Source organism: Clostridium celatum (assembly GCF_021412605.1).
GTDB lineage: Bacteria > Bacillota > Clostridia > Clostridiales > Clostridiaceae > Clostridium > Clostridium celatum.
Window position 1 is genome coordinate 1 of sequence record NZ_JAJKGM010000014.1, and the last position, 57,671, is coordinate 57,671.

The 57,671-nt window shown below is 27.3% G+C and carries 48 protein-coding genes and 1 tRNA gene (1 of these 49 running past the window's edge); 10 read left to right on the forward strand and 39 right to left on the reverse strand.

Going from position 1 to position 57,671, the window contains the following annotated elements; translation table 11 throughout:
- Nucleotides 1–53 precede the first annotated feature (53 nt).
- Nucleotides 54–644: a metallophosphoesterase gene (locus LPC13_RS07750; protein WP_234088732.1), complete on the reverse strand. Its 591-nt coding sequence runs from the start codon at nucleotides 642–644 to the stop codon at nucleotides 54–56.
- A 124-nt stretch (nucleotides 645–768) separates the two neighbouring features.
- A complete protein-coding gene (gene nifJ, locus LPC13_RS07755; protein WP_234088733.1) occupies nucleotides 769–4,305 on the reverse strand; it encodes a pyruvate:ferredoxin (flavodoxin) oxidoreductase in 3,537 nt (1,178 codons plus the stop codon).
- A gap of 321 nt (nucleotides 4,306–4,626) precedes the next feature.
- Between nifJ (LPC13_RS07755) and LPC13_RS07760 the strand changes: the two genes are divergently transcribed.
- Entirely contained in the window at nucleotides 4,627–5,025 is a 399-nt protein-coding gene (locus tag LPC13_RS07760; protein ID WP_005214400.1) for a winged helix-turn-helix transcriptional regulator, read from the forward strand.
- A 133-nt stretch (nucleotides 5,026–5,158) separates the two neighbouring features.
- Complete coding sequence (locus tag LPC13_RS07765) at nucleotides 5,159–6,370, forward strand: FprA family A-type flavoprotein (protein WP_195244332.1); 1,212 nt, start codon at nucleotides 5,159–5,161, stop codon at nucleotides 6,368–6,370.
- Nucleotides 6,371–6,429: 59 nt separating this feature from the next.
- Here the strand turns inward: LPC13_RS07765 and LPC13_RS07770 are convergent, their stop codons facing one another.
- From LPC13_RS07770 to LPC13_RS07815, 10 genes are all read right to left on the reverse strand, one after another.
- Complete coding sequence (locus LPC13_RS07770) at nucleotides 6,430–9,066, reverse strand: calcium-translocating P-type ATPase, PMCA-type (protein WP_195244331.1); 2,637 nt, start codon at nucleotides 9,064–9,066, stop codon at nucleotides 6,430–6,432.
- Nucleotides 9,067–9,278: 212 nt separating this feature from the next.
- Nucleotides 9,279–10,880, reverse strand: a complete 1,602-nt coding sequence (locus LPC13_RS07775) for an ABC1 kinase family protein (RefSeq protein WP_005214413.1) — start codon at nucleotides 10,878–10,880, stop codon at nucleotides 9,279–9,281.
- 93 nt (nucleotides 10,881–10,973) lie between these two features.
- Nucleotides 10,974–11,303 (reverse strand): phasin family protein, encoded by a 330-nt coding sequence (locus LPC13_RS07780; protein ID WP_005214415.1) that lies wholly within the window; start codon nucleotides 11,301–11,303, stop codon nucleotides 10,974–10,976.
- 167 nt (nucleotides 11,304–11,470) lie between these two features.
- Nucleotides 11,471–13,768, reverse strand: a complete 2,298-nt coding sequence (gene gshAB, locus LPC13_RS07785) for a bifunctional glutamate--cysteine ligase GshA/glutathione synthetase GshB (RefSeq protein WP_005214417.1) — start codon at nucleotides 13,766–13,768, stop codon at nucleotides 11,471–11,473.
- Complete coding sequence (locus tag LPC13_RS07790; RefSeq protein ID WP_234088734.1) at nucleotides 13,752–15,077, reverse strand: MATE family efflux transporter; 1,326 nt, start codon at nucleotides 15,075–15,077, stop codon at nucleotides 13,752–13,754. The genes gshAB and LPC13_RS07790 overlap by 17 nt, the downstream gene beginning before the upstream one ends.
- Before the next feature lie 84 nt (nucleotides 15,078–15,161).
- Nucleotides 15,162–15,464, reverse strand: a complete 303-nt coding sequence (locus LPC13_RS07795; protein ID WP_195244329.1) for an ArsR/SmtB family transcription factor — start codon at nucleotides 15,462–15,464, stop codon at nucleotides 15,162–15,164.
- A gap of 93 nt (nucleotides 15,465–15,557) precedes the next feature.
- Nucleotides 15,558–16,115 (reverse strand): hypothetical protein, encoded by a 558-nt coding sequence (locus LPC13_RS07800; protein WP_040419790.1) that lies wholly within the window; start codon nucleotides 16,113–16,115, stop codon nucleotides 15,558–15,560.
- Nucleotides 16,116–16,318: 203 nt separating this feature from the next.
- Nucleotides 16,319–17,014 (reverse strand): Yae1 family protein, encoded by a 696-nt coding sequence (locus LPC13_RS07805; RefSeq protein WP_005214425.1) that lies wholly within the window; start codon nucleotides 17,012–17,014, stop codon nucleotides 16,319–16,321.
- 127 nt (nucleotides 17,015–17,141) lie between these two features.
- Nucleotides 17,142–18,335, reverse strand: a complete 1,194-nt coding sequence (locus LPC13_RS07810; RefSeq protein WP_005214426.1) for an alanyl-tRNA editing protein — start codon at nucleotides 18,333–18,335, stop codon at nucleotides 17,142–17,144.
- 530 nt (nucleotides 18,336–18,865) lie between these two features.
- Complete coding sequence (locus LPC13_RS07815) at nucleotides 18,866–19,102, reverse strand: hypothetical protein (protein WP_207733640.1); 237 nt, start codon at nucleotides 19,100–19,102, stop codon at nucleotides 18,866–18,868.
- On the opposite strand from LPC13_RS07815, the gene LPC13_RS17100 reads away from it, so the two are divergent.
- Nucleotides 19,074–19,913 carry a 3D domain-containing protein gene (locus LPC13_RS17100; RefSeq protein ID WP_005214427.1) on the forward strand — a complete coding sequence of 280 codons (840 nt, stop codon included), beginning with the start codon at nucleotides 19,074–19,076 and terminating at the stop codon, nucleotides 19,911–19,913. The two genes, LPC13_RS07815 and LPC13_RS17100, sit on opposite strands and share 29 nt — an antisense overlap.
- Nucleotides 19,914–20,204: 291 nt before the next feature.
- Here LPC13_RS17100 and LPC13_RS07825 read toward each other — a convergent pair whose 3' ends face one another.
- Entirely contained in the window at nucleotides 20,205–20,843 is a 639-nt protein-coding gene (locus LPC13_RS07825; protein WP_005214428.1) for a lactate utilization protein, read from the reverse strand.
- Nucleotides 20,844–20,988: 145 nt separating this feature from the next.
- On the opposite strand from LPC13_RS07825, the gene LPC13_RS07830 reads away from it, so the two are divergent.
- Nucleotides 20,989–21,555, forward strand: coding sequence for an NUDIX hydrolase (locus LPC13_RS07830; RefSeq protein WP_005214429.1), 567 nt, complete (start codon nucleotides 20,989–20,991; stop codon nucleotides 21,553–21,555).
- 20 nt (nucleotides 21,556–21,575) lie between these two features.
- On the opposite strand, the gene nifJ (LPC13_RS07835) is transcribed toward LPC13_RS07830, so the two are convergent.
- Nucleotides 21,576–25,091, reverse strand: coding sequence for a pyruvate:ferredoxin (flavodoxin) oxidoreductase (gene nifJ / locus LPC13_RS07835; protein ID WP_005214430.1), 3,516 nt, complete (start codon nucleotides 25,089–25,091; stop codon nucleotides 21,576–21,578).
- Nucleotides 25,092–25,305: 214 nt separating this feature from the next.
- On the opposite strand from nifJ (LPC13_RS07835), the gene LPC13_RS07840 reads away from it, so the two are divergent.
- Nucleotides 25,306–25,381 (forward strand) — tRNA-Met (locus LPC13_RS07840).
- A gap of 81 nt (nucleotides 25,382–25,462) precedes the next feature.
- On the opposite strand, the gene LPC13_RS07845 is transcribed toward LPC13_RS07840, so the two are convergent.
- Entirely contained in the window at nucleotides 25,463–26,182 is a 720-nt protein-coding gene (locus LPC13_RS07845) for a glycerophosphodiester phosphodiesterase (RefSeq protein WP_005214435.1), read from the reverse strand.
- A 151-nt stretch (nucleotides 26,183–26,333) separates the two neighbouring features.
- Nucleotides 26,334–26,873 carry a cysteine hydrolase family protein gene (locus LPC13_RS07850; protein ID WP_040419793.1) on the reverse strand — a complete coding sequence of 180 codons (540 nt, stop codon included), beginning with the start codon at nucleotides 26,871–26,873 and terminating at the stop codon, nucleotides 26,334–26,336.
- A 221-nt stretch (nucleotides 26,874–27,094) separates the two neighbouring features.
- Here LPC13_RS07850 and LPC13_RS07855 point away from each other — a divergent pair, with 221 nt between their 5' ends.
- A complete protein-coding gene (locus tag LPC13_RS07855) occupies nucleotides 27,095–27,922 on the forward strand; it encodes an undecaprenyl-diphosphate phosphatase (protein WP_005214437.1) in 828 nt (275 codons plus the stop codon).
- A gap of 62 nt (nucleotides 27,923–27,984) precedes the next feature.
- On the opposite strand, the gene LPC13_RS07860 is transcribed toward LPC13_RS07855, so the two are convergent.
- Nucleotides 27,985–29,940, reverse strand: coding sequence for a PAS domain-containing sensor histidine kinase (locus LPC13_RS07860; protein WP_005214438.1), 1,956 nt, complete (start codon nucleotides 29,938–29,940; stop codon nucleotides 27,985–27,987).
- Between the two features lie 175 nt (nucleotides 29,941–30,115).
- Here LPC13_RS07860 and LPC13_RS07865 point away from each other — a divergent pair, with 175 nt between their 5' ends.
- Nucleotides 30,116–30,682, forward strand: coding sequence for a hypothetical protein (locus LPC13_RS07865; protein ID WP_005214439.1), 567 nt, complete (start codon nucleotides 30,116–30,118; stop codon nucleotides 30,680–30,682).
- A 156-nt stretch (nucleotides 30,683–30,838) separates the two neighbouring features.
- Here the strand turns inward: LPC13_RS07865 and LPC13_RS07870 are convergent, their stop codons facing one another.
- From LPC13_RS07870 to LPC13_RS07945, 16 genes are all read right to left on the reverse strand, one after another.
- The gene (locus LPC13_RS07870; protein ID WP_005214441.1) at nucleotides 30,839–31,048 is read right to left on the reverse strand and encodes a heavy-metal-associated domain-containing protein; all 210 of its coding nucleotides are present in this window, start codon (nucleotides 31,046–31,048) and stop codon (nucleotides 30,839–30,841) included.
- A gap of 106 nt (nucleotides 31,049–31,154) precedes the next feature.
- Nucleotides 31,155–33,581: a heavy metal translocating P-type ATPase gene (locus tag LPC13_RS07875; RefSeq protein ID WP_005214442.1), complete on the reverse strand. Its 2,427-nt coding sequence runs from the start codon at nucleotides 33,579–33,581 to the stop codon at nucleotides 31,155–31,157.
- 15 nt (nucleotides 33,582–33,596) lie between these two features.
- Nucleotides 33,597–33,857: a metal-sensing transcriptional repressor gene (locus LPC13_RS07880; RefSeq protein WP_040419794.1), complete on the reverse strand. Its 261-nt coding sequence runs from the start codon at nucleotides 33,855–33,857 to the stop codon at nucleotides 33,597–33,599.
- A gap of 353 nt (nucleotides 33,858–34,210) precedes the next feature.
- The gene (locus tag LPC13_RS07885; RefSeq protein WP_005214444.1) at nucleotides 34,211–35,260 is read right to left on the reverse strand and encodes a galactose ABC transporter substrate-binding protein; all 1,050 of its coding nucleotides are present in this window, start codon (nucleotides 35,258–35,260) and stop codon (nucleotides 34,211–34,213) included.
- Nucleotides 35,261–35,280: 20 nt separating this feature from the next.
- Nucleotides 35,281–36,258, reverse strand: a complete 978-nt coding sequence (locus LPC13_RS07890) for a substrate-binding domain-containing protein (RefSeq protein ID WP_005214446.1) — start codon at nucleotides 36,256–36,258, stop codon at nucleotides 35,281–35,283.
- A complete protein-coding gene (locus LPC13_RS07895; RefSeq protein WP_005214447.1) occupies nucleotides 36,255–38,063 on the reverse strand; it encodes a sensor histidine kinase in 1,809 nt (602 codons plus the stop codon). The genes LPC13_RS07890 and LPC13_RS07895 overlap by 4 nt, the downstream gene beginning before the upstream one ends.
- A 4-nt stretch (nucleotides 38,064–38,067) precedes the next feature.
- Complete coding sequence (locus tag LPC13_RS07900; RefSeq protein ID WP_195244322.1) at nucleotides 38,068–39,681, reverse strand: response regulator; 1,614 nt, start codon at nucleotides 39,679–39,681, stop codon at nucleotides 38,068–38,070.
- Between the two features lie 155 nt (nucleotides 39,682–39,836).
- Complete coding sequence (locus tag LPC13_RS07905; protein ID WP_005214450.1) at nucleotides 39,837–40,055, reverse strand: hypothetical protein; 219 nt, start codon at nucleotides 40,053–40,055, stop codon at nucleotides 39,837–39,839.
- Nucleotides 40,056–40,137: 82 nt separating this feature from the next.
- The gene (gene mglC / locus LPC13_RS07910) at nucleotides 40,138–41,160 is read right to left on the reverse strand and encodes a galactose/methyl galactoside ABC transporter permease MglC (RefSeq protein ID WP_005214451.1); all 1,023 of its coding nucleotides are present in this window, start codon (nucleotides 41,158–41,160) and stop codon (nucleotides 40,138–40,140) included.
- A gap of 18 nt (nucleotides 41,161–41,178) precedes the next feature.
- A complete protein-coding gene (gene mglA / locus LPC13_RS07915) occupies nucleotides 41,179–42,678 on the reverse strand; it encodes a galactose/methyl galactoside ABC transporter ATP-binding protein MglA (protein WP_040419795.1) in 1,500 nt (499 codons plus the stop codon).
- Between the two features lie 143 nt (nucleotides 42,679–42,821).
- Entirely contained in the window at nucleotides 42,822–43,898 is a 1,077-nt protein-coding gene (locus LPC13_RS07920) for a galactose ABC transporter substrate-binding protein (RefSeq protein ID WP_040419796.1), read from the reverse strand.
- Nucleotides 43,899–44,162: 264 nt separating this feature from the next.
- Entirely contained in the window at nucleotides 44,163–45,029 is an 867-nt protein-coding gene (locus tag LPC13_RS07925) for an SDR family oxidoreductase (protein ID WP_005214455.1), read from the reverse strand.
- Between the two features lie 36 nt (nucleotides 45,030–45,065).
- A complete protein-coding gene (locus LPC13_RS07930) occupies nucleotides 45,066–45,254 on the reverse strand; it encodes a (2Fe-2S)-binding protein (RefSeq protein ID WP_005214456.1) in 189 nt (62 codons plus the stop codon).
- 144 nt (nucleotides 45,255–45,398) lie between these two features.
- A complete protein-coding gene (gene nudC, locus LPC13_RS07935; protein ID WP_005214457.1) occupies nucleotides 45,399–46,223 on the reverse strand; it encodes an NAD(+) diphosphatase in 825 nt (274 codons plus the stop codon).
- A gap of 19 nt (nucleotides 46,224–46,242) precedes the next feature.
- Nucleotides 46,243–48,195, reverse strand: a complete 1,953-nt coding sequence (locus LPC13_RS07940) for a GTP-binding protein (RefSeq protein ID WP_005214458.1) — start codon at nucleotides 48,193–48,195, stop codon at nucleotides 46,243–46,245.
- A gap of 354 nt (nucleotides 48,196–48,549) precedes the next feature.
- Nucleotides 48,550–49,116 (reverse strand): zinc dependent phospholipase C family protein, encoded by a 567-nt coding sequence (locus tag LPC13_RS07945; RefSeq protein WP_005214459.1) that lies wholly within the window; start codon nucleotides 49,114–49,116, stop codon nucleotides 48,550–48,552.
- A gap of 256 nt (nucleotides 49,117–49,372) precedes the next feature.
- On the opposite strand from LPC13_RS07945, the gene uvsE reads away from it, so the two are divergent.
- Nucleotides 49,373–50,335: a UV DNA damage repair endonuclease UvsE gene (gene uvsE, locus LPC13_RS07950; RefSeq protein WP_005214461.1), complete on the forward strand. Its 963-nt coding sequence runs from the start codon at nucleotides 49,373–49,375 to the stop codon at nucleotides 50,333–50,335.
- A 207-nt stretch (nucleotides 50,336–50,542) separates the two neighbouring features.
- Here the strand turns inward: uvsE and LPC13_RS07955 are convergent, their stop codons facing one another.
- The 5 genes from LPC13_RS07955 to LPC13_RS07975 all read right to left on the reverse strand — a co-directional run bounded on the left by LPC13_RS07955 (nucleotide 50,543) and on the right by LPC13_RS07975 (nucleotide 55,856).
- On the reverse strand, nucleotides 50,543–51,982 hold the full coding sequence (locus tag LPC13_RS07955) for a sensor histidine kinase (protein WP_234088735.1): 1,440 nt from the start codon (nucleotides 51,980–51,982) through the stop codon (nucleotides 50,543–50,545).
- On the reverse strand, nucleotides 51,969–52,652 hold the full coding sequence (locus LPC13_RS07960) for a response regulator transcription factor (RefSeq protein ID WP_005214464.1): 684 nt from the start codon (nucleotides 52,650–52,652) through the stop codon (nucleotides 51,969–51,971). Before LPC13_RS07960 ends, LPC13_RS07955 begins: the two co-directional genes overlap by 14 nt.
- Nucleotides 52,653–52,740: 88 nt before the next feature.
- Entirely contained in the window at nucleotides 52,741–53,919 is a 1,179-nt protein-coding gene (locus LPC13_RS07965; RefSeq protein ID WP_005214465.1) for a hypothetical protein, read from the reverse strand.
- A 153-nt stretch (nucleotides 53,920–54,072) separates the two neighbouring features.
- Complete coding sequence (locus tag LPC13_RS07970) at nucleotides 54,073–55,455, reverse strand: PH domain-containing protein (protein WP_005214473.1); 1,383 nt, start codon at nucleotides 55,453–55,455, stop codon at nucleotides 54,073–54,075.
- Nucleotides 55,452–55,856: a GntR family transcriptional regulator gene (locus LPC13_RS07975; RefSeq protein ID WP_234088736.1), complete on the reverse strand. Its 405-nt coding sequence runs from the start codon at nucleotides 55,854–55,856 to the stop codon at nucleotides 55,452–55,454. The genes LPC13_RS07970 and LPC13_RS07975 overlap by 4 nt, the downstream gene beginning before the upstream one ends.
- 199 nt (nucleotides 55,857–56,055) lie before the next feature.
- Between LPC13_RS07975 and LPC13_RS07980 the strand changes: the two genes are divergently transcribed.
- Entirely contained in the window at nucleotides 56,056–56,964 is a 909-nt protein-coding gene (locus LPC13_RS07980; protein ID WP_005214475.1) for a Gfo/Idh/MocA family protein, read from the forward strand.
- Nucleotides 56,965–57,066: 102 nt separating this feature from the next.
- Here the strand turns inward: LPC13_RS07980 and LPC13_RS07985 are convergent, their stop codons facing one another.
- On the reverse strand, nucleotides 57,067–57,204 hold the full coding sequence (locus LPC13_RS07985) for a hypothetical protein (protein ID WP_005214476.1): 138 nt from the start codon (nucleotides 57,202–57,204) through the stop codon (nucleotides 57,067–57,069).
- A 152-nt stretch (nucleotides 57,205–57,356) separates the two neighbouring features.
- Here LPC13_RS07985 and LPC13_RS07990 point away from each other — a divergent pair, with 152 nt between their 5' ends.
- A protein-coding gene (locus LPC13_RS07990; protein ID WP_195244318.1) for a GntP family permease crosses the window boundary here: on the forward strand, nucleotides 57,357–57,671 show its 5' portion. The gene runs 1,065 nt beyond the window's last position; 315 of the gene's 1,380 nt are visible here — the first part of the coding sequence; its start codon is at nucleotides 57,357–57,359; its stop codon lies beyond the right edge, outside the window.

Sequence of the window (57,671 nt, forward strand, 5' to 3'; positions counted from 1 at the left end):
TTATTCCAAATCTACCAACTAATCATACAAAAAAGAGTAGATAGATTTGTTTTTTACACAAATCTATCTACTCTCCCTGACAATACTATTTTTAATCCATTTTTATTATCTAATTCTTTAAAAAGCTTATGAGTATCTTTATAAATATACTTACTCTTTGCTTTATGATTAATAAATTCTCCTCTATCAATTCTTTCTTCAACTAATCCTAAAATATTAATCTTCTCATTATGGATATCAATAGATATTATTTCATTTTCTAATACATATATTTTTTCTTTTTTCAATTTATAAATTATCTCTTCTAATGCTTCACATCTCATTTCATTATTACCTGGTATATAAAAAACCGCTGTATATTTGTTTAAATCTCCTAAAAATCTAACTATTTTATCTATATTCTTCATATTAGAATCTATTATATCACCTGTGGCTACTACAAAATCTGGATTATTTGATAAAATACTTTTATATAACCTTTTGTTATTTTTACCAAACTCTTTGCTATGTAAATCAGAAATTTGTACCATTCTTATACTATTTTTTATATTGCAATTTATTTTTATTTTACTAGTATCTATACAATTATTTTCAAAATAAAAAAATCCATATGCTAATGCAGCTATTGAAATTACTCCTATCATAAATATACTCCTATATATATTCTTTAAATAATTTTATCTCATTAATTATAACCTTGCAATTAAAAAGAGAGTTATCTTAAATGATATATTCGTCATTTAAGAATAACTCTCTTAATATCTTATATTATTGTTCAGCTAATTTCTTTAAATCAGCATATTTTTGTCTAGCATGTTCTTCAGCCATTTGGAATAACTCTTCCGCTTGTTCTGGGAATTGTTTAGCTATTGCTGAATATCTTACTTGATCCATTATGAAGTCTCTGAAGCTTCCTTGTGGTTCTTTAGAGTCTAAGCTTAATGGGTTCTTTCCTTGCTCTTTTAATTCTGGATTGAATCTATATAGATGCCAGTATCCAGCCTTAACTGCTTCATCCATGTTTCTTATAGAGAATCCCATTCCCTTCTTTAATCCATGGCTGATACAAGTTGCATATGCAATAATGATTGATGGTCCATTGTGAGCTTCTGCTTCAAGCATAGCCTTAACAACTTGATTCTTATCTGCTCCTATAGCAACTTGTGCTACATAAACATTTCCATAAGACATCATCATTCTTCCTAAATCTTTTTTCTTAGTCTTCTTACCAGAAGCTGCAAGTTTTGCCATAGCTGCTACTGGAGTTGATTTAGAAGATTGTCCCCCTGTATTTGAGTAAATTTCTGTATCAAATACTAATACATTTACGTCTTGTCCAGATGCTAATACATGATCAAGTCCACCGTATCCGATATCGTAAGCCCAACCGTCTCCTCCAAGGATCCATTGAGATCTCTTAACTAAGTAATCAGCTCTTTCTTTAATTTCTTCAATTAAAGCTTTTGCTTCTTCATTTGTAATATTATTATTTTCTAATATAGCTTCAACTTCTCTTGAATAAACCTTAGACATTTCTCCATTATTCATATTTCCTAACCAGTTAGTAAATACTGTTTTATATTCTTCTGCTATATCCATAGAAATTAATTGTTCCATATTTGAAGCTATTTTCTTTCTCATTTGTTCTGCTGCTAAGAACATACCATATCCAAATTCAGCATTATCTTCAAATAATGAATTTGCCCAAGCTGGACCTTTACCTTCATGGTTCTTAGTATATGGTGTTGATGGCGCTGAACCTCCCCATATAGATGAACATCCTGTTGCATTAGCAATCATCATTCTATCACCAAATAATTGAGTAACTAACTTAATATATGGAGTTTCACCACAACCAGCACATGCTCCTGAGAACTCTATAAGTGGTTGTTTAAATTGACTATCTTTAACTGTTTTACCTGCAGTTAAATGTTCTTTGTTTGATACTTCTTTTGATACCGCAAAGTCCCAATTTGCAACTTCTTTTTCTACTTGAGTTCCAAGTGGCTTCATTTCTAACGCTTTACCTGGTGCTGGACAAATGTCAACACAGTTATTACATCCAGTACAATCTAATGTACTTACTTGAATTCTATAGTGTAATCCTGCTAAAGTTTTACCTGTAGCCTTTTTAACTTCAAATCCTTCTGGTGCCTTAGCTAATTCCTCATCATTTACTAGAACTGGTCTAATACAAGCATGTGGGCATACAAAAGCACATTGGTTACATTGAATACATTTTGACATATTCCATTCTGGAACATCTGTTGCAACACCTCTTTTTTCATATGCTGCAGTTCCTGCTGGGAATGTACCATCTTCCATTCCATTGAATGCACTTACAGGTAATTTGTCCCCTTCTAAAGCATTCATTGGTTGCATTATATTCTTAACAAAATCTGTAACTTCTTTAGTTTCTACTTTTGGTGCATCAACAGCAGTTTTCCATGATTCAGGTACATTAACTTTAACTAATGAATTCATACCAGCCTCAACAGCTTCGTAATTCATGTTAACAACCTTATCACCTTTCTTGCCATATGCCTTCTTAATAGAAGCTTTTAAGTATTCTTTAGCCTCTTCCTCTGGGATAATTTCTGCCAATTTAAAGAATGCAGATTGCATTATCATATTAATTCTTCTACCTAATCCAATTTCAGATGCTAACTTAGTTGCATTAACAGTATAGAAGTTTACTTCATTTTCAGCTATGTATTTTTTCATTCTAGCTGGTAATTTTCTATCTAATTCTTCTTCGTTCCAAATAGTATTTAATACGAAGTTTCCACCTTTTTTAAGTCCTTTTAATAAATCATATTGATTTACATAAGCTTGTACATGGCATCCTATATAATCAGCTTCATCAATAAGGTAAGTTGATCTTATTGGTGTATCTCCAAATCTTAAGTGAGACATAGTAGCTCCACCTGATTTCTTTGAGTCATATGCAAAATAAGCTTGTACGTATTTATCCGTATTTTCACCGATAATCTTTATAGCTTGCTTATTAGCACCAACAGTACCATCTGAACCTAATCCCCAGAACTTACATCTAACTGTTCCTGGTGTAGAAATTCTTAATTCATCTTCTACTGGAATTGAAGTGAAAGTAACATCATCTTCGATACCAACTGTAAAGAAGTTTTTAGAATCTTCTTTCTTTAAGTTATCAAATACAGCTTTAATATCTGATGGAGTAACGTCTTTTGATGCTAATCCATAACGTCCACCAACTATCTTAGGTGCATTTTCTTTTCCATAGAATGCTGAACATACATCTAAGTATAATGGTTCACCATTTGATCCTGGTTCCTTAGTTCTATCAATTACACAAATCTTTTCTACTGTTTGTGGTATAACCTTTAATAAATGCTCTACTGAGAATGGTCTGAATAAGTGTACTTTAACTAATCCGTACTTTTCTCCTCTCGCATTTAATTCATCAATTGTTTCTTCAATTGCTTCTGTAACAGAACCCATAGCAACAATTATTTCTTTAGCATCTTCTGCTCCGTAATAATTGAATAATCCATAGTTTCTTCCTGTTCTCTTACTCATTTCTCCCATGTACTCTTCAACTATTGGGATTATGTTATTGTAGAACTTATTTGAAGCTTCTCTAGTTTGGAAGTATATATCTGAATTTTGAGCAGTACCTCTTGTAACTGGATTGTTTGGAGTTAATGCTCTATTTCTAAATTCTTTTAATGCTTCTCTATCAATCATTTCTGCATAATCTTCATAATCTAAAACTTCTACTTTTTGAATTTCATGTGATGTTCTAAATCCATCAAAGAAGTTTATAAAAGGTAATCTTCCTTTAATAGCAGAAAGGTGAGATACTGGTGCTAAATCTGCTACTTCTTGAACTGAACCAGCAGCAAGCATTACACATCCTGTCATTCTTGCAGACATTACATCTTGGTGATCTCCAAATATTGATAATGCTTGAGAAGCTAAAGCTCTAGCACTTACATGGAATACACCTGGTAATAATTCTCCTGCTACCTTATACATGTTTGGTAACATAAGTAATAACCCTTGTGATGCTGTAAATGTAGTAGTTAATGCTCCAGCTTGAAGTGAACCGTGGAATGTACCAGCAGCCCCTGCTTCTGATTGCATTTCTACAACACTAACAGTTTGTCCAAAAATATTTTTTCTTCCTTGTGCTGACCATTCATCAACAACTTCTGCCATTGTAGTAGATGGAGTAATTGGATAAATTGCAGCTACATCTGTAAACGCATATGCTACGTGAGCTGCAGCAGTATTACCATCTATAGTCATCATTTTCTTTGCCATGATAATTTACCTTCTTTCCTCATAAGTTTTAAATAATAATAATTATCTTATAGTAACTATTATAATACTTACTTTTATTTTTTCTAGTATTTTTCTTTATATTTTTTAATACTATATATTAATTAATATCTTAAATATTTACAATGTCAACTAACGCTTTAAATTTTACCCTCTATATATCATATATACAAGTAGGCACTTTTTTTATATATAGTATCTTTTTTGATACTATGGTATCTTTTTTGATACTATGGTATTATAATAATAAAATACTAAATAATAACTTAAACTACATAAGATAATATAAGGAGATATCCCTTTATGAAAACAGAACTTTTACTTAATAAAGAATGTGTGCTAGATGATTCCCTATCATTTCATAGCCAATGTCATATAAAACATCGTTGTGCTAAATATGAAACATGCCCAATGATTATTTTTCAAAAAATAATCTCTGGAAAATGGAAAATACTAATATTATGGTATTTAAGTAGTGGTCCTTTAAGATTTAGTGATTTAAAAAGAAAATTACCTAATACTACTCAAAAAATGTTAACTAATCAACTTCGTAGTTTAGAAGAGGATAAATTAATTTATAGAAAAATCTATGCTGAAGTTCCACCTCATGTTGAATATGGATTAACTGATATAGGAAAAAAAATAGTTCCTCTTTTAGAAGCTATGTATAAATACGGAATAGAATATTCTTATCATAATTAGTAAAACCTAAAACAAGCTAAAAAATCCTTAGTTTGTTTTTATTTTAACTTGTTTATTGACAATAGTTATTAATAAATTATAATTATTTATATAAAGTATTTTAAATATTTTTCTTGAAGGAGATTTTTTTAATATGGTGAACTCATTTAAAATAACTGATGATTTATTTTGGGTTGGTGCCCTTGACCCTAACTTAAGAATTTTTGATATCATTATGGAAACAAAGTTTGGTACATCTTATAATTCTTATATTTTAAAAGGTACTGAAGGTATTGCATTATTTGAAACAGTAAAAGAAAAATTCTTTGATGAACATTTAGATAAAGTACGTAATGTAGTAAATCCAGAAGATATTACTTACGTAGTAGTTAATCATACTGAACCAGACCATGCTGGATCAGTAGCTAAAATTCTTGATTATGCACCTAATGCAACAGTTGTAGGTAGTACTCTTGCAATTAAATATCTTAGCAATATAATTAACAGACCATTCAAAAGCAAGGCTGTTAAAGATGGTGAAACTTTATCATTAGGTAATAAAACTCTTAAATTTATAAGTGTTCCTCAATTACACTGGCCTGATACAATGTATACTTATGTAATTGAAGACGAAACACTTGTTACTTGTGATTCTTTTGGAGCTCATTATAGTGATCCATGCATATTAAAGAGTTCTTTACCAGAATCAAAAGAAGATGATTATGTAGAAGCATATAATTACTACTTTAGAATGATAATGGGACCATTCAAACCATTTGTATTAAAAGCTTTAGATAAAATTAAGGACTTAAACTTAAGCTATATTTGTCCTGGTCACGGTCTTGTTTTAGATAAATCAAATATAGATAAATATATGGATTTATATAGAGATTGGTGTGTTGAAGTTAAAAGAGAAAAACCTAGCATAGTTATTCCGTACGTAACTGCTTATGGTTATACAGAAATTATAGCTAATGATATCAAGAGAGGAATTGAAGCTGCTAACGATAATGTAGATGTACTTATGTATAACTTAGTTGACGCTGACTTAAGTAAGGTCGCTGCTGATATTAATGAATGTAGCGGATTATTAGTTGGTTCTCCTACTTTACTATGTGATGCTCTACCTCAAATCTATACTTTACTTGCTTCTGTAAACCCAGTTATTCATAAAGGTTTACCAGCAAGCTGTTTTGGTTCTTACGGTTGGAGTGGTGAAGCTTTAAAGAATATAAACGAGAGATTTAAACAACTTAAATTAAATGTTGTTTCTGAACCTTTAGGAATAGTATTTAAACCTAGTGAAGATGAATCTGAAAAAGCATTTAACTTTGGTTATGATTTTGCTAAAAAAGTTTTAAATTAATATATATTATTATATATTAAAATGAGCTGTTAAAATTAACAGCTCATTTTATATTTTAATTAATTTCTATTTTTTATTATAAACTTAATTAAATCCATTATTAATGCTGAAAGTAATGCCAAACCTAAACATATTCCAAATTGCAATAATCCAAATGTATTAGGTATTGCAAATATTCCCCTTACTCCTGGTATAAGAACAACACAATATAACAATAAACATATTCCTATTGCTCCTATAACATACTTATTTTTAAATAACCCTAATTTTAAAATAGGTATATAATCTGATCTTGCTGGTAATGTTTGAAATATTCTAGCTAAAGTCACTGTTGAAAATGCCATAGATGTACCTAATTCAGGAGATATTAAATCCCCTATATATTGTGATGATATTACCACAACTCCTATAATAATACCTCTAACTAAGACTGCTTGCCATGTACCACCTGCAAGTATACCTTCATTTACATCCCTAGGCTTTTCTTTCATTATATTAGGTTCTGCCATTTCTAAACCTAGAGCAATAGCAGGAAGTGAATCATTAATAAGATTTATAAATAATAATTGTAATGCAGTAAATGGATTAGGCCAATTTACAAACACAGCAAAAATTATTGCTATAATGGCTCCTAAATTTCCTGCAAAAAGATATGTTATTGATTTTTTTATATTACTATATACAGTTCTTCCAACTTCAATGGCAGCAACTATTGTTGCAAAGTTATCATCAGTTAATATCATAGCTGAAGCATCTTTAGCTACATCAGTTCCACTTCCCATACCTATTCCTATATTAGCCTGTTTAAGTGCTGGCGCATCATTTACTCCATCACCAGTCATAGCTGTAATACAACCTTTCTTTTGCCAAGCCTTTACTATTCTTATTTTATTTTCTGGAGATACTCTTGCATAAACACTTATATGTTCTAATTCTTTATCTAATTCTAATTCACTTAAATCATCTAATTCTTTACCAGTTAATGCTTTATCACCATCTTTCATTATACCTATGTCTTTAGCGATTGCTGCTGCTGTAGTTTTATGATCTCCAGTAATCATTATTGTTTTTATTCCAGCACCAATAGCTTCTTTTACTGCATCATAAACTTGTTCTCTTGGAGGATCTATCATTGCCATAACACCTACTAATGTCATATCTACTTCATCTTCAAGACAAGGAACAAAATTTTCATCTGGAACATCTTTTATAGCAAAAGCTAAGACCCTTAATGCCTTATTTGAAAATTCTTCATTTTTTTCTCTATATTTATTCTTAATTTCTTCTGTAATATTAATCTCTTCTCCATCATTTAAAGCCTTTGATGAACGTGCAAAAACAACATCTGGTGCTCCTTTAGTAAACATAATTGCATTGCCATTTATAGCATTTACTGTAGACATAAGCTTTCTATCTGAATCAAATGGAATTTCATTTAATCTATCATATTTTTCACGTATTTCTTTATAATCAATTCCTCTTTTAGTTGCAAATCTAAGTAATGCTACTTCTGTTGGATCACCAATCTCCTTACCTGTATTTGTTATTTCTGAATCATTACATAAGGTTGAACCTAAATTTATGGCTTCTACTTGTTCCTTGGTATCACCATCAACCCTATTTTCTATTACCTCATCTTTATTAACTCCATACATATAAAAATCAACAACTGTCATTTTATTTTGAGTTAATGTTCCTGTTTTATCGGTACAAATTACACTTGTAGAACCCAACGTTTCAACAGCAGGCAACTTTCTAATAATTGCTTGTCTTTTAGCCATATCTTTAGTTCCAACTGCAAGTACTATTGTAACTATTGATGATAATGCCTCTGGTATAGCTGCAACTGCAACTGCTATAGCAAACATAAAAGAATCAAATATTAGAGATTTAAAATTATTTCCTGCAAAATATCCTCTAACTACCTGTATTCCAAAAATAACTGCTGCGAGAATCATTATAATTATTCCTAATTTTTTGCCAAAGTCGTCTAATTTTTGTTGAAGAGGTGTTTGTTTACTTCCTGCACTTTCTAAAAGCGTAGCTACTTTTCCTACTTCAGTATTCATTCCTGTAGCTGTAACTACCAATGTGCCTCTACCATAAACTACAGTTGCACCGCTAAAGACCATATTTCTTTGATCTCCAATAGCAACTTCTTCTTCAATTCTATCTGTATGCTTAAGAACAGCTTCAGCTTCTCCTGTAAGCATTCCCTCTACTACCTTTAAGGTTTGTGCTTCTATAAGTCTTCCATCTGCTGGTATATAATCTCCCGCTTCTAAAAATACTATATCACCAACAACTAATTCTTTAACGGGTATTGTTGATTTTTTACCATTTCTAATTACCTTTGCATTAGGTGATGATAATTTTTTTAAGCTATCTAAAGAACTTTCCGCCTTTCTCGTTTGAGTAACACCTAAAACTGCATTTAGAATTACTACAACAAATATAATTAATGATTCAACGAATTCACCTAAAAACATTTGTACTATAGCTGCAATAAGTAAAATTATTACTAATGGATCTTTAAAATTTTCTAAAAACATCTTCCATATAGGTGTTTTTTCACCTTCTTTAAGTTCATTATAACCATATTTATTTAATCTATTTTTAGCTTCCTCCTCCGAAATTCCATTAATACTACTATCTACTTCTTTTAATACATCAGTATACTCCTTCTTATAAAGCATATAATTACCCCTTTACTCTTTAGTTTAACTCTTCTTAGATATAGTATTTCTTTTTATCCCTATTTCTATTAATTTTAAATAATTATGTTTTTATAAAAACATAGTCATATTTAGTTATAACATTGTATTTACACAACATTTAAAACTAAATATGACTAAACATTCTTATTTCAAATTTTTATATAAGCTTCAAAATAAATTCTTTAATATTATTACTTAAGACTTCCTGATCTAATTATTGAAATTAATAACCAAATTCCAAATATAGCAGATAAAAAATATCCCCCTATTCCAATTACCGATACCCCATAAATTCTCGGTTCTGGATTTGAATTTATAATGATAGATGATGCAATTAACATACCTCCTACAACTAAAGAAAAGGCTAATCTATTAACCATCTTATTTAAACTATTCATATATTTATTAGTTTCATCAACTTTAACATTTAAGCTAAGTCTTCCACTTGCTAAAGTATCCGTTAATTCCATTATCTTAGCTGGCATTCTAATCAAATTTTTAGATATTCCATATGATTTAAATAAAATGTCATCGAAACTGAACTTTGAAAGTAAATATTGCTTATGAATATCCTTAACATATGTTATTACTAAAGTAATTATGTTAGTTTCAGGAGATAATTCTGCAACTATTCCTTCTACCATAATCATACATCTAATAAGTAATATAAATTCACTTGGTAATCTTAAATTATTATTCTTAGCAATTTCCATTACTTCTTGAAGTAATAACGATAGTTTTATATTTTTAAGTGACATAGAAACATAACTTTTAAAAATATAATTTATATCTTCATATAGCTTATTTCTATTTATTTTACCTGATTTTATTGCTATTCCTATAATAAAATCTGTAATTTTATTAATATCTTCACTTGCTAACCCATCTATTGCATTATTTAATCCATCTTTAAGTTCTTTTGATAACTCTCCAACTATTCCAAAGTCTATAAAACATATTTTTCCTTCAGAAATTAGTATATTACCTGGATGTGGATCACCATGAAAAAATCCATCTTTAAGAATTTGCTTAAAATATGATAATGCTAGCTTTTTGGCGATATCCTCTTTATCATATCCTAAAGCTTCTATTGCATATCTATCATTTATTTTAAATCCACTTATATTTTCTAAAGTTAATACTCTTTCTTTTGATAATTCCTCTACAATATATGGTGCATAAATACATGAAATATCTTTATTTAGTTCTTTAAATTTTTTTATATTATTGGCTTCTAAATTGAAATTCAATTCTCTTTCTGTTGACTTTTTTATTTCAATTAATGCCTCCTTAGGATCCATGATAGTATCCTTAAGCAACCATCTAAATTTTTCGCTTAAATCTATTAATATCTCAAAGTCTTTATACATCTTTTCTTTTATATTAGGTCTCTGAATCTTTATTACAACTCTATTACCATTTTTTAATATCCCGCTGTAAACTTGTGCTATTGAAGCTGATGCTAATGGATTTTTATCTATCTTTAAAAAAACATCCTCTAAATTTTTTGAGAATTCGTTATAAAAAACATTATTCATTTCTTCAAAACTCTCACTTGGAACATCATCTTGTAATTTTGATAATTCATTTAGATATATATCATTAATTAAATCTGGTCTTGTACTCAACACTTGCCCTATTTTAATAAAAGTTGGACCTAATTCTTCAAACGCTTTACGAAGGTTTATAGGGGATTTCTTTTCTTCTTTATTCTTTTTATCAACTATATATTCAAATCCATAGTTTGCAAAAACCTTTATTATTTCCATTACTCTATTATTAGAATTCCCCATATCTTAACCTTCCTCTTTATATAAATTATAAGTTGCTACTTTCAAAATATTAAAAATATACTTCTTCTTATATTATTATTTTAAAATTACTTCCTATTCTTTATTATTAAGTTGTTTTTCTAAACTATATACCCTTGCCTTTAATATTTCATATTCATCTCTAGTTACGTAATTATATGAATCTATTTTTATATCGCTATTTTCTTTATGAATTTTATTTGTATTTCCCAATGTATCTTTATTTGAAAGCTTCGCTGATTTTTCCTTAAAACTTCTCTTTAATTCATCTCCTAACTCTTTCCCCTCTTCTACAGTTATTTTCCCTTTCTTAACCAATTCATCTATAAGATCTACTGCCTTATCATACGTAGTTGCAACTGCCCCTACTCCAAATAACATAACTTTTTTTAATTCATCCATCATTTTTAAAACTCCTTTAACTATATTCTATTAATGATATTATTCCATTTTATTGAAATTATACTCATATTTATTGTTGCTATTCAATTCTATTACTTTTATTTATATTTAATTACTAATAAAAAGGCTAGTAAATAAAATTTTTACTAGCCTTTTTATAGTGGTTTATATTAAATTAATTCTAATAACTTCAATACTTCTATTGCAATCTTTCTTTCTTTGCCTTTATATGGATAAGAGTGTATATGAATTGCAGGATTAAAATTCAACTCTATTATTGCATAATTAGTGTTTTCATCTCTATAATCTTCAAGCATCATATCTACACCACATATTTTAGCACCAGCTGCTTTTGCAGCTAAAACTGCAATTTCTTTAAATTTTTCTGGTATATCATCAGTGTAATCTATACTATCTCCACCAGTGCTTATATTAGAGTTTTCTCTTAGGTATACAACTTCGTTAAGTAATGGTATATAATCAAAATCCTTCCCTTGCTGTTTCAAGAAAAGTTTAGCATTTTCCTCTAGATTTATTTTTTCAAGTGGTGTTACATATCCCTTACCTCTTAAAGGATCTTGATTTTTGATTTCTACTAATTCCCTTATAGACTTTTCTCCATCACCTATAACATTTGCTGGCACTCTATGAAGAATTCCAACCACTTTATCATCTATAACTAAAAATCTATATTCTTTTCCCTTAATAAATTCCTCAATTAACACCGTATTATCATGTTTAAACGCTAATTCAAAAGCTCGAATGATATCTTCTAAAGTTGCACCTTGTGGGAAAATATTTATTCCTATTCCAAAATTAGTACTTTTAGGTTTAATAACAATAGGTTTATTTACATAATTTTTTGCCATAAGCTTTGCTTCTTCTAAACTATTAAACTCATAGCCATTTGGTACCTTTACTCCCTTTTCTTCCAATACCCTCTTTGTAACAGTCTTATTTTCCATGATTAAAACTGACACATAAGTATCCTTTGAAGTTTTAGTCGCTTGTTTAACATACTCAATTTTATTATCTTTTTTTAGTGAAATAAAATTTTCACTTCTATCAACTATATTTACATTAATTCCTCTTTTAATAGCTTCCTTCATTAATATTTGAGTAGATAATTCTAAATCTTCATAGCCTTCAAGCTTAAATCTATTATTATAAGCATTTTTCTTATATTCATTAGCTAAAGTAATAAAGGATTCAATATATCCATTTTCTTCAATTAATTTAGTTACTTTATAAGCATATGTCAACTTACTATCTTTAACTTTTTTTATCATATTGCTTATAACATCTTCTTTACCTAAAGATAGTTCATTATTTATATACATAATCTCATTTAATATTTCTAATCCTAAAGATTCTCTACTTTTTAATAAACCATCACTTTTTAAGTTAACATCTTCTAATCCATTAATGGCAATTATTTGTTGATTTTCTAATGCCTCTTCTTGCCAATTTTTATAATCACTTTCCTCCTTAACTAATAAGAAAATATTAAATATTTGTAAGAATTTCAAATCATCTAATGCTATTCCACCCTTTTCAAAAGGATTAACATCTATACTTCTATATTCTAAATATTTTATCCCGTCATTAAGTAAAGATGTTGTAAAACTCTTTGTATCACTTGGCTTTAATCTAACTTGACTATAAAGTTCCTTATGACTTTCTATTATTCCATCTTCAATATAGTTAGCTATGCTTTCTAAATATGCTCCTATAGTATTATAGCTTGGAAATAGATCTATTTTATTCTTATATCCACATTTACCATTTCTATGAGATATAGCCCCTATACTACTATATCCAGCATTAGAAACCTTTTTTAGTGGACATTTGCATCCATCTATAAAACTTTCATGTACAACTGGTGCTGCTCCCAATAAATAAACAATTAACCATCTATATCTTAAATAATTTCTTGCAACTTTTAAGTAAATATTATTTTTAAACTCCTTATAACTAAGATTTTCATTGCTATTTTCATATAACCTTTTAATTATATTTTCATCAAAAGAAAAGTTATAATGAATTCCTGATATAAGTTGCTTTTTACCACCATATTTTTTAAGTAAATTTTCTCTATACTCCTCTGATGCTTTATTATCTTCACTATACTTAGCAACTGGTATTTTCTCATCTTCTGGTATTATACATGGCATTGACTGTGGCCATAAATACTCATCTCCAATCTCCATGGCAGCTATATCATAAAGTGCCCTTGTAAAATTATAGGTTTCTTCTATATTATCAAAAGCTGGTGTTATAACTTCTATTTGACTTTCTGAAAAATCAGTAGTTATATACGAATTATTTGCTTTATCTCCAAACTCCTCAGAGTGTAATGTCATAGCCAACTTCCCATCATTATCAACCCTTAAAGTCTCTCTTTCTATACCATAATTACCTTTAAGTATTTCATTTGATATAAATAAATTTTTAATCTTTTCTAACATATAAGTCTCTCCTTACCTTTATTGCATATATTAAATACGCTGCACTCCCCTTTAAAATACTTGATATTGCTATACTCCACCATATACCGTTTATTTTAAAATATTTCATTAATACTAATGCCATTGGAATTCTAAGTACTGTAAAAACTATACTTATAATAGCTGGTATTTTAGGCTTTCCTAGTCCAGTAAAAAATCCATTAGATACCATTTCTACAGTACTAAATGCTTGAGAAAATGCAACTGCTTGTAAATACCCATATGCAATTACAATAGTATCTTTTTCTCTTATAAATAGCCTTATAATTGGCGCTTTAAAAAATATAAATATAATTGACATAATTATAGAGTATGTAATCCCAATTAATAGGGCTGTATTATAACCTTTTATTATTCTATCAAATTTTTTAGCTCCAAAGTTTTGACCAGTAAAACTTGATATAGCTCCATTTAATCCTCCAATAACCATATATGTTATAGATTCAATTTGAAGACCTATCTTTTGAGCTGCTATAGCATCTGAACCAAATATAGCTATAATCTTTGCTAAAATAATATTTACAAGAGTAAATAAAATTCTTTGAAATGCCATTGGAAATCCTAATCTTATTATTTCCTTAGATTTATTTAAATCTATTCCTAACTTTTTATCATACTTTAATATTCCATTTGATTTAATTTTATATAAAATAAACATTGCTATATTTGCTATTAATGTAGCTATCGCAGCTCCTAGTACTCCAAATTTTAATATATATATAAATATTGGATCTAAAAGTATATTAATTATAATACCAGTAGCATTTATTTTCAGAGTTTCACTATTGTTTCCAAAACTTCCGAATATCCTAGAATATAAAAAATTAAAAAAAGAAAAGAATAATATTGGACCATTTAGTGCTAAATAATAATACGCATCTCTTTCTACAGTGGGATTATTAATATTTAAAAAATTTATGAAATTTTTTCCTAAAAAAATTAAAATCAATGCATACAATATAGCTATTACTAAATTAATGAATATTCCTGTATTTATATATTTTTTAACTTCAACTTTTTCTTTTTTGCCAATTTCATGAGATACCTTAATTCCAGTTCCTATAACAACTAGTGAATTTATAGCATATCCTAATCCCACAAAAAAACTTGATGACCCTATACTTGCAACTGCATTGCTTCCTAAACCACCAACCCATAGCATGTCTATTAGATTATATGTAAATTGAAGCAATGAACTTCCCATAATTGGTAAAGCCAAAGCTGTAAGAACCGAAACAACCTTACCTTGTGTTAAATCAACTTTTTTCATTATTCCTCCATTAATTAATTTTAAAGTAAAATCCACATAAAATAATAGGAATGTTAAAAACATTCCATATTCTAAAATAATTATTTATTGTTCGCCTTCACAAATTTCTTTTTTAGAAATCAAATCATTTAAAAATGAAACAATTTTATTACAATTATTTATATTTAAACTATAATAATTCCATGTGCCTTTTTTTCTTGATATTACTAATCCACAATCAATAAGCACCTTCATATGATGTGATAACGTTGGCTGGGTTAAATTAAAATGTTCTAACAACTTACAGGCACATTGTTCTTCTGAAGATAATAGTTTTATTATTTTAATTCTATTAGAATCGCTAAGTGCTTTAAATACCTTTGAACTTACATCATATTCATTTTCCATTGCTTCCTCCTATATAGATAGTTATCTATATATTAATTTATTCTATATTTTTTAAATTGTCAAATTATAAATCTATATTTTACCTCACACTTATTACTCTAATATCAATTTTCCAGTAACACTTGATCCATTTTCTAACCTAAAACTCTTTTTAACTTTTTCATCTTTAAAAAATACATTTCCTTCAACTCTAAAGTTATCAAAAATTACATCACTTGCTTCTATATACATATTTCCTACATAAATTCCATCTTTTAAGATAGTATGATTACTTTTTATAATAAGTTTGGGAGAAGTTATAGTATAATTTGCATTATCATAACTAAAATTCAATCTTCTTTTTACTACCCTAACCTTATGTTTTTCGGTAGTATCGGTAATTAAAAAATCTCCTTCCATTACGAGATCATTATTAGCTGTTATATTATTTTTTATTGTTACGCTATAATTTTCTTTAAGCCCTGTTGTTAATTCATCTTCATTGGTTACTAGATATGTATCTCCCTGTACATCTGCTATTTTATTATTTTCTATATTATCTATTTCTTCTAATTCATCAATCTCTTTATTAACATCATTTTTTCTCTCAAAACATCCATAGCTTATTGTTGCATATATTAATATTAAAATTACAAAAAGCACTCTTTTCATAGCTACAACTCCTAACAATTCTATTAAAATATACAATAGTATTTATTTTAGTTTTTCTCTATTAATTTCAAATTATTCCTGAAACATCGCTTATATAAATTAAAAATCCAGTAAATATGAACTGCTTCTTTCATAATAGTAACAGTCCTATTATTTAACTGCTTACTATAACAGAAACATATCATATTTCACTGGATTATCTTTTACCTACATTTTTTTTGTCCTCTCAAAGCATACTTAAATCCACATTTAAATCCTACTTTTCTTCCCTCTTCATATCCTGCTTTATATGCTGATTCCCTACCTGATTCATCTCCCTCTTCTTTACCTACTACAAATCCTTTTTTATATCCTAATTCATATCCTCTTCTGCGACCTCTTTCAAATCCTTCCCTAAATCCTACTTTCTTTCCTTCTTCGAATCCTTCTCTATATCCTGCTTTCTTTCCTTTTTCAAATCCTTCTCTATATCCAATACTTCTACCCTCTTCAATACCGTCTTCTTTTCCACAACGATATCCTAGCTTTTTACCGGCTAAAAAAGCATCTCTTAATTCATCACATGTACATCCTTCTTTTTCTCTAGGTCCTTCACACCTAAAATCATCTTCACGATCTTTTTCTGATCTACACTCATCTTCATCTTCGTATTCACACTCTTCTTGATTACAATCTTCATCATAATTAAATTCTTCTTCATTATCATAATCATCTTCTGTATCATATATCTTTTGTTCATTATCCTCTTCTTTATAATAACTATATTCAATATATGCATTATCATCTACTTGCGCTTCTTCAACTGTCCCTAAATTTTCTGATTCCATATCTTTTGATTCCATATCTTCTGAATCCATATCTTCCTCTGGATCAAATTGGTCAAAAAATCTTTCGTCCATAATTTTATATCTCCTTTGAATATTTTATTCATAATTCATTATATGAAGATTAAAAACAAGTGTTATTCTTTACACTATAAATTTTACTTTTTCACCAATCTTAGACCTTATCTATTCTACTCTGTGATTATTTTTCAAATTTTCCAGCTGCATAATCCATTACACTTTCTAAGTTACTACAATTTTTTCCTGCTCCTTGTGCTTTAAATTGACTTCCTCCTCCTCTTCCGTCAATTAAAGTTATAGCATCTTTTAATAAATCATTCATAGATATATCTTTTAAATTATTGGAACTTGCAAAAATTAAATTTGCTCTATCTTCAAATTTTACAGCAAATAAAACTACTACATTTTCTTTTTGAACTAACTTATCTGCAATTTTAGTTAAGTGCTTAATATCACCATTTTCATATATCTTTTTAATTATAGAAATACCTTTTACCACTTTTGCATTTTCAAGCATTTCTTTAATTTGATACTCTCCTATTTCCATTTTAATTCTTCTATTTTCATCTAATATATTTTTTAAATCATTTGTAATATTTATTATAGTATTCTTTGCATCATTCTCTCCACAATTTAAGAATTTACATATTGCATTTCTAAAATCATATTTATTAAAATAATCATTAACTGCTCTTGTTCCTGCTAAATACTCTATTCTAGTATTTCCCTTATGTTTTTCCCATCTTATAATCTTTATTGCTTGCAAATCTAAAGTTCTACTTGGATGAACTCCACAACAAGCATTAATATCTAATTCACCTATTTTTACAATTCTAATCTGTTCATCTGTATTAGGTAGATCTCTTCTTAAATCAAGCTTTTTAAGTTCTTTCTTAGATGGTGTTAAAAAATCAACTTTTATATTTTCTTTAATTATTTCATTAGCTCGTATCTCAGCTTTTCTTATAGTTTCCTCATCTAAATATCCTTTAATATCAACTGTACTAACTTCCTTACCCACATGTACGCTAACTGTGTTAGCATTAAACATAGTGAAAAAACACCCTGATAATACGTGTTGTCCTAGATGTTGTTGCATTCCATCTAATCTTCTCTCCCAATCAATTTTACATTTTACTCTATGTATTTTTATTGGCTTTGTCTCAGTAACATGGTAAATAACACCCTTTTCTTCATATACATCAATAACCTTATGATTATCAATATATCCCAAATCACAATGTTGTCCTCCTCCACCTGGGAAAAAAGCACTTCTATCTAATTCAATATGAAAATTATTTTCCTTTTGTATTATATTAGTTATTTCAGCTGTAAACTCTTTCAAATATTGATCTTCATAATAAAGTTTTTCCATAATAATTAATCCTCCTCATTTATAACGACATTTCATCGTTAAATCCTTTTATTTTTAATTTATATATTTAATCAATTAAATTAAACTTATATATTTATATAAGTTTCCAGTAAATAAAAGGATGTTTTCTATTTTATTCTAAATTTTATATTACATATAATAATAATTCAACTTTTATATTTTCATCCACTCACCTTCCATTATTTGCAAAATATTCAAAAGTTGTGTTATAATTGTGTTTATTAACATCTATATTATTCTAATTTTTTCCTATTATTTGTTTTTTTCACTCTATTTTATATGTATTTTTAACACTTATAAGTAATATATAGGCAAAAAATTTGACATACAAACAATATTTATAGTATATACTATGTAAATGCAATTATTATTTTTAGGAGGTGCATTTTTCTGTTTAAGAAAATAATATCTTCTGGTGTTATAATATCACTTTTACTTTCAAGCGTAGATCCTATAATTGCTTACGCTGATACACCAGAATCGACAATCGAAGAAAATAAAGCTAAATATCAAGAACTTAACAGTAAAATAATAGAGTTAAATTCTGAAGTTGCATCATTAAATATTGAAATAGAACAACTTAATGCTAAGCTAGACGAAAATAAAAATGAAATTTCTACTATAAATGATGAAATTGATTCAACAGAAGCTGAACTTGAACAAACCAAATTAGATATTGAATCTGGACAAAAAGTATTAGATAACAGAGTTAGATCAATGTATAAAAGTAATATGTCTTCTAACATTATCTTAAGTATACTAACTTCAACAAGCTTATCTGATTTTGTTTCTAGAGTTCAATCTATATCAAGATTAGTTACTGTTGATAAAGAAATTTTGACTGATATTAACGAAAAAAAGGACAAGCTAAATGATTCTATAGAAAGACTTAATTCAAAAGAACAAGATTTAAGAAACCTTAAACTATCTATAGAAAATGATTTAGAAAAAATTACAGAGATTCAAAAATCTCAAGAAGAAGCATTAGAAGAGTTAAATAGTCAAAAAGATTCTGTTGCTGCAATAATAGAAGAAAATGAAAATCAATTAATTTCTCATTCATTATCTATAATTAATTCATCTACTTCTACTTCAGAACTTCAAAATGCAATAGATACATTAAATCTACTATTACCTCAATTAAGTAGCTCTAATGTTATTTCTAAAGCTAATGATGCAATTTATAATGCCAATTTAAAGATTGAAGAACTCAATACTATTGTAGTAGATAAACCTGTAATAGGCGAAAACATGGGTACATCTAAAAAGACTTTTACTATGGAAGCTACAGCTTATACAGGTGGTGGAATAACTGCTATGGGGTTACCCGTTGTTAGAGATCCTAATGGATTAAGTACAATTGCCGTAGATAAATCCATTATTCCTTTAGGATCTAAAGTTTATGTTTCAGGTTATGGTGTTGCAATTGCTTCAGATACAGGGGGAGCTATTAAAGGAAATATTATTGATGTTTACTTAAATACTTATGAAGAGTGTGTCCAATGGGGTAGAAGAACTGTTACCGTTGATATACTAGCATACCCTGGCGAATGGTAATAGCCAGATTTTGATTCTAAAAGTTCATGATATTATCTTCAGAAACTAATATAATTTTGCTAAGAATTTTAAAGCTGATTATAAATGTTCCTTATGATAATATCATGATTTTTTTATATAACCTATTTTTCAATAACTTTGAAAAATATCATAATAGTTAATGTTTTTACTAAAGTTAGTTGGTCGCTATATAATAGAGCATTATCTATCTTATGCTTATCTACAATAAATTTAAATCTACATAAAAAAATAGTATATAAATAAAAGACGTACTTCTTATAATTTAACTTTTTAGTATCCTAAATCTTCATTTATAAAAATTACATAAATTCTATTTGGTACAGGTCTTTTTATAACTGTATATTCTCTACAAATTCTATCTTCACTTTTGCAATCTATACACTTTCCAAGCTTTACACATGGAGTTTTTTTGTTTAATCTCATAGCATTAGCTGGAGCAACACAGTTTTTAACTCTTGAAATAGCCTCATTAATATCTTTAACAATTTTATTTACACCAGCAATTACTATTACCTTATCTGGTCCATACAGCATTGCAGCCACTCTATTACCATTTCCATCTACATTATATAATTCTCCATCTTCTGTTATAGCATTACTGCTTGTAAAATATGCATCACAAAAGAAGCTCTCTCTAAATATGTTTTTTATTTCCTCTTTACTTAAACCAACCTTATATCTGTCTAAAAAATCATATCTTTCACTTCTTAAATGATCTATAATGCCATACTCAAATAACGTCATAGATCCACCACAACTTATCTTGCTACCTTCTTTAACTAATTCATCTATTTTGTCAATAAGCTCTTCCCTTGTATTAACTAAGAAACCTTCCATATTATTTTTTCTTAAAGCTTCAATTGTTCTATTAATTTTAAGTTCATTTACTAATCTTTTATTTTTATCCATTTTTACTCCTTAAAATCTTATTTTTCCATAATTGTATCATAAATATATAATACATTTCTAATCTTTATTTAATTATGATATTATTAGACTATACACTATATTGTACCAACTCTTTAACAAATGTCATAACGAAAGGATTTTTATTATGAATTGGATTGAAAAAATAAAAGAATATATACCTTATAATGAACAAGAACATAGTGACAAAGCTTTAATAGTTAATTGTATTGACAAATATGACAACATTTTATCTCGTGAAAATACACTTGCTCATATAACTAGCTCCGGCTATATAGTAAATAAAAATAGAACAAAAGTTTTAATGATTTATCATAATATTTATCAAAGTTGGGCTTGGACAGGTGGTCATGCTGATGGTGATTGTGATTTACTTCATGTAGCTATTAAAGAGGCAAAAGAAGAAACTGGTTTAAAAAATGTAACTCCTGTATTAGATGATATCTTTGGTTTAGATGTTCTTACTGTTAATGGTCATATAAAAAGAGGACAATATGTTTCATCACATTTACATTTATCTATTGCTTATCTTTTAGAAGCTGATGAGGATGATTTGCTTATTGTAAATGAAGAAGAAACTAGCGGGGTTAAATGGTTACCAATTAATGAACTTCACATTCATTGCAATGAACCTTACATAGTTAAATCTGTATATGACAAATTTAATAAAAAAATTAAAGAGCTGAATTTATAAAACTCAGCTCTTTATCTTTATTAATTTTCTGCTAATTTCTTATATTTTTCATATCTTTCTTTAGCATCTTGTTCAGTCTTAGCAAATAATTCTTCTGCAAGTTCTGGGAATACTTTAGCTAATGCTGCATATCTAACTTCACCCATTAAGAAATCTTTAAAGTTTGCCTTTGGTTCTTTTGAATCTAAAGTAAATGGATTCTTTTCACCCTTAAGAGTAGGATTATATCTATAAAGTGTCCAGTATCCACACTCTACAGCTTTCTTTTGTTCGTCAGGAGTATTACTCATACCATTTTTAATACCATGACTAATACATGGTGCATATCCAATTATCAATGATGGTCCATCATAAGCCTCCGCTTCAGCAATTGCTTTTATAGTTTGATTCTTATCTGCTCCTAAAGATACTTGTGCTACATAGACATAACCATAGCTCATAGCCATCATTCCTAAATCTTTTTTCTTAGTTCTCTTTCCTGAAGCTGCAAATTTAGCAATAGCTGCTGTTGGAGTAGATTTTGAACTTTGCCCTCCAGTATTTGAATATATTTCTGTATCAAATACAAATACATTTACATCTTCATTACTTGCTAGTACATGATCAAGTCCACCATATCCAATATCATATGCCCAACCATCTCCACCAAATATCCATTGTGATCTCTTAATAAAGAATTCTTTATCTTTTAATATTTCTTTTGCTATTTCATCACTACATCCTTGTAATGCAGCTTCTAATTTTTCTGCTCTTTCTCTTGATCCTTCTCCAATATCTTTATTACTTAACCATTCTTCCATTGCTTCTTTTGCAGTACTACATAAATTTTCATCTAATGCCTTTTTTATATTTGAAGCAATTCTTTCTCTTATTGTTTTAACACCTAAGAACATTCCAAGTCCATATTCTGCATTATCTTCAAATAATGAATTTGCCCATGCAGGTCCATAACCTTGTTGATTTTTTGTATATGCTGTTGCAGCTCCTGATGATGCCCAAATTGAAGAACAACCTGTTGCATTCGCAATCATCATTCTATCACCAAATAACTGAGTAATTAGTTTTGCATATGGAGTTTCTCCACAACCTGCACATGCCCCTGAGAACTCTAAAAGTGGTTGCTCAAATTGACTACCTTTAACAGTCTTTTTATTCATAGGATTCTTCTTATTCTTAATATCTTCTACAGCAAAATTCCAAGCTTCTATTTGATCATGTTGTGAGTCAAATGGCTTCATTATTAATGCTTTTCCTGGTGCTGGACAAACTTCTGCACAATTTGAACATCCTGTACAATCAAGTGGAGTTACCCCAATTGTATAAAAATAAGGTGTTTCACTCTTAACACCATTGGCTTTTAATTTCTTAAAGCTTTCTGGTGCATTTTTTAACTCTTCTTCAGTTGATAAGAAAGGTCTTATACATGCATGAGGACATACATATGAACATTGATTACATTGGATACAATTTTCTGGTATCCATTCAGGTACATTAACAGCTATACCTCTCTTTTCATATGCTGTAGTTCCATGCATAAATGTACCATCTTCAAGATTATTATTTACAAATGTTGAAACTGGTAAGTTATTACCTTCTAATCTATTGATTGGTATACATACTTCTTCAACAAACTTTGGTACTTGCATTTTTTCATCTAATTTATCATCTTCAGCATTTTTCCATTCATTAGGTATATTAACTTTTACTAAAGATTCTAAACCTTTATCTATAGCTGCAAAATTCATGTTTACAACTTTTTCACCTTTTTTTCCATAAGATGTTACAACTGCATCTTTTAAATATTTAACAGCTTCATCAACTGGAATTATATTTGCTACCTTAAAGAACGCAGCTTGCATTATCATATTTATTCTTCCGCCAAGTCCTATCTCTTGAGCTATCTTAACTGCATTTATTGTATAAAAATTTATATTATTTTCAGCAATATATTTTTTCATTTTAGCTGGTAATCTATCATTTAATTCTTCTTCATTCCAAATAGTATTTAATACAAATACTCCATTTTTTCTTAATCCTTCAAGTACATTATATGAATATACATAAGATTGATTATGACAAGCAACAAAATCTGCTTTATCAATTTCATAATGTGATTTTATTGGATTTTTACCAAATCTTAAATGAGATACAGTTATTCCTCCTGATTTTTTAGAATCATATGCAAAATATCCTTGAGCATACATATTAGTATGATCACCAATTATTTTTATTGCATTCTTATTTGCACCAACTGTACCATCGGAACCTAAACCCCAGAACTTACATGCAGTTGTTCCTTCTACTGCTACATCTATTTCTTTATTTGGTTCTAATGATAAATTAGTTACATCATCAATTATTCCAATAGTAAATCTATTCTTTGGCTTATCCTTTGCTAGATTTTCATAAACAGCAACTATATCTGATGGATATGGATCTTTAGAACCTAATCCAAATCTTCCTCCAACTACTTTTGGTGGATTCTCCATTTCATTTACTGCTCTTAATACATCTAAGTATAAAGGTTCTCCAATTGAGCCAGGTTCTTTTGTTTTATCTAAAACAGCTATTTTTTTAACTGATTTTGGTATAGTATTTAATAATCTTTCTATACTAAATGGTCTATAAAGTCTAACCTTTATAAGTCCTACCTTTTCACCTTTACTCATTAAATAATCTATTGTTTCTTCGATTACTTCACTTACTGCACCCATAGAAATTATAATTCTATCAGCATTATTATCACCATAATAATCAAAGCAATGATATTCTCTACCTGTTAACTCAGTGATTTTGCTCATATATTCTTCTACTATTGCTGGAATATCATCATAATATTTATTTAGAGATTCACATAATTGGAAGTATACATCTGGATTTTGAGCTGTACCTCTAGTAACAGGATGACTTGGATTTAATGCATTCTTTCTAAAATTTTCAACTGCATCATAATCTAAAAGTTTAGCTAACTCATCATATTCTAATACCTCTATCTTTTGTATTTCATGAGAAACCCTAAATCCATCAAAAAAGTTTACAAATGGCATTCTTGCTTTAATTGCTGTTAAATGTGCTACTGGTGATAAATCCATTACTTCTTGAACAGAACCTTCTGCTAGCATTGCACATCCTGTAGCCCTTGCTGCCATAACGTCTTGATGATCTCCAAAAATACTTAATGATGAAGTTGCTAATGCTCTAGCTGCAACATGAATAACTGCTGGTAACCTTTCCCCAACCATCTTATACATATTGGGAATCATAAGTAATAATCCTTGTGATGCTGTATACGTAGTTCCTAATGCACCACTTTGAAGAATTCCATGTAATGCACCTGCTGCTCCTGCCTCCGATTGCATTTCCACTACTTTTACTGTTTGATTAAATATATTCTTTTTGCCTTGAGCTACCCATTCATCTATATGTTCTGCCATAGGAGATGATGGAGTGATAGGATAGATTGAACTTACTTCTGTATATGCATATGAAATATATGCAGCTGCAGTATTTCCATCCATGGTTTTCATTTTTCTCATAGCTTTACCTCTCTTTCTTTAACATTCTAGATTTCATATATTTATAAGCTATTATCAATATTTTTACTCCTTAATAGTATTTAAAAAAATAAATATAAATATGTATTTATATAATGTATTAATATTTTTTTCCTTTTTTTGTAATTTATATATTGACTCTATATTTTTATAGTAGTATACTAATACTATAGTTAATAATTTAAATCTTTAATATCGCGGGGTGGAGCAGTCGGTAGCTCGTTGGGCTCATAACCCAAAGGTCATAGGTTCAAATCCTTTCCCCGCAACCAAAAAAGGATGTCATTTGACATCCTTTTTATTTAAATATAAAATTTTAAACCTTACCCTAAATCAATTTTAAGTCCTACAACTTACTTTTCTAGTATTTCCTTTAATAAATGAAAGCAATCTGTAAAAATTCCATCAACATTTGCTTCAATCAAATTTCTCATATAAATTGGGCTATTTACAGTATATACATTTACTTTTAAATTTTTCTTATGAGCCTCTTCAATAAGTTCTTTAGATACTAAGCTTATACTTGGATTTATTGCATCCACATCTAAGCTATTTGCATAATTTATAATATTATCAATTTGCTTTTCATATAATATTGCTGTTTTAATGCTCTTATCTATATTTTTACATCTTTTTACAGTTTTATGATTAAAGCTAGATAATAACACTCTATCTTTCATATTATGTTTATATATTAACTTAATTACATCATTTTCTATTCCTTCGTATTCAAAAATATCTGTTTTTAATTCTATATTTAAAAAAACATTATTATCTCTAAATAACTGTAATACTTCCTCTAAAGTTGGAATTAAGCAACTATCATTATTTCTAAAAAGTATCTTTCTACATCTAAATTTCTTTAATTCATTTAATGTAAAATCTTTTACTAATCCTTTTCCAATTAATGTTCTTTCAATATCTTCATCATGAATTACTACTATTTTATTATCCTTTGTTTTATGAACATCTAATTCAATTCCATTAGCACCTAATCTAATAGCTTCTTTAAATGATAATAGCGTATTTTCCGGATAATCAGAGCTTGCTCCTCTATGGGCAAATTTTATCATTTTTCTCTCTCCTACTTCAACATATTTTGTTGTTTCACTTTAAACTTTTACTATAATCAAATTAACCTTCGTTGAAGCTTCCTTACACATAATATTATATCTTATTTTCATTTATTTTATTTCAATAAAAAGATACTTTAAATTTTATAGTTTATCTAATTACACTAACTTGCAGAAATTCTATTACATCTAATGCTTTTTCATGTAGTGAGTCATCAAAACTTGCACAAAGCTTTCCATTAACTACAATTTCAGCATTTATATATTGAGATTGTAATGTAACAACATTGCTTATAACACACATATTTGTTACAACTCCTACTATTTCTATATAATCAATATCTTTTCCTATCTTTTCACTTAGTTCTATCACTTGCTTTGGTGACATGCCAAAGGCAAACTTATTTATATGAATCGTATTCTCTTCATTTTCAAACTTTTTAAGCTTTCCATATAACTCATGTCCATAAGTTCCTTCTATACAATGAGCTACAGGTAAGTTTTTACCTTCTCTTGTGTTTAAATATTGTTCATTATGTGTATCATAAGTAAATAAAACATTATCTTTATTTTCTAAGTATTCTTTAACTTTATTATATATGCCCTCTTCTAAACTTTCAGCTCTTTTAAATCCTAATACTCCATTAACAAAGTCATTTTGATAATCTACAACTACTAATAGTTTATTCATAAAACCATCCTCCATTTTTATAATATATATATTATATTACCACATTTTCACCATTAACGTTACTGATGTATATACATCTAATGTTGTTTTATTAGAATCTTTATACACCATATATTATTAACATTTTGTACTATTTTACTATTTTACCTTTTATAAATTATGAATTTTATATATAATAGTGAAGTGGTAAATTATATAATTATATATTTGGAGGTATTTAAATGGAATTTTTAGAAATTATAAAAGCCATAATACTTGGTATTGTGGAAGGTATTACAGAATGGCTTCCTATTAGTAGTACTGGACATATGATATTAGTGGATGAATTCTTAAAACTTAATGTTTCACCACAATTTATGGAAATGTTCTTAGTTGTTATACAGCTTGGTGCCATTTTTGCAGTTATTGTTCTATACTGGAAGAAGATATTTCCATTTACTTTTGATAATGGAGTTAAAATAGAAAAAGATACTATTTCAATGTGGTTTAAAATAATTGTTGCTTGTATTCCTGCAGCAGTTGTTGGACTTTTATTTGATGATGTACTTAATGAACTATTTTATAATCCTATAACAGTTGCAATAATGCTAATTTTATTTGGTATTTTATTTATTGTTATAGAAAATTACAATAAGAACAAAAGACCAACAGTTACTACTTTATCAGAAATAACATATCAAGTTGCAATAATGATAGGTATTTTCCAACTTATAGCTGCAGTATTCCCTGGTACTTCTCGTTCAGGTGCAACTATTGTTGGAGCTTTATTAATCGGTGTTTCAAGAACTGTAGCAGCAGAATTCACATTCTTCCTTGCTATCCCTGTTATGTTTGGTGCTAGTGCCTTAAAACTTCTTAAATTTGGTTTTAGTTTTACAGGAAATGAAATGGTATTATTATTAACAGGTATGATTGTTGCATTTATAGTATCTATTATGGCAATTAAATTCTTAATGTCTTATATTAAGACAAACGACTTTAAAATTTTTGGTTGGTATAGAATTATACTTGGTATTATTGTTCTTGCATACTTCTATTTTATTAAATAGTAATTAGATAAATAATAAAAGGGAGCAGATACTTAAAAAGTATCTGCTCCTTTTATTTACTTTTAGTATAATTCATATATATCTGAAAATTCTATATCTATTTTTTGTACTAATGGTTTGTTATCAACATCTATTATCCTACTATTTCCTTCAGATTCCGCCACCTTAACATTTGGAAGTTTTACCACAAACTCACTTCCTTTTTCTGTATTATTTTCTAAATAAACCATACCTTCATGAAGTTCAATTAATGATTTTACTAAAGCTAAACCTATTCCACTTCCTTCATTTTTTCTATTAAAAGATTTATCTTCTTGAACAAATCTTTCAAATATATCATCTTTAAGCTCTTTTGCAACACCTACTCCATCATCTTTTATTCTTATAGTTAAATACTCTTCATCTGCATCCATTAAAACAAAAATATTTCCTCCATCGTCAGTAAATTTAATAGCATTTGAAAGTATATTTAAAATTACCCTCTCTATACTTTCAGGATCACACTTTATTTCTAACTCTTCAATATATGTATCAAATATTACATTTATATTCTTAGATTCTACATATGGTACTATTGACATAGTTATATCTTCTACTAAGCTAATTATTTCATAATTTACAAATGAAAGTGTCATATAACCAGAATCAATTTTAGTTATATCGACTAAATTATTAACTAATCTAAGTAACCTATAACAATTTTGCTTTATTGTTTTATCATATTTTTTATATGCTATGGATAATGCTTCATCACTATTTTCTTTATTAATTTCAAGTAACTGCATACAGGAATAAATTATATTTATAGGTGTTTTAATTTCGTGAGATAAATTAGCAAAAAATTGCCCTTTTGCTTTTTCTACTTCTTTTATTTCCTTATATTTTTTCTTTAAATTCTCAAGTTGTTCTCTATAACTATAATCCCTTGCAACAATTACTCTTTCTATAGTTTCCCCCTCACTATTATTTACACTAGTAATTATACTTTCCGTCTGAAATACTTTTCCTGTTTTACATTTCCACTTTTGTTCTAGTAGTATAGTGTTTGCCTCTAAATCATTATTTAATATATTCTCTTCATAAATTATTTTACTATAATTATGTCCTATAATATCTTCTTTTTCATAACCAAGCTTACTTAATACTATCTTATTTACATATAATACTTGTCCTTCTTTATCTGTAGTTAATATTAAATCTTTTACACTTTCAGAAATATTAGAAATTATTTTTTCATTATTGCTTACTTCATTATTTAATACTATACTCTCTTGAATTTTTCTTACGACCTCAATATATAATCCAACCAATAATATAAAATAAGCAGTAACAGTTATTAACTTATTATACTCGCTAACCTTATAGCTATATAATGAAAATATTTTAAGATAAAATATTCTCCTTATTGTAAAAACACTTATACTTGCTACAAAAATAGTATATATACATTCACTTTTCTTAATAGCTCTTTTAGCAAGTAATATTAATGATATAAAATAATATACTACTAATGCTACTTGAAATATCTCTCCTTCAATAGTATATATTTCCCTTAATTTTAGTTCAAAATATGTACCTAATAAATTTATTAAAATAGATAAAATAATGCAAAACTTCTTTTTATCAACTAAAAATTTAGCATATTTACTATTATTATGTATAGCTATCGTTAATAGCAATATTCTAAAAATAAATGGAAATGTTATTAATCCCTCACTAATAAAATTTATAAGAATATACTCAATAAATATACTTATATAAGAAATATTCAAAATAAAAAACTCATTATTTTTATACATATAATAATATAAAAAACAGCATGGTATTGAAATAATACCAAGTATAATATTAATTCCATTTAAATCATTCAATATAAAATTATTTGCCATGAAGTTAGAATCTATAAAATTTATTCCTAAAATAAATATATTTAAAATTATTACAGTTCCAATTAACATAAATTTAAGATATCTTTTATTCCTTTTTTCATAACTTTTTTCTTTTGTGTCGTACTTCATTAATTCATCCCTTTACACTTTGTAATTTCTAATAATTATCATATTAACATATTTATTGATTATATTTCTATTCCTAATTTATATTTTATTTGTAAAATATAATAAATTTTCACTTTTAATACAATATTCTTATTTAATTGCATATATTATTATAAGCAATAAGTAAAGTGATATTATGAAATGTGTTATTGAATTAAATGATTGCATTTTATTAGGTAGTGGCTCTGAAGGTAGTGTATATCTAACACCTGAAGGATACGCCCTAAAAGACTTCAATACAATTAAAGGCGCAAAAAGTGAAGTTGATATTTTAGAAACAGTAAAAGATAGTAGATTTTTTCCTAAAGTTTTAATTAGAATTAGTAATATTGTAATACGTGAATATGTTAGCGGAGAAAATCTTTATGACTTTCTATCCAAAAACAAACTCTCTTATAAAATCTCTACTGAAATAATAGATTTAATAGAAGATCTTAAATCTTTAAATTTTAAAAGAATTAATATCAGAAATGCTCATCTTTTTATAGATAAAAATGAAAATTTAATGGTTATAGATCCTAGAAAATCTTTTACTAAAGTTACTCCTTATCCTAAAGACATAATAAAAATACTTCTAAAGCTTAATTTATTTGATGAGTTCCTAAAACATTTAATTTCCTATAATCCTAAACTGCTATCTTATTGGATTGCTGGTTATAATTATGTTGTCTTCAATTATAGGCATGTTCTCCGATACAAATAAGGAATTTATAATTGTAGTAATAGGCTAAGATAACCTACCAAAGTATATTAAAAAATTGTAAGCTTAAACTTCTAATACAAAAATCTTAGCTAAGTAAAAAAGTCGCTCTAAAGCGACTTTTTTTATTTATTCTCTACTTATAAACCTTAACTATAATTAAGCTTCCTCTATTGAAACAACATCATATCCTTCATCTTCAATTTTTTCTTTTATTTCATCATTGTTAGATGATGTTTCTACTACTGCATATTTTTCTTCTAAATTAACTTGTATCTTTCCTGAATCTTTTAGCGTTGCTAAAGCTTCCTTAACATGATTTACACAATGATTACAACTCATACCTTCAATAAATATTTTTTTTAACATATCTTATCTCTCCTTTTATACTAGACTACCCATATTAAAATAGTCATATATTGTATTTAAAAATTAAAAACTATTTTTATATTTATTTAATAGCTAATAACTTAGTTTATGCTTTAAATCTTTTTAATCTTAATGCATTTGCAAGCACTGATACTGAGCTTAAACTCATAGCCGCTGCTGCAATCATTGGATTAAGTAGTGGTCCACCAAATATATGAAGAACTCCCATTGCTACTGGTATTCCCAAAACATTATATCCAAATGCCCAAAATAAATTTTGCTTTATATTTCGTATAGTTGCTTTACTTAATTTAATTGCTGTACTAACGTCCATTAAATCACTTCTCATAAGAACTATATCTGCACTTTCCATAGCTACATCAGTCCCTGATCCTATTGCTATCCCAATATCTGCTTGTGCAAGAGCTGGTGCATCATTAATTCCATCTCCAACCATAGCAACCTTTCTATTTTCATTTTGTAGTTTTTTAACTTCATTTGCTTTGTCTTGTGGTAATACTTCTGCTAAAACTATATCTATTCCAACTTGTCTTGCGATAGCATTTGCTGTCTTTTTATTATCACCAGTAATCATTGCAACCTTTATTCCCATACTATGAAGAGTCTCAATAGCCTTTTTGCTACTTGGCTTTACTGTATCTGCAACGGCAATAATACCTTCTAAGGAATTATTAATTGTAATATACATAGGTGTCTTACCTTCTTGTGCCAATCTATCTGATTCCTTATTTAAATTTCCAATACTAATTGAATTTTCTTTCATTAATTTTAAGTTTCCTAATAAAATAGTTTCTCCATTTATTACAACTTGTATCCCATGCCCTGGTATAGCATTAAAGTTTTCTATTTTTTTTAAGTCTATATTTTTTTCTTCTGCCTCTCTTACTATTGCCTCTCCTAATGGATGTTCTGAACCTTTTTCTGCACTAGCTGCTAATGCTAATAACTCATTTTTATCTATTCCATTTGTAACTATATCTGTAACTACTGGTTTTCCTTCAGTTATAGTACCTGTTTTATCAAATACTATTGTATCTATCTTATGAGTTGTCTCTAAAGCTTCCCCACCTTTAATTAACACTCCATTTTCAGCACCTTTTCCAGTTCCAACCATAATTGCTGTAGGCGTTGCTAATCCTAAAGCACAAGGACATGCTATTACTAAAACTGAAATAAATATAGTCAGAGCAAATACTGGTGTTTCTCCAGCTATTAGCCAAGCTCCTGCTGAAAATATTGCAAGTCCTATTACTGTTGGTACAAAATAAGATGATATAATATCTGCCAATTTTGCAATTGGTGCCTTAGATCCTTGAGCATCTTCTACTAGTTTAATTATTTGAGCAAGTGCTGTATCTTTACCTACCTTAGTTGCTTTATATTTAATAAATCCTGTTTTATTAATACTAGCTCCTATTACATTGCTTCCAGCAACTTTTTCCACTGGAATACTTTCACCTGTTAACATAGATTCATCAATTGAAGTGCTTCCCTCAATAACTTCTCCATCTACCGGAAGCTTTTCTCCTGGTTTTACTAAAATTATATCTCCAACTATTACTTCATCTACTGGAATAATAGTTTCCTTATTATCTCTTATTATTGTTGCTGTTTTAGGAACTAATCCCATAAGCTTTTTAATAGCTTCTGAAGTTTTTCCCTTTGAAATAGCTTCTAAATATTTGCCAAGAGTTATTAAAGTTAATATTGTTACAGCCGCTTCAAAATATAAATGCATTGCATAACTATTATCCCCTACATATATCTTATACATTCCAAAAACACTATAAATAAATGCTGCACTTGTTCCTACTGCTATAAGTGAATCCATATTAGGACTTAATTTTATTAAATTCTTAAAGCCTACTAAATAAAATTTATATCCAATTGCCATAACTGGAATTGTTAATATAATTTGAAATAATGCAAAATTCATTGGATTTGTCATAGGGTCTATTATCTTAGGCAATGGCATTCCTACCATATGTCCCATAGTTACTATAAGTAATGGAATTGTAAATATACATGAAAATATAAGCCTGCGTAATAATTTATCTTTATCACTTAGCCTTTTTTCATTATTCTCCTTTTCCTCTTCTCTAATTAATTTATATCCTGCTTTTTCTACAGCTCTCTTTATATCTCCATATGTTACTATATCATCATCAACTGTTATACTTAATTTTTCTGTAGTAAGGTTAACAACTGACTTTTGTACGCCCTCTATTTTTTTTGTTACTTTCTCAACTCTTCCAGCACAAACAGCACAAGTCATGCCTTCAACCTTATACGTATGTGTTTTAATATTTTTTATAACACTATACCCTAATGACTCTACTTTTTTTTCTATATCTTCCGATGATAATTTACTTTCATCAAAATTTACAGTTAGAGTTTCAGTAGTTAAATTTACATTGGCATCTAATATGCCGTTCATCTTTTTTATACCACGCTCTACTCTATTTGAACAAGCAGAACATGTCATTCCCCCAATTTTATATTTTTTATTCATTAAATCCACCTTCTATTATTTAGAAATTTTTTCAAATAAACTCATTATTTCATTTATTTTTTCATCACCGTTATTATTTAAAATCGCATCTTTAACACAATGATCTAAATGTCTTTTTAGTATTTGAGTATTTGCCTTTTTTAATAAAGATTGAACTGCTATTATTTGATTAGAAATATCTATACAATATCTTTCATCTTCAATCATTTTTATAATTCCTTCTATTTGACCTTTTGCTATTTTTAAATTTTGAACTGCTTTTTTTCTTTCTTCCATAACTTCCTCCACACCACCCCCGGGTAGGGGGTATATTAATATTATAAGTCTTCATTTTTATAAGTCAATATAAATTATTTATATTATGCCTTAATATTGCCAGTAATATTTTATAAAACATAGTACAAACTAATATTAAATTATTTAAAGAGGTGAATTTAATGAGTAAATGTAAAACTAATTCTGACCCTACATGCAAAAATTATGCCGAAAAAGTAAAAAATAAAGCAAATGAAAAAACTCCATTTGAAATTGATAAACCAACAAAACATTTTTAGCTTATCATAAATATAAAAATCCCTGTAGAGTAAACTTATTTTAATGTCTATCCTACAGGGTAAATATAATTATATTTAATTATAAAATAATTCAACATTCTCCTTTAAAACCTTAGTATGTTTAACCTTAAAGTACTTACCATCCAATAAGTCGATACACTCATCTATATCACCATTTTTCCCCAAAGAAAACGCTATATTAAAAATAGCACTCGCTTGTTCTTTTGCATCACTTATAACTGTTCCTATCATTTTTCCTTCTTTTATCTGCTGTAAAGCTTCTTGAATACCATCTACTCCTACAATTAATGGCCTATCCACTATATCTATATTTAAACTATCGTATGCATTAATTGCTCCTAATGCCATATCGTCATTATTGCTAAAAACTACTTCTATATCATCACCATAGCTTTTTATCCATTGAATCATTTTTTCACGTGCCTGTGAATTTTCCCAGTTTGCTATATCATCTGATAATTTCTCTACCTCTAATCCATTTTCAATCATACTTTTAATGCAATATTCTGTCCTTATAGAACTGTCTTGATGGCCTGCTTCACCTTCTAACATTACATATTGAATTTTGCCATCACTATTTTTATCTACAATATTACTATTTTCTTTATATGCGTCTAATATTATTTCCGCTTGCATTTTACCTGACTTTTCTGCTTCAGCTCCAACATAATAAATTTTATTCCATCTTTGCATATCTTCTTCAACAGGTTCTCTATTAAAAAATATTACTGGAATATTAGCAAGCTTTGCTTTATCAATTATTGTTGATGCTGCTGTTCTATCAACAAGATTAACACAAATTACATCATATTTTTGATTAATAAACTTTTCAACCTGCTTAGTTTCATTTACTGTACTTCCATTTGAATCCGCTATATTTAAAATAATTTTTATATCTTCAGAGCTTTCTTTTTCCTTTGCAATATCTATTAAATTCTCTGCTATGCTTGATATGAACAAATCACTTTCTTTATATAAGGTTACTCCTATCTTTATCTCTCTAATCCTTTGTGCTTTTTTTGCTCCTTCACTGTTGCATGACCATAATAAAGTTACTGTTAAAATAACCATAATTATATTCAACACCCTTTTAAATGTTTTCATTTTACCCTCCAATAATCCAATTATTTAATTAATGGAAATAATAATCTTTCATTTTCTTCAGTATACATACTTCTTTTATCTATTACTGCTGAATAAATAAGTGTATTTTCTACATATTTATTATTAATTATATCAACTGCCATCTTTACTCCTAAATACCCTATATTAAATTCATTTTGTATTGCAGTTGCTTTAATAATATCATCCTCTAAAAAAGATGTAACCTTGCTAGTTCCTCCAGTACCATAAATCTCTGTTTGTATTTGTTCTTCATTTAAAGCATTTATATCTTTTTTACATTGTGCTAATAATTCTAATGTTTTAACATCAAAAGTTACAATAGCATCAAATTCTTTCTTATTTAAAACTTCTAAAACCTTATCATACGAATCTTTTTCATCTAGTAATATATCTATGAACTCAACGTAATTATTGCTTTTTAATATAGCACTCATAAAGCCGTTATATCTTTCCATTACAGTGCTATACTCTAAATTTCCGTTTACAATTGCTATCTTTCCACGAGTATTACCCATTTTAATTACTTCATCTGCTAGACTTGCTCCTAGTTCTTCATTGTTACAACCTATATATGGTATATTTTCTTCTGTTTTTATATTAGAATCTATTAAAATTACTGCGGTCTTCTTTCTAGCTGATTCTATTTCATCACTCATTCCCTCATATACAGCGGGAGCAATTAAAATCGCATCTGCTCCATTTTTAACTTCTCTGTCTAATAATTTCTTTTGCTCTTCAACATTATTTTCTTCAGATAAAGTTATAAAACTTATATTTACATTCATCTCTGAAGCAGCTTGTTCTATCCCCTCCTTCATTATCATTAAACTTTCATTACTTTTTCCACTTGTTATAACTGAAATTTCATATATTATTACATCATTATTAGCCCATATTTCTTCATTAAGTAACAATATAGAAGATAACGCCATTATAATAAATAATATAATAAACACATACTTTTTTCTTATCTTCATATCTTGTCCACCTCTTTTACATAACAATCATTAATATTTATACACGGCATATGAATTCTTATTGTAGTTCCCTCATCTGGTTCGCTATAAATTTCTAATCCATATTCTGCTCCAAAATATAATTGTATTCTTTCATGAACATTTTTTAGTCCAATTCCTGATCCTGAGCCCTTGCTTGTGCTATTATTAGTTAAAAGATTTTTAGCAACCTCCTCAGTCATTCCAAATCCATTATCTATAACATCAATATATAAATTACTATTTTTTATATATGCTTTAACTAAAATTTCTCCATCTCCAGACATAAATTCCATTCCATGATAAATTGCATTTTCAATTAACGGTTGTATTATTAACTTAATTGTAGCTAACTCTAATGTTTCTTCTTCATACTCAATATAATATTCAAACTTATCTTTATAACGTATATTTTGAATAGTCAAATAATTTTTTGCATGTTCTAGCTCATCTTTTACTGAAATAATATTTTTTCCTTTGCTTAAACTAATTCTAAATAATCTTGCTAGTGAGGTAACCATAGTTATTGCTCCATCATAATTTTCATTTTCTATCATCCATATAATAGAATCCAAAGTATTATATAAAAAGTGTGGATTAATTTGAGCTTGAAGTGCATTTAATTCACTTTTTCTCTTAGCTTCATGTTCCTTAGTTATATTTTTCATAAGTACTTGCATTTCTTTTACCATAGAATTAATAGCTTTTCCTAGATGTTCAACTTCTTTAGAGCCACTAATAGGAACTTTTAAATCTATAACTCCACTTTCAAATTTTTTTACACACTCTTCTAACTCTTTTATTGGATTTGCTATACGTGTAGAAACAAACATATTTATTGAAATAACCATAAATATAGCAAAAATCATAATATAAATTGCAAATCCACTAATTTGGTTATGATCTGATCTTATATCTGATACATTTATAACTCCAACAATTTTCCATCCTGTATATCCTACTGTTTTAACTGTTACTAGCCTTTTTATACCATCATAGCTTTCTATGATACTACCATCTTCATAGCTAGCTGCAACTATATTGTTTTCTTCTATTAAATCAGAATAAATTAACTGTTGCCTTGGGTGATATATAATCTCACCATTTCCATCTATCAAATATGTATATCCTGATTTTCCTAAATTTATATTTTTAAATATTTGTTCTATTCCACTAAAGCTCATATCTACAAGTAAAACTCCTGAGCTTGTTTTCCCATTTTTAGTTATTTCTACAGATCTACTTAATGAAACTACCCATCTATATCTATAATTAAGATCTATAAAGAGGTTTTGAACATGTGGCGTAGAAAAATGAAAGTTCTCTTTTTTTTCCATAGCATTTGTAAACCATTCATTATCTCTTGGTTCTATTGAATCCTTAAGTTGCGATATAGGTGTTGCAGCTAAAACTTCCCCATATTCTGAAAATAAACATATACTAACTAAAGAATCTTTATTTGCCTCATATAATAAATCCATTTCAGTAGTAATATTTTCATTCTCCAAATCTTTCTTTTTTATTCCTTTATAATAAATTGTATCTGACACTTTCATAATGTTTCTTAAGTATCTATCTAAATTCATGTTTGCTTGCTCTAACATTGCAATACTATTTTCAGATGCCATTTTTTCCACTGAATGTATAGATCTTAAATAAAATGCTAATCCAACAATAATAGCTCCACTAACAGCAATTGTAGTAAATGATACAGATAAAATATTTTGTATACTAAAATTTTTATAACTAATATTCTTAAACTTACTTTTTTTGATAAACTTTTTCATTTATTTATCTCTTTCTATACTTCAATGGTGAAACTCCATATTTTTTCTTAAATACATAACTAAAATAATTTGCTTCTGGATACCCTACACTGGCTGCTATAACATAAGTCTTATCATCTGTTGTATTTAGTAATTTTACAGCTTCCTCTAATCTAATGGTTGTAAGATAGTTTACAAAATTCATTTCTGTTTCTTTCTTAAATATAGTTGAAAAATAAGTTGGACTAACGTGTAATTCCTTACACATTTTTTCAACAGATAGTTCAGAGTCAGAATAATTCTCATAAATATATTTTTTTGCTTTTTCAACTAATAAATGTGTTGAATTAACTCGTTCTTTTTTTATGAAATCATTTACTATAATAGCTTTACTTATAAACCATTCCTTCATCAATTGTATTGATTCAAAATGTTCTAATTTAGCATAACAATTAAAATCTTCTCCAAAAATATCATTTATATCGAATTTATAAGCTTGTACTAATTTTAAAAGTGATGTCATAATTTCCATTAAATATATTCTATATTGATTAAAAGGCAATAATGATTCTTCTGCCTTCTTAAAGATATTGTTTATTTCATTTCTTATTTCTATATGCCCACCTATTTTAATTGCATTTAACATATTTCTTTCATTACTATCATCAAGTTGGAGCTTTATTACTGTATTTGGTTCAACATCTTCAATATATATACCTTTACCACTACCTAAAATAAATCTATATTCCAATGCATTTTGAGAACTTTTATATGATGATTTCATTTCAGCTATTTCCATAAAAATATGTCCAATTCCTGCAGATATCTTAAAGTTCATAATACGCTTATAAATACTACATATTTCATTTATTCCTTTTATTATATTTAAAATTTCCTCCTTAGTATTAAAATTAACTATAACAACAGTATTATCATAATAAGGAAAACTAATAAATTTACAATACTTCCCCAATTCCTCATCAACAATATTTTTTATAGATATTGATATTAATGATAAATCCTTTTCAATAGCTATATTTTCTAAATTATTAAATAAAAAGCTTCCATCTCCACGAATACTGATTACCGAATAATACTTATAATTTAAATCTATATCTAATGTTTTTATTTCTTCATTCCATTTATCATCATTTATACGGCCTTCTATTGCACCAATTAAAAATTGCTCCCTAATTACAGGAATACTTTTCTTATAATTGTTATAAATGCTTTCTATATTCCTTTTTTCATCATACTCCCTATCTAACTGAATTTTTAATTTACTTAATATTTCACTAAATTCAGCAGAATTAATAGGTTTTAATACGTAATCTATTACATTAATTTTAATAGCTTCTCTTGCATACTTAAAATCATCAAATCCAGTTAATATTATTAACTTTGTAGATGGCATTATCTCTGTAATTTTTTTCCCTAATTCTATCCCATCCATAAAAGGCATTTTTATATCTGTTATTATTATATCTGGCTTAAGTTTTTCTGCTTTTTCTAATGCATCCCTACCATTTTCAGCATCAGCAATTATCTCAAATCCATAATCTTCCCATTTTATTTTTTTTATTATTCCTAACCTTATTTCCTCTTCATCGTCTACTAGCATAATACGATATAGACCCATATGTTATTCCTCCTGATTAAAACCCAAATATACTTTAAGTATATCCCATTATAACACATTTTTCTATTTTTGTTTATACTTTATAATTCCATACTTGTTCCCAAAAAAAGCCAGAACCACAAAAAGTGATCCTGACTTTCTAATAATCCTTAATTTTAAACTATTATACCAAAAATAAATGAGGCCGCTAATGCTATTAATAATACCATTATTACTTTATCCATAGTTTTTACTGATACATCTATATTCCCATATATACAATCTCTCATGTTTCTTTTAGGAACTTCTTTATTTCCTTCAGCTTCATTATTTAAAGCTTCAGCTTTTTCTATATCATTTTCTATGTGTTCTTTATCTGTTACTACATCTTCCATTACTATTCCTCCTGATATTTTTATGTACTTAAGACTGTATCAAATCAATATACTTTTGATACAGTCTTGTTATATTCTTTAATTATTTCTTAGATAAATATTTTCTTACGTCAAGTGACACAGCTGTTATGATTATTAAACCTCTTATGATATATTGCCAATAAGCATTAACCCCTATGAAGTTTAATCCATAGTTAATTACTTGTAATAACACTGCTCCGATTAATACCCCTGGAATTGTACCAATACCACCAGTAAATGATACACCTCCAACAACACAGGCAGAAATCGCATCAAGTTCATAGTTAAATCCTGTAGCTGTAGTAGTAGAACCCGCTCTTGCAGCTTCTAAGAAACCAGCAGCACCATAAAGAACACCAGATATAATGAATATTATCATTATATTTTTAACTACGTTAACACCTGAAACTGCAGCTGCTTCTGGATTTCCACCAATAGCAAACATATTTTTACCAAGTTTAGTTTTATTCCATACAAACCACATGATAATTGCAGCAATTGCTAAATAGAATATTAAATATGGAATTTCTACTGGACCTAATTTCAAGTATCCATTAACGAATTTTGTATATCTTTCGTCTAAGTTAGCAACTGGTTGAGCTCCTAGTGGAGGTCTATCAATATAAAGACAAGAAATACCATACGCTATAAGCTGAGTACCCAATGTTATGATAAACGCATGAACCTTAAGCTTGGCCACACCAAATCCATTAATTGCACCAAATATTCCACCTATTACAATTGCAGCTATAAATGGCACTATTAGTGGTAATGCTGGTAAATCTGGATACATTCTTGCAACATAAGTTGTTGATTGTAATAATGAAGCAGAAACTATTGCTGTTAAACCTAAAATACGTCCTGCTGAAAGGTCAGTACCTTGTAATACTATAAGTCCTGCTACCCCCAGTGCTAGAATACCTCTAGTAGAAGCTTGGCTTAAAATATTTGTAAAGTTTTTAAATGATAGGAACGATGGTTCCTTTACTATAAAGAATATTATCATTATAAATAAAACAATATATAAAGCATAATTCAAGAAGAAATTTTGTACGCTTTGCTTGTTAACCTTTGACTTTTCCATAAATATTGCACCTCTAATCTATATATATTTTGCAGCTAATGTCATTATATCTTCTTGGGATAGCTTGTCTGTATCATCTACACCAGCCACTCTACCATTAGACATTACTAAAATTCTATCGCATATACCTATTAATTCTGGCATTTCTGATGAAACAACAATTACCCCTTTACCTTTATTAGCTAAATCAATTATTAATTGATATATTTCATATTTAGCACCAACGTCTATACCTCTTGTTGGTTCATCAAGTAAAAGTATTTCTGGTTTTGTAAGTAACCATCTTCCAATAATAACCTTTTGTTGATTACCACCAGATAATGTTCTTATAGCAGTCTTTTGACTTGGAGTTTTAACCTTCATACTATCTATTGTCCATTTTGTGTCTTCTGTAATCTTTTTATTATCTAATACTCCAAATTTGCTATATCCATCTATGTTAGCAATCATAGTATTAAATTTTATATCAAGTTGTCCAAATATACCTGTTGCTCTACGCTCTTCTGTTAATAAAGCAAAACCATTTTTTATAGCTTGTCTTGAAGTTGAGTTATTAACAAGATTTCCATGTAATTTAACTTCACCTGAAGCTTTACTTCTAATACCGAAAATTGTTTCTAATAATTCTGTTCTTCTTGAACCAACTAATCCAGCAACACCTAATATTTCACCTTTTCTTAACTTAAAAGATGCATCTTTAACTGCTGGCTCGTAAGCACCAGTTAAATTATTAACTTCTAATATAACTTCTCCTGGTTTATTAGTCTTAGGTGGGAAACGATTTGTTAAATCACGTCCAACCATAAGCTTTATAATCTTATCTGTTGTTAAATTTTTAGCTTCTATAGTATCTATCCATTTACCATCTCTCATGATTGTAACATCATCAGATATTTCAAGAATCTCTTCCATCTTGTGAGATATATAAATCATTCCACAGCCTTTTTTTCTAAGTTTATTAATAATTCTAAATAAATGCCTAACTTCTTGTTCTGCTAATGATGATGTTGGTTCATCAAGTACTAATATTTTCGCATTATATGAAACAGCTTTTGCTATTTCAACCATTTGTCTTTCTGAAACTGATAACTTAGCCATTTTTGTTCTAGGATCAACATTAATTTCTAATTCATCAAAAATCTTTTTTGTTTCATCATACATTATTTTTTCATTGATAACTCCACCTTTACTTGGATATCTACCAAGCCAGATATTATCCATTACATTTCTTTGAAGCACTTGGTTAAGTTCTTGATGCACCATTGCAACTCCATTATCCATGGCTTGCTTTGGATTTATAAAATTACTTTTTACACCATTTATATATATATCACCTTCATCTTCAATATAAACACCAAAAAGACACTTCATTAAAGTGGATTTACCAGCCCCATTTTCCCCCATAAGAGCATGAACAGTTCCTGGTCTTACTTTTAATTGAACTTTGTCTAATGCTTTAACACCTGGGAAGCTTTTACTTATCCCAATCATCTCAAGTACATATTTTGTATCAGCCATACTTTGTTTCACCACTTTTCCATTTATTTTTATTTATACTTTTAGTTACTATATAAAATTTATGTATTCTAAAAGTTACTAATTTTATCTTTAAAACTGCATAGCAATTAATTTACCATGCAGTTTTATATCACTATTTAATACTATTTAACAAACTCTTGATATGGTATACGAACTGCAACCCCTGTATCATCAAATTCATATGAAGTTCCATCTATAGCAGTTTTACCTTCAGCTAAGTTTAATCCACATTCATATAATGCTTTTGCCATACCTTCAGCATCTTGAAGAACTGATCCAGTCATATATCCTTTTGAAATTAAATCTTGAGCTGCTGCAGTTGCGTCAACACCAACAACTGGAATAAATTTAGATTCATCTCCATTGTTGTATCCTTGAGCTTGAAGTGCTGCTATTGCACCTTGAGCCATACCGTCATTATTAGCAATTACAACTTCTATTTTTTCACCATCTTTAGCAAACCATGCTTCCATAGCATTTTGAGCTAATGCTTGGTCCCAGTTACAAACTTGTAATGCAAGCTCTTCAGTTTCAATTCCATTATCATTTATAGTTGAAACAGAATATTTTGTTCTTGCTACAGCTTCTGGATTATCAGGTTCACCTTGTAACATAACATATTGCATTTTTCCATCGCCATTTTTATCTATAGCACTAGAATCTTTGTTCCATACATCTGAAAGAATCTTTCCTTGCATAACACCTGCTTCTATAGCATTTGTTCCGATAAATACTGCTTTATCATATGATTTTATTACATCTTCTGATGGTTCTCTGTTGAATAATACTACTGGAATATCTGCATCTTTAATCTTATCAACAACAGTTTGTCCAGCTCCTGTATCAACTAAGTTAACTAATAATAAGTCAACTCCTTTTTGAATTAATGTATCTATACTATCATTTTGTGTAGCTTGGTCACCTTTTCCATCATAGAAAGTAAATTCAACTTTTCCATCACTTTCTTTTGCTAACTTTTCTAAGTTTTGACGAACTGTAGAAATATAAGTATCATCAAATTTATATAAGCATACTCCAACCTTTAAAGTTTTTTCAGCTGTATCTTTTTCTGTATCTGTTGCATTTGATCCATTACTGCTTGTATTATCTTTAGCTGCATCATTTCCTCCACATCCAACTAAAGCTGTTACCATAACTGTAGTAACCGCAAGTGCTACTAATTTTTTTATATTTTTCATAAAAATTCCCTCCCATTTTTTAAAGCCTGTATATGTTCTTAAATTTTGTATATCGTTTACATTTATAATTATATAGTTTTCATAATCTTTACTCCATACGAAATTCTTCACATTTTTATTGAAATTCTTAGATACTTATATAAAAACATCTAAAATTTTTATATAAATTTTATTTAGCACCTTATTACTTAGCAATAAGAGGTTACTTTATATTAAAAATAAAAAGCAAGAAATAATTAAATAAAACATTTCTTGCTTTTTATTTTATGAATTTACTATTTCTCCACCATTAATATGTATAGTTTGACCAGTTATATATGATGCTGAATCAGATGCTAAAAAAACATATGCCCCTGCACATTCAATTGGTTGACCTGCTCTTCCTAGTGGAGTATTTAAACCAAACTGTGGTATTTCATTTTCTGCAAAACTTGAAGGAATAAGTGGAGTCCATATTGGCCCTGGTGCAACTGCATTTATTCGTATACCAGACTTATTTTTTGCTAATTGTGTTGATAGTGATCTTGTTAAAGCTACTATTGCACCTTTAGTCATTGAATAATCTACTAACTTTTCATTTCCTGCATATGCAGTAACAGATGCAGTATTAATTATAGATCCACCTGATTTCATATGTTTTAAAGCTTCTCTAGTCATATAAAATGTACCGTAAATATTAGTTTTTATAGTCTTATCAAATTGATCATCTGTTATTTGTTTAAAATCCTTACATTCATACTGAACTGCTGAATTATTTACAAGTATATCAATTTTATTATATTGACTTATAACCTTTTCTACTGAAGTTCTACAAAAATTAACATCTGAAATATCTCCAGAAATAAGTGTGCATTTTCTTCCTATAGCCTCTATAAGTTTCTTTGTATCTTCGGCATCTTTGCTTTCATTATAGTAAATTATTACTATATCAGCTCCTTGATATGCATATGCTATAGAAACTGCTCTTCCTATTCCACTATCTCCACCTGTTATTATAGCAACTTTATCTTTTAATAAATCTCCTGTTTGTGTATAATTTTCATCATAATATATAGGTGTTGGTGTCATTTCATATTCAAAGCCTGGATGATGATTTTGATGTTGTGCTTTAAATGTTATTGGAAAGTTCATTTTATCACTCCATTAATAATATAATAAAATTCTATTCTAATCTCTCTTATTTTTTAATAATTCTTCAACAACAGCTTTAGCTTCTGCTAAACATGAACCACAACCTTTTCCACAATTAGTTGCTTCTTGAACCTCATCAAAAGAATCTGCACCATTTTCTATAGCTCTTTCAATATCATCTACTGATACATTAAAGCAATAACAAACTTTTTTATTTTTATCCATTTCCTATACCTCCAAATAATATTAATTAATATCTACTTATATAATTTGCAATTCTTCTTATTGTTATTCAAAATATAAACCATTAGTAATGAAAGCTATATCTTTAAAAAGATATAGCTTTCATTACTAATGGCTTTAATTTACTTATAAAAGTGAATCTATTATTCTTCTTGCTATTGTTGTTTCATCAGGTATCATAGGTAGATTATCTTTTTTATACCAAGCTGCATGAACTATTTCATCTCCATCAACTTTTATTTCACCTGATTCATATTCAGCTGTAAAACCTATCATTATGGAATTTGGATAAGGCCATGGTTGACTATCAAAATACTTAATATTTTTGACCTTAATCCCAACTTCCTCTAAAACTTCGCGTTTTACACAGTCTTCTAAAGTTTCATTAACATCTAAAAAACCAGCAATTACACTATGTAATCCTTCTGGAAAATTTTTATTGTTAGCAAGCAATATTTTATCTCCATTTGTTATTCCAACAATTATTGCAGGACAAACATTTGGATAAGTTGTATATTTGCAGCTTGAACATTCCATTGAAAATTCATTTTCTGAAATCTTATTTTCAGCTCCACATACACTACAATATTTATTAGTTTTATGAAAATGTATTATTTGGGACGCTCTACCCCATATAGGGAAAATATCTTTATCTATAACTGCAGCTCCTTGCCTTAATGATAAAAGTTCAAACTCTCCATCTGTTTCAACGCAAGAATTTATTTCTCCACAAAAGCAATGAATGCCATTTAATTCTCCTAAATGATATTTAGTTTCTAATCCATCAATAAAATTTTTAACATCTTTAAATGTTGGCGTTATTATTCTTCCTTTATTCTCTTTAATAAGTATTTGTTTATCTTTAAATATAAGCCACAAATCTTCCTCTCTATTTCCCTTAGGAAATTTTGCATCAGAAATAAAATTCAAATATTCATTGTTATTTACCATCTTAACCTCCAATTTAATCTTATATTATTTCACAATGCATATAGCTCTCTGCTTCATTCCAAGGTACAATGAATCCTTGCCCTTTTGAACAAAATACAGAGTTTGAACTATATTCTATATCTGCATCTTTATTATATCCCCTTTTTTCAATTACATATTCTGTGTTATGACAAATATCATATCCATCAAATATTAAACTAATACTACCTTTTCCTTTTGTAAAAGCTATAAGTTCCATGCTATAATCCATAAATGTTGCTACCGGTCCTCTTCCAGATATACTAACTTTATTTAAGCTAGTATTTGGTGAATCAAATGTACCATTTAATTTTTGAATATCAGATAGTACCCTCCCCATATAATCTAGTTCTACATCTATTTTAAATTTATAATATGGTTCTAACAATATGTTTTCTGCTTTTTCTAATCCTTGTCTTAACGCTCTAAAAGTAGCTTCTCTAAAATCTCCACCTTCTGTATGTTTATTATGAGCTCTTCCTGTTAATAACGTAATTTTAACATCAGTAAGTGGTGAACCTGTTAAAATTCCATGATGTTCTCTTTCAAAAATATGACTTCGTATTAAATTTTGATTTCCAGTTGTTAAATGATCTGTATGACATTTATTTTTAAATACTATTCCAGCCCCTCGTTTAGCTTTTTCTATCATTAAATGTACTTCAGCATAATGTCTTAATGGTTCAAAATGACCATATCCTTTAACATTATTATTGATAGTTTCCTTATACATTATTTCACATGGTCCAAAATCAACTTTTAAATTAAATCTTTCGAACACAACTTCTTTTAAAACTTCTAACTGTATTCTTCCCATAATGTGAACATGAATTTCTTGATATGCTTCATTCCATAAAACATTTAAAGATGGATCTTCTGCCTCTAATATTTTAAAATATCCTAAAACTTCTTTAATATTATACGACCTATCAAATAGTACACTAGACATTAAAGTAGGAACCATTTGAAAATTAGTTTTTTCTTTTAAATTCCCTATCCCATCACCAGAATTAATTTTTGAAATTCCTGTAACTGCAAATATATCCCCCGCTACAACCTTGTCCACAGTAACAAACTTATTTCCATTATAAGTTCTAATACTGCTTACCTTTTCTTTTACTATATTTTCATCATCATTTAAAACATTAATTTCATCTCTCACCTTTAGTATTCCACTTAAAGCCTTAATAAATGTAATTCTAGTTCCATTATCATCATGACGAATTTTATAAACTTTTCCTGAAAACTCTGTATTCTCATCATATTCAGTATAAGTTAACCTATCTAATGCTTCTAAAAATTCTACTATTCCAACATCTTGAAGAGCAGAACCTCCAAAGCAAGGAAAAAGCTTACTTTCTTTTATTAATTTTTTTAATTTATTAATCCAAATTTCTTGTTGATATTCTCCATTAAAATATCTTTCTAATAGTTCTTCATCTCTTTCTGAAATAAATTCTATTGCATCTTCATTAAGATTGTTTAGATTATCTATATAACATATGTCATTAGTTAAATTAATCTGTATTTCTTTAATAACCCTCTCTAAATCAGCTCCAGTTCTATCTAATTTATTAACAAAAAATAAAGTTGGTACATTATATTTTTTAAGTAAATTCCATACTGTTTCTGTATGTCCTTGTACTCCTTCTACTGCACTTATTATAAGTATTGCATAATCCATTATCCCTATAGCTCTCTCCATTTCACATGAAAAGTCTATATGCCCTGGAGTATCTATTAAATAATATGTTGAATCTCCCATTTCAAAAACACCTTGATCAGAAAATACAGTAATTCCTCTTTCTTTTTCTATATTATGGTTATCTAAAAAAGAATTTTTATGATCTACTCTTCCTCTACTTCTAATACTTTTTGTATGATATAATATTTGCTCTGAAAATGTTGTTTTTCCCGCATCAACATGTGCAAGTACTCCTATGCACTTTTTCATAAATCCACCTTCTATCTAATTGTTTATTTTAATTTATACTATCTTAATACAAATAAATAATCTATATTTCACTTATAAATATTTAAATAATAGCTTTTTCTTCTTTGCTCATTAATAATTTTATAATTTAATATTATATCATAAGTAAAACTTAAAATTTTATATTTAAGCTGTCTAGGTTAAAATTCAATTCTTAACTAAAGCTTATACATATAATTTTTCACTTAAATTTCCACATAGTATCTATCATCTACTAAAAACAATAGCTACTTAACACCTTTAATAATTTATTTTTTATACTTTAAAATTAAAATAGGAGCTATTTCCAATAATGAAATAACTCCTATTTTAATTTTATCCATATAACTCCATAACTTTTACAAAATAACCTTGCGTTGCATATAAAAGCTCACAAGTAGTTTTTATTGTAAAATAAATATCATTAATACAATCTTCATCTAAATCCAGATAGTCTTTTCTATTACTTTTTAACTTTTCCAAATAACATCCTGTTTCTTCAATGTCATCTAAAATGTTTTCAAATAATTGCTCATTTTTACTTAATGTTTTCTTTAATATTCTATGAAGAATAACTTCATACTTAAAATGTTCCATCATATCTTTACCATAATACTCTTCTAGATGGTATTTACAAAAACAATCTGCAATATAGTGAGCTATTTGCCCTACAATAAATGATATTTCATCTATGCTTAAATCATTATTTTCTATATATCTCTTATATTCACCCATCTTATCTTTTGAAACACTATATGTGTGCTTTATTTTATTTTTTCTTTTATGAAGATCAGGTTCTATACACCCATATAGAAAATTTCTCTTATTTAAATTTAAATTATACTTTTCATTACAAATCTTATAACAATATGAACCTATAGCTAAGTGAGAATTAATTAACATTAAGCCCTCCCTTGTTAGAAGTTTTAAAGATTTAAAATTTTAAATAAACTCTAACACTATTTATTATACATCACTTTTTTGTTTTTGATTATATAAGTTTAATTTTTTTGTTGGTGGAGTTTGAAATTTATAACAAATAAATTAAAATATTTTTATTATTAAAACTCTCACAATCTATTAATAAACATATGCTTTTACTTATATGGACATACTATTTTTATAAAATAAAATTCTACATTATTATCGGAGGAAAACTATGAAAGTTAGACTTGGCTATGTTGCTATCTCAAAAAAATTAGGTAAAAAAGTTACATCCTCTAGTACAGTTACTTTTACTAATTATAATAAAATAACTACTCCAGAAAAAAAACTTGAAAAGCTTAAATTAGTTTCATCATCCAACTTAAAAGATTTAGAAACAATTATTAAGTATAATATAGCTAATAATATTCATTTTTATAGAATAACATCTGCTCTTATTCCTCTTGTTACCCATCCTGAAGTTGGTTATTGGGGACATAGAGAATTTCTAAAAAAAGATTTTGAATATGTAGGAAAATTAATTAATAATTCTAATATGAGAGTTGATACTCATCCCGATGAATTTAACGTAATTAATAGTATAAATCCTAAAGTAGTTGAAAATACAAAAATTAATTTAATGCGGCAAGCAGAATGGTTTGAAGATTTTAATTATAATTTAGGAAAAATGGTTATCCATGTTGGTGGTGCTACTAATGGAAAAGAAGCTGGTATAGAAAGATTTATTACTAACTTCAATACATTTCCTGAAGAGATAAAATCAAAACTTATAATAGAAAATGATGATAAGACATATACAGCAAAAGAAACTTTATATCTGTGTAATGAACTTAAATTACCTATGGTTTTAGACATACACCATCATAATTGTAATAATAATGGTGAAGATATTTATAGCTTAATACCTGATATATTTTCTACTTGGAAAAATGAAAAACTTCCTCCAAAGCTTCACTTTTCTTCACCTAGAGATGGAGAAAAAGATAGAAAACATTCTGACTTTATTAATGCCAATGATTTTGTGAGCTTTTTAGAAAAAGTTAAAGTATTTGATATAGATATAGATGTAATGCTTGAATGTAAGGAAAAAGATTTTGCTCTTTTCAAATTAACAGAGGATATTAAAGCATTAAAATCTGAATATTCTTGGATTGATGAAACCACTTTTGTTGTATAATTGAATATTAGCCGCTGATGTTCTAAATTAGGAATTCTTTATAAAATCAATGATATCATTTATGATTACAAAAATGGTTATATACAGGAACAGCTTTCATTTTTTTAATAAACTAAATATAATATTTTATATTTTAAAAGTATAAATAAAAAATAATAGGATTCAAAAAACATTTAATATATTTTTTTGCATCCTATTATTCAAATTTTACTCTACTAATAATTTCAAAGTAAATTTTATTTTATTATTCTTAATTTCATATGATAAGCTTCCATTATTTTTTCTACTTAACTCATTACATAAGTATAAGCCTAATCCTGAACTACTAACTTCTTTATCAATATTTTCATAAGTATTATATTTTATAAATGGCTCTAATAATCTATATTTTATATCCTCTGGAAATTCACCACACTCATTACTTATTTCAAATATAATATTTTCTTCACGCTTATATAATTTAATATTAATACTACTACTTGTACTATATTTAATACTATTATCTAAGAGATTACTTATTATTTGTTCTATATCATTTAAAACTGCTATTAATCTTATTTCATCTAAATCAGCATCTATTGTTAACTTTCTATTATGTATCTTTACTTCAAAATCTTCAATTATTTCTCCTATAATCTCTGTAATTGAGAATTCAACTTTGTTTTTATTTGGCTTAACTTCACCTTTAGAAACCTCAAGTATCTTTTCAACTAAAGTTTTCATTTTTTCACTTTCTAGCACCATTCTATTTGTTGCTCTATAAATAAAGTCTTCATCTAACTTCTTTACATCCTCATCTCTTAAAATCTGTGCATAAAGCGAAATTGAAGTAATAGGAGTTTTTAACTCATGAGTTGCATTGTTAAAAAATTCTCTCGAAATTTTTTGTAGTTTTTCTACCTTTTCTTTTTCTTCAACTATTATATTCATTTGATTTTTTATTTTATTTTTCATTAAATTATAGCTTTTAGATAATTCACTTATTTCATCATTGGTTTTTATTAATACATCATTTTCATCTTTAGATTCTATAAATTTCTCCATAGAGTTTTTCAACACTTTAATTGGTTTTGTAATTTTATTTATTAAAATTGAAACTACACTTATTATTATAATTACTATAATAAATTGTCCTAATAAAATTATTCCTATAGCTTTAATATTTATACTATATTTATCACTATAATCCTTTTGAATAATTAAATTACCATAAAATTTTCCATCCAAATATACAGGATAATTATACGTAATATAATAATTATTATTTAACCTTTTAAACTTAATTATTGAACTTATATTATTACTTTCATTTAAAATACTCTTAATTTCTTTCTCGTTTAATGTATCCCTGACAAATACTTCTATTTCCATATTCTTATTGGCAATAGCAACATATGAATCCGATAGCCCCTGTATTATTGTTAATATTTTCCACAAAGACTCTTCAGTTACTTTCCCTTGCTTAATGCTATCTAGGGAAAAATTTTTTACTTTTTCCATTTCTAAAATAATATCATCTTTTAAAGTGTTTTCTAAAAAACCTGCTACAAAAACTGTAAATATCAAATTTATAAGTACTATACTACTTATAATTCCAAATAAAAGCTTTCCCTTCAAAGTATTAAATAAAACTCTATCTAACCACATAGCCTACTCCAAAAACAGTTTCAACTATAGAATTATCTTTTTCTTCATTGAGCTTATTTCTTAACCTTCTTATATGAACATCAACAGTTCGTGTATCTCCACCATAATCATATCCCCAAACTTTTTCCAACAAATCTTCTCTTGAAAATATTATGCCTCTATTTTCATATAAAAAATTTAGCAAATCAAATTCTTTTTTTCTTAATGGAACTTCTTTTTTATTCTTTAAAACAATTCTATCTTTTGATAAAATTGTTATTCCCTTTATAACCTCCGGACTTTCTTTTGGCAAAGTATTTTTTAAATGCTTTTCTTTTCTCCTAAAAATAACCTTTATTCTAACTAAGACTTCTCTTATTTCAAAAGGCTTTACTATATAATCATCAGCACCTAGTTCTAATCCTACTATTTTATCAAAAATATCTCCTCTAGCTGTTATCATTATTACATAAGTACTTTTTGATATTTCTCTACAAATATCAAATCCATCAATATCAGGTAACATTAAATCTAAAAGTACAACTTCTGGATTAAACTCTTTAAATAACTCTAGGGCTTCTCTCCCATTAAATGCACTTCTAACATCATACCCTTCTTTTCTTAAGGCAAATGTTAATCCATCATTTATTGAATATTCATCTTCAACTACTAGTATCTTTCTTTTATCCATAATCAATTATATAAAGCTTAAATTAAGCGTTTCCCCTTCCCCTATATATATTTATATAAAATCTAACTATATTGTATAAGCAACTCTCTTATCTCTCTATTTCAATAAAAGAATACTCTACCTTTTTAATATAAGATATTGGTGATTCATCTACTGTCGTATCATTATAAAGAACCTTTCTTAAAAAAATAGTATTTCCTTTATCATTTATTACTCCATCAAAATTATCATACTCCTCTGCCTTAGCAATTTTATATATTAAATCTATTTTTAATTCATCATTTATTTCCGATAAATAAATATCACCATTATAACTACTAATTATATAATCACTATTATCTATATTATTAACTATAAATTTATCTAACTTAATTACTTCATTAGAATATATATTGTATATAACCTGTTCATGAAATGTATTATCATCATATAAGTTTAAAATTATATTATCACCTTTTGTATAATTATTTAAATACCATATATCAAATCTTAACCCTTTCAAATCAATAGTTTTATAATATTCAAATACTATTTTATCATCTATAATTTCTACTTTACTAACTTTGCCAGTTTCATCTATAGCCATTATATTATTTTCTTTAATATCATAATAAAAATATCTATAGTTTGCTTTAATTACATAAGTATTATAAACTTTATTGTTTTTTATATCTATTATAGTAATTTTTTCTTCTTCTCCAAACCCTCTTGTATCTCCAGTATTGTTTATATTAAGCAAGTTTACATAATAATCTTCATTTACTTTAAAACCTATGTAATAATAGTCTTTTTTACTATCCTCTAATTCATAAATAAGAGTTTCATAATTATCTAATTTTATCTTTATATTATTTTTGATATCAGCATAATAATAAGTTCGATCTCTTAAATGTAATCCTTCACTATAAATTCCATAGCTTCTATCAACATCTATTAAATTACTCTTTTCTGCCCTTGTAAAATAATTTTCATCTAACTTCTCTACTTCACCATTTAAATTAATTAAATATGGCATGTCTATCTCATCACTTTCATATCCAACATTAAGTTTGGTAGGTGATAGTGTTCCATATACTTTATCTTCATTGAAAAATACTGGTTCAAAAATAGTATACTCTTCTTTATCTTCTATAACTTTTTCTGTTATTTCATATTTATTTAGACTCTGCTCTATCCTTGCATCACTTTCTAAAACTATAGTATCATCCGTACATCCTATAATAAATATATTAAACACTATTAGTATTGCTATAATTAATTTCTTCATAAATAAAAAACCTCCACATATTATTTAATTATATAATACGTGAAAGTTTTTACATAGTTTTGTTTACTTGTTACAAAGTTATTAACTTTTTTTATTAACATACTATTTAAATCTTTATAGTTGTTTTTTACCATTTCAAATATAATTTCTTTATTATTTAATTTCCTGTAATAATTCATTATAATACTTATTGGTTTCCTCTACACTTTTACTATTAAAAAATATATAGCTATTATCCTTTAATTTAATACATATATACTCTTGATTTTCAAAATAAACATATAATTTACACTTACCATATCCATTTATACTAAAATTACCTAAATTATAAGTTGATGCCCCAACTCCATTAGTTCTAATTCCACTTGGGATTCCATTTTCCATTGATATAGATTCTATGTTACTAGTTTTAACTTCAGTTCCATAGATTGGTGCATTAATTACAATAGTATTATTGTCAACTTTTAAAGTAAATGTAGAAAAATCAAATACCATCATCATTGAAGTAAGTCCTAATAGTAAAATACCTGCAAATGTTAAATTTCCATAATAAATTAATCTTCCTTTTTTAGTACCTAAATTATAAGTCATCCCATAGCCTGTCCTATCTGGTACTGATACTGTTCTATCATTAGGGTTATTATAAACACCTTTACTCCAGTACTCATCATTATCAGTATATATTACTTTCTCACAATTTTTTAAAATTTCACTTTGCTCTTTATTAATTTTGTTATTTATGAAAAATATACCACCTATTATTAATATTACTGGTACTACTATTGCTAAAATAAATAATATTTCACTATTACTACTATTTATTAAAAGTAAAAACATAAATAACATACTAATACTTTGAATCATAGCAGCAATTACTGTTCCAGCTGTCCAATTTCTTTTAAAAATAGTATTATAAGCTATATTTATTTTAGAATCTTCACTTATAACCTCTGATTTTCCCTTTGAATATATTTTATACATAATTATAAATATTATATTGGCAATTAAGGCATTACAAGCTGATATTCCTAAGTATCCATAAATATTTATTCTTTTAAATATAATCGCTATTGGAATTAAAGAAATTATTATACTTGGAATAAACCAAAGAATAGAAACAGGCATTTTATTTTTTACTCTTGTGACTTCAGTATCAATAGTTACTAAATACTTACTAGGTAATAACCACTGGTTTTCCCTTTTCATATCCATAAGCTTTTTATTATACTTAATAAATAATCTTCTAGATAAATATAACACAATAAATATCCATAAAAATAAATATATAGTTTGTATTGAATTCATTATTATAAAAAATGATGGTATAAACAATATTAAATCAATCACCATTATTATAAAATTTTCTTTCTTAAATTCTTTTAATATACTTAAAACTTTTTCATTTTTAAGCTCTAAATAGGGAATAGTTACTCCGATTAATATGTTTTTATTTCCATTTGTAATACACTTACTTTGATAATAAATAGTTATTAAGAATACTATTGCTACACTTCCCCAAATTAAATTGAATATCATATTTTCCCCTCATTCCATACCTTATTTAAACCATTCATATTTTTATAAATCTCTTCACACATTCTCATGAACTCTTTATATTCAATTCCCTTTAGTCCAGATTCTGCAATTATGAGTTCAAGTTCACTTTCAAGCTTTTCTTTAAATTCTCTAGTTGTATCTAAAGATGGATTAATTTTTGCTCCATGTCTTCTATCTATCTCTATATATCCTTCATTTTTTAATATAGAGTATGCCTTATTTACAGTCATATTATTAACTCCAATATCTTCCGCCATTTGTCTAACCGTAGGAAGGCCTTCCCCTTTTTTAAGATCACCTCTTCCAATTCCCATAACAATTTCATTTCTAAGCTGAACATAAATAGGAATATTGCTAGTCATATCTAGTTTTATAATCATTATCTCACTCCCTTTGTATACTTTGTATTATATATTATAATACAAAGCATACAAATAAGCAATATTATTCTAATACCTTATTATTTATAATTTTTCTTAGTAACTTTTAATAATATTATAAACTTTCTATATTTTTATTTTACTCCCTATTATATAATTAATATGAATTTATATACTTTTAAGATAAGGAGAAATATTTATGAGAATTGGAATAATTGGTATAGGTGATATATGCAAAAAAGCTTATTTACCTGTAATAACACTTAGAAATGATATCGAAATAATTTTATGTACTAGAAATACTGAAACTTTAAACGAAGTAAAAAAAACTTATAGATTATCTTCAGCTGTCGAGAGCATACAAGATCTAATAAATTCTAAAATTGATGTTGCTTTTGTTCATTCTTCTACAGAATCTCACTTTGAGATATGTAAAACATTAATTGAAAATAAAATACATGTATATGTTGATAAACCTCTTTGCTATACTTATGCTGAAGTATTAGAATTATATAATTTATCTAAGAACAATAATGTAAAGCTTATGATAGGCTTTAATAGAAGATTTTGTCCAAAAGTTAGAGAATTACATGCATTGGGACATGCTGATATTATAATTATGGAAAAAAACAGAGTCAATTTACCTGGTGATATTAGAACTTTTATTTTTGATGATTTTATTCATGTTATAGATACTGTTAGATTTTTAATGATGGATGACTATACAAACTTTACAGTAGATTTTAAAACAGATAAAAATCTTTTAAATAATGTAGTATTAAAATTAAGTAATTCTACAACTACGTCATTAGCAATTATGAATAGAGATAATGGAGTTACAGAAGAAACTATAGAATATATGGCTTCTGGAAAAAAAGCTTTAGTAACTTCTTTAGTTGAAACTACATCATATTGTAATAATAATAAATCAATAACTAGCTTTGGTGATTGGGATAATACTTTATATAAAAGAGGATTTGTAAGTATAATAAATGAATTTTTAGATGCTATAAAAAACAATTCTAAGCTTCCTATAGATTTAGAAGATTCACTTAAAACACATAAATTATGCGAGGATATTGTTAATTATATTGTATCAAATAGTTAATGTTGCTATGTAATTAAATATAAAAAATACTGTGTTAATTAGATAGCACAGTATTTTTTATACTATAATAATTTTTATCTATAGTATTATAAATTCAATTTCTTACTTTTTTAAAACTAATCCTTTACTTCTTATACAAGTGCATTCTCTTGCTTCTTCAGTATGTAAGCATTGATATTTAATCCTTTTTGGTGCTTCTATTTCTACTTCTTTCTTTTCTTTTGATTCTTTTGTATTCATATCATAATCTCCTTAAATATATTACTTAAAAACTTACTATTTACTAAATATTTTTTATTATATAATAATTACTATCTTTTAATATGTATTATATAATAATTTTAAATTTAAGTACATATAATAAATTTAGTAAATTACAAAGGAGAAAACAAATGTTAAATTTAATCAGCCTAATAATTTCTTTATCTCTAATTATGTATTTAGCATATAAGGGATATTCAACTATAGTAACTGCTCCAATTATAGGGTTATTAACTACTTTAATTTCACTTGGTCTTAATAGTCATTTAATGGCTAATTATACAGAAGTATATATGAATGGATTTGCTGGATTTGTTAAAAGTTATTTTCCTCTTTTCTTAACTGGATCTATTTTTGCAAAACTTATAGATGAAGTAGGTTATGGTAAATCTATAGCTTCATTTATAAGTAATAAGCTTGGAAAAGATAAAGCAATTCTTGCTATA

What these genes read in the sequence shown, in the direction of transcription:
- LPC13_RS07810 (WP_005214426.1), bottom strand. Translation starts at nt 18,335, where the DNA reads ATGGAAAAACTTTATTATGAAGATCAATATTTGAAAGAGTTTACAGCT.
- nifJ (WP_005214430.1), bottom strand. Translation starts at nt 25,091, where the DNA reads ATGAGAAAAATGAAAACCATGGATGGAAATACTGCAGCTGCATATATT.
- LPC13_RS07900 (WP_195244322.1), bottom strand. Translation starts at nt 39,681, where the DNA reads ATGGGTCTATATCGTATTATGCTAGTAGACGATGAAGAGGAAATAAGG.
- LPC13_RS07795 (WP_195244329.1), bottom strand. Translation starts at nt 15,464, where the DNA reads ATGGAAAATGAATATGATGTAAGTTCAAAGGTATTTAAAGCACTTAGC.
- LPC13_RS07760 (WP_005214400.1), top strand. Translation starts at nt 4,627, where the DNA reads ATGAAAACAGAACTTTTACTTAATAAAGAATGTGTGCTAGATGATTCC.
- LPC13_RS07780 (WP_005214415.1), bottom strand. Translation starts at nt 11,303, where the DNA reads ATGATGGATGAATTAAAAAAAGTTATGTTATTTGGAGTAGGGGCAGTT.
- LPC13_RS07855 (WP_005214437.1), top strand. Translation starts at nt 27,095, where the DNA reads ATGGAATTTTTAGAAATTATAAAAGCCATAATACTTGGTATTGTGGAA.
- LPC13_RS07800 (WP_040419790.1), bottom strand. Translation starts at nt 16,115, where the DNA reads ATGAAAAGAGTGCTTTTTGTAATTTTAATATTAATATATGCAACAATA.
- LPC13_RS07860 (WP_005214438.1), bottom strand. Translation starts at nt 29,940, where the DNA reads ATGAAGTACGACACAAAAGAAAAAAGTTATGAAAAAAGGAATAAAAGA.
- LPC13_RS07770 (WP_195244331.1), bottom strand. Translation starts at nt 9,066, where the DNA reads ATGCTTTATAAGAAGGAGTATACTGATGTATTAAAAGAAGTAGATAGT.
- LPC13_RS07955 (WP_234088735.1), bottom strand. Translation starts at nt 51,982, where the DNA reads ATGTGGTTAGATAGAGTTTTATTTAATACTTTGAAGGGAAAGCTTTTA.
- LPC13_RS07985 (WP_005214476.1), bottom strand. Translation starts at nt 57,204, where the DNA reads ATGAATACAAAAGAATCAAAAGAAAAGAAAGAAGTAGAAATAGAAGCA.
- mglC (WP_005214451.1), bottom strand. Translation starts at nt 41,160, where the DNA reads ATGGAAAAGTCAAAGGTTAACAAGCAAAGCGTACAAAATTTCTTCTTG.
- LPC13_RS07945 (WP_005214459.1), bottom strand. Translation starts at nt 49,116, where the DNA reads ATGTTAATTAATTCTCACTTAGCTATAGGTTCATATTGTTATAAGATT.
- LPC13_RS07940 (WP_005214458.1), bottom strand. Translation starts at nt 48,195, where the DNA reads ATGAAAAAGTGCATAGGAGTACTTGCACATGTTGATGCGGGAAAAACA.
- uvsE (WP_005214461.1), top strand. Translation starts at nt 49,373, where the DNA reads ATGAAAGTTAGACTTGGCTATGTTGCTATCTCAAAAAAATTAGGTAAA.
- mglA (WP_040419795.1), bottom strand. Translation starts at nt 42,678, where the DNA reads ATGGCTGATACAAAATATGTACTTGAGATGATTGGGATAAGTAAAAGC.
- LPC13_RS07970 (WP_005214473.1), bottom strand. Translation starts at nt 55,455, where the DNA reads ATGATATTCAATTTAATTTGGGGAAGTGTAGCAATAGTATTCTTAATA.
- LPC13_RS07750 (WP_234088732.1), bottom strand. Translation starts at nt 644, where the DNA reads ATGATAGGAGTAATTTCAATAGCTGCATTAGCATATGGATTTTTTTAT.
- nifJ (WP_234088733.1), bottom strand. Translation starts at nt 4,305, where the DNA reads ATGGCAAAGAAAATGATGACTATAGATGGTAATACTGCTGCAGCTCAC.
- LPC13_RS07980 (WP_005214475.1), top strand. Translation starts at nt 56,056, where the DNA reads ATGAGAATTGGAATAATTGGTATAGGTGATATATGCAAAAAAGCTTAT.
- LPC13_RS07890 (WP_005214446.1), bottom strand. Translation starts at nt 36,258, where the DNA reads ATGAAGATAAGAAAAAAGTATGTGTTTATTATATTATTTATTATAATG.
- LPC13_RS07880 (WP_040419794.1), bottom strand. Translation starts at nt 33,857, where the DNA reads ATGGAAGAAAGAAAAAAAGCAGTTCAAAATTTAAAAATAGCAAAAGGT.
- LPC13_RS07965 (WP_005214465.1), bottom strand. Translation starts at nt 53,919, where the DNA reads ATGAAGAAATTAATTATAGCAATACTAATAGTGTTTAATATATTTATT.
- LPC13_RS07875 (WP_005214442.1), bottom strand. Translation starts at nt 33,581, where the DNA reads ATGAATAAAAAATATAAAATTGGGGGAATGACATGTTCTGCTTGTTCA.
- LPC13_RS07905 (WP_005214450.1), bottom strand. Translation starts at nt 40,055, where the DNA reads ATGGAAGATGTAGTAACAGATAAAGAACACATAGAAAATGATATAGAA.
- LPC13_RS07850 (WP_040419793.1), bottom strand. Translation starts at nt 26,873, where the DNA reads ATGAATAAACTATTAGTAGTTGTAGATTATCAAAATGACTTTGTTAAT.
- LPC13_RS07920 (WP_040419796.1), bottom strand. Translation starts at nt 43,898, where the DNA reads ATGAAAAATATAAAAAAATTAGTAGCACTTGCGGTTACTACAGTTATG.
- LPC13_RS07815 (WP_207733640.1), bottom strand. Translation starts at nt 19,102, where the DNA reads ATGTTAGAAGACATATTACTTTTATACATTGATCTAACTCTGTTATCT.
- LPC13_RS07825 (WP_005214428.1), bottom strand. Translation starts at nt 20,843, where the DNA reads ATGGATAAAAATAAAAGATTAGTAAATGAACTTAAAATTAATAGAACA.
- LPC13_RS07865 (WP_005214439.1), top strand. Translation starts at nt 30,116, where the DNA reads ATGAAATGTGTTATTGAATTAAATGATTGCATTTTATTAGGTAGTGGC.
- LPC13_RS07830 (WP_005214429.1), top strand. Translation starts at nt 20,989, where the DNA reads ATGAATTGGATTGAAAAAATAAAAGAATATATACCTTATAATGAACAA.
- LPC13_RS07975 (WP_234088736.1), bottom strand. Translation starts at nt 55,856, where the DNA reads ATGATTATAAAACTAGATATGACTAGCAATATTCCTATTTATGTTCAG.
- LPC13_RS17100 (WP_005214427.1), top strand. Translation starts at nt 19,074, where the DNA reads ATGTATAAAAGTAATATGTCTTCTAACATTATCTTAAGTATACTAACT.
- nudC (WP_005214457.1), bottom strand. Translation starts at nt 46,223, where the DNA reads ATGGTAAATAACAATGAATATTTGAATTTTATTTCTGATGCAAAATTT.
- LPC13_RS07775 (WP_005214413.1), bottom strand. Translation starts at nt 10,880, where the DNA reads ATGGGGAATTCTAATAATAGAGTAATGGAAATAATAAAGGTTTTTGCA.
- LPC13_RS07765 (WP_195244332.1), top strand. Translation starts at nt 5,159, where the DNA reads ATGGTGAACTCATTTAAAATAACTGATGATTTATTTTGGGTTGGTGCC.
- LPC13_RS07895 (WP_005214447.1), bottom strand. Translation starts at nt 38,063, where the DNA reads ATGAAAAAGTTTATCAAAAAAAGTAAGTTTAAGAATATTAGTTATAAA.
- LPC13_RS07790 (WP_234088734.1), bottom strand. Translation starts at nt 15,077, where the DNA reads ATGAAAAAAGTTGATTTAACACAAGGTAAGGTTGTTTCGGTTCTTACA.
- LPC13_RS07930 (WP_005214456.1), bottom strand. Translation starts at nt 45,254, where the DNA reads ATGGATAAAAATAAAAAAGTTTGTTATTGCTTTAATGTATCAGTAGAT.
- LPC13_RS07805 (WP_005214425.1), bottom strand. Translation starts at nt 17,014, where the DNA reads ATGGACGAAAGATTTTTTGACCAATTTGATCCAGAGGAAGATATGGAT.
- LPC13_RS07845 (WP_005214435.1), bottom strand. Translation starts at nt 26,182, where the DNA reads ATGATAAAATTTGCCCATAGAGGAGCAAGCTCTGATTATCCGGAAAAT.
- LPC13_RS07925 (WP_005214455.1), bottom strand. Translation starts at nt 45,029, where the DNA reads ATGAACTTTCCAATAACATTTAAAGCACAACATCAAAATCATCATCCA.
- gshAB (WP_005214417.1), bottom strand. Translation starts at nt 13,768, where the DNA reads ATGTTAGAAAAGATTAAAAATTTATTTATATCAAATGAAATACTTAAA.
- LPC13_RS07960 (WP_005214464.1), bottom strand. Translation starts at nt 52,652, where the DNA reads ATGGATAAAAGAAAGATACTAGTAGTTGAAGATGAATATTCAATAAAT.
- LPC13_RS07870 (WP_005214441.1), bottom strand. Translation starts at nt 31,048, where the DNA reads ATGTTAAAAAAAATATTTATTGAAGGTATGAGTTGTAATCATTGTGTA.
- LPC13_RS07885 (WP_005214444.1), bottom strand. Translation starts at nt 35,260, where the DNA reads ATGAAAACATTTAAAAGGGTGTTGAATATAATTATGGTTATTTTAACA.